General features: G+C 33.9%; 33 protein-coding genes (2 of these 33 only partly in view). 21 read left to right on the forward strand and 12 right to left on the reverse strand.

What is annotated here, in order from left to right; genetic code table 11:
• The 10 genes from FQU21_RS11115 to FQU21_RS11160 all read left to right on the forward strand — a co-directional run.
• Positions 1-1,841, forward strand: the 3' portion of a protein-coding gene (locus tag FQU21_RS11115) for a sodium:solute symporter family protein (protein ID WP_147678078.1). Its footprint begins 37 nt before the window's first position; the window shows 1,841 of its 1,878 coding nt (coding positions 38-1,878); its start codon lies beyond the left edge, outside the window; the stop codon is at positions 1,839-1,841.
• 9 nt (positions 1,842-1,850) lie between these two features.
• On the forward strand, positions 1,851-2,819 hold the full coding sequence (locus FQU21_RS11120; RefSeq protein ID WP_147678079.1) for a glycoside hydrolase family 130 protein: 969 nt from the start codon (positions 1,851-1,853) through the stop codon (positions 2,817-2,819).
• 3 nt (positions 2,820-2,822) lie between these two features.
• Positions 2,823-3,902, forward strand: coding sequence for a carbohydrate-binding family 9-like protein (locus FQU21_RS11125; RefSeq protein ID WP_147678080.1), 1,080 nt, complete (start codon positions 2,823-2,825; stop codon positions 3,900-3,902).
• Positions 3,903-3,908: 6 nt separating this feature from the next.
• Complete coding sequence (locus FQU21_RS11130; RefSeq protein WP_147678081.1) at positions 3,909-4,994, forward strand: glycoside hydrolase family protein; 1,086 nt, start codon at positions 3,909-3,911, stop codon at positions 4,992-4,994.
• Positions 4,995-5,005: 11 nt separating this feature from the next.
• Positions 5,006-7,282: a GH92 family glycosyl hydrolase gene (locus tag FQU21_RS11135; RefSeq protein WP_147678082.1), complete on the forward strand. Its 2,277-nt coding sequence runs from the start codon at positions 5,006-5,008 to the stop codon at positions 7,280-7,282.
• 4 nt (positions 7,283-7,286) lie between these two features.
• Positions 7,287-8,264: an isoaspartyl peptidase/L-asparaginase family protein gene (locus tag FQU21_RS11140; protein WP_147678083.1), complete on the forward strand. Its 978-nt coding sequence runs from the start codon at positions 7,287-7,289 to the stop codon at positions 8,262-8,264.
• A gap of 255 nt (positions 8,265-8,519) precedes the next feature.
• Positions 8,520-10,736, forward strand: coding sequence for a GH92 family glycosyl hydrolase (locus tag FQU21_RS11145; RefSeq protein ID WP_246124826.1), 2,217 nt, complete (start codon positions 8,520-8,522; stop codon positions 10,734-10,736).
• Between the two features lie 361 nt (positions 10,737-11,097).
• Complete coding sequence (locus tag FQU21_RS11150; RefSeq protein ID WP_147678085.1) at positions 11,098-14,187, forward strand: SusC/RagA family TonB-linked outer membrane protein; 3,090 nt, start codon at positions 11,098-11,100, stop codon at positions 14,185-14,187.
• A 10-nt stretch (positions 14,188-14,197) separates the two neighbouring features.
• Positions 14,198-15,727 (forward strand): SusD/RagB family nutrient-binding outer membrane lipoprotein, encoded by a 1,530-nt coding sequence (locus FQU21_RS11155; RefSeq protein ID WP_187269369.1) that lies wholly within the window; start codon positions 14,198-14,200, stop codon positions 15,725-15,727.
• A 16-nt stretch (positions 15,728-15,743) separates the two neighbouring features.
• On the forward strand, positions 15,744-17,585 hold the full coding sequence (locus tag FQU21_RS11160) for a LamG domain-containing protein (protein WP_187269370.1): 1,842 nt from the start codon (positions 15,744-15,746) through the stop codon (positions 17,583-17,585).
• A gap of 714 nt (positions 17,586-18,299) precedes the next feature.
• On the opposite strand, the gene FQU21_RS11165 is transcribed toward FQU21_RS11160, so the two are convergent.
• From FQU21_RS11165 to FQU21_RS11210, 11 genes are all read right to left on the reverse strand, one after another.
• Positions 18,300-19,589 carry a glucosidase family protein gene (locus FQU21_RS11165; protein ID WP_147678088.1) on the reverse strand — a complete coding sequence of 430 codons (1,290 nt, stop codon included), beginning with the start codon at positions 19,587-19,589 and terminating at the stop codon, positions 18,300-18,302.
• 226 nt (positions 19,590-19,815) lie between these two features.
• The gene (locus FQU21_RS17455; protein WP_187269371.1) at positions 19,816-19,953 is read right to left on the reverse strand and encodes a hypothetical protein; all 138 of its coding nucleotides are present in this window, start codon (positions 19,951-19,953) and stop codon (positions 19,816-19,818) included.
• A gap of 130 nt (positions 19,954-20,083) precedes the next feature.
• Positions 20,084-21,415, reverse strand: coding sequence for a glucosidase family protein (locus FQU21_RS11170; protein WP_147678089.1), 1,332 nt, complete (start codon positions 21,413-21,415; stop codon positions 20,084-20,086).
• Between the two features lie 22 nt (positions 21,416-21,437).
• Positions 21,438-22,211, reverse strand: a complete 774-nt coding sequence (locus FQU21_RS11175; RefSeq protein WP_147678090.1) for an SDR family NAD(P)-dependent oxidoreductase — start codon at positions 22,209-22,211, stop codon at positions 21,438-21,440.
• 1 nt (position 22,212) lies between these two features.
• Complete coding sequence (locus FQU21_RS11180; protein WP_147678091.1) at positions 22,213-23,592, reverse strand: sugar porter family MFS transporter; 1,380 nt, start codon at positions 23,590-23,592, stop codon at positions 22,213-22,215.
• A gap of 138 nt (positions 23,593-23,730) precedes the next feature.
• Positions 23,731-24,771: a mannonate dehydratase gene (locus FQU21_RS11185; protein ID WP_147678092.1), complete on the reverse strand. Its 1,041-nt coding sequence runs from the start codon at positions 24,769-24,771 to the stop codon at positions 23,731-23,733.
• A gap of 31 nt (positions 24,772-24,802) precedes the next feature.
• On the reverse strand, positions 24,803-26,977 hold the full coding sequence (locus FQU21_RS11190; RefSeq protein ID WP_147678093.1) for a glucosidase family protein: 2,175 nt from the start codon (positions 26,975-26,977) through the stop codon (positions 24,803-24,805).
• Positions 26,978-26,993: 16 nt separating this feature from the next.
• Positions 26,994-31,337: a glycoside hydrolase family 38 N-terminal domain-containing protein gene (locus FQU21_RS11195; protein ID WP_147678094.1), complete on the reverse strand. Its 4,344-nt coding sequence runs from the start codon at positions 31,335-31,337 to the stop codon at positions 26,994-26,996.
• 374 nt (positions 31,338-31,711) lie between these two features.
• Positions 31,712-32,599, reverse strand: coding sequence for an AraC family transcriptional regulator (locus FQU21_RS11200; RefSeq protein WP_147678095.1), 888 nt, complete (start codon positions 32,597-32,599; stop codon positions 31,712-31,714).
• Positions 32,600-32,785: 186 nt separating this feature from the next.
• Positions 32,786-36,325, reverse strand: a complete 3,540-nt coding sequence (locus tag FQU21_RS11205; protein WP_187269372.1) for a glycoside hydrolase family 38 N-terminal domain-containing protein — start codon at positions 36,323-36,325, stop codon at positions 32,786-32,788.
• Positions 36,326-36,409: 84 nt separating this feature from the next.
• Positions 36,410-36,682, reverse strand: coding sequence for a hypothetical protein (locus FQU21_RS11210; RefSeq protein ID WP_147678097.1), 273 nt, complete (start codon positions 36,680-36,682; stop codon positions 36,410-36,412).
• 540 nt (positions 36,683-37,222) lie between these two features.
• On the opposite strand from FQU21_RS11210, the gene FQU21_RS11215 reads away from it, so the two are divergent.
• The 5 genes from FQU21_RS11215 to FQU21_RS11235 all read left to right on the forward strand — a co-directional run bounded on the left by FQU21_RS11215 (position 37,223) and on the right by FQU21_RS11235 (position 48,448).
• Positions 37,223-39,517, forward strand: a complete 2,295-nt coding sequence (locus FQU21_RS11215; protein WP_147678098.1) for a GH92 family glycosyl hydrolase — start codon at positions 37,223-37,225, stop codon at positions 39,515-39,517.
• 297 nt (positions 39,518-39,814) lie between these two features.
• On the forward strand, positions 39,815-42,553 hold the full coding sequence (locus FQU21_RS11220; RefSeq protein WP_147678099.1) for a GH92 family glycosyl hydrolase: 2,739 nt from the start codon (positions 39,815-39,817) through the stop codon (positions 42,551-42,553).
• A gap of 50 nt (positions 42,554-42,603) precedes the next feature.
• Complete coding sequence (locus FQU21_RS11225) at positions 42,604-44,370, forward strand: class I mannose-6-phosphate isomerase (protein WP_147678100.1); 1,767 nt, start codon at positions 42,604-42,606, stop codon at positions 44,368-44,370.
• Entirely contained in the window at positions 44,364-47,624 is a 3,261-nt protein-coding gene (locus FQU21_RS11230; protein WP_147678101.1) for a GH92 family glycosyl hydrolase, read from the forward strand. Before FQU21_RS11225 ends, FQU21_RS11230 begins: the two co-directional genes overlap by 7 nt.
• 86 nt (positions 47,625-47,710) lie before the next feature.
• A complete protein-coding gene (locus tag FQU21_RS11235; protein WP_147678102.1) occupies positions 47,711-48,448 on the forward strand; it encodes a GntR family transcriptional regulator in 738 nt (245 codons plus the stop codon).
• Positions 48,449-48,671: 223 nt separating this feature from the next.
• On the opposite strand, the gene FQU21_RS11240 is transcribed toward FQU21_RS11235, so the two are convergent.
• Entirely contained in the window at positions 48,672-49,088 is a 417-nt protein-coding gene (locus FQU21_RS11240; protein ID WP_147678103.1) for an Lrp/AsnC family transcriptional regulator, read from the reverse strand.
• A 189-nt stretch (positions 49,089-49,277) separates the two neighbouring features.
• Between FQU21_RS11240 and FQU21_RS11245 the strand changes: the two genes are divergently transcribed.
• The 6 genes from FQU21_RS11245 to FQU21_RS11270 form a co-directional block, all read left to right on the forward strand.
• On the forward strand, positions 49,278-50,510 hold the full coding sequence (locus tag FQU21_RS11245) for a pyridoxal phosphate-dependent aminotransferase (protein ID WP_147678104.1): 1,233 nt from the start codon (positions 49,278-49,280) through the stop codon (positions 50,508-50,510).
• Positions 50,507-50,935, forward strand: coding sequence for a RidA family protein (locus FQU21_RS11250; protein WP_147678105.1), 429 nt, complete (start codon positions 50,507-50,509; stop codon positions 50,933-50,935). The genes FQU21_RS11245 and FQU21_RS11250 overlap by 4 nt, the downstream gene beginning before the upstream one ends.
• A 309-nt stretch (positions 50,936-51,244) precedes the next feature.
• Complete coding sequence (locus tag FQU21_RS11255; protein ID WP_147678106.1) at positions 51,245-54,547, forward strand: SusC/RagA family TonB-linked outer membrane protein; 3,303 nt, start codon at positions 51,245-51,247, stop codon at positions 54,545-54,547.
• Positions 54,548-54,558: 11 nt separating this feature from the next.
• Positions 54,559-55,971, forward strand: a complete 1,413-nt coding sequence (locus FQU21_RS11260) for a RagB/SusD family nutrient uptake outer membrane protein (RefSeq protein WP_147678107.1) — start codon at positions 54,559-54,561, stop codon at positions 55,969-55,971.
• A gap of 23 nt (positions 55,972-55,994) precedes the next feature.
• Entirely contained in the window at positions 55,995-57,185 is a 1,191-nt protein-coding gene (locus FQU21_RS11265) for a hypothetical protein (RefSeq protein WP_147678108.1), read from the forward strand.
• Positions 57,186-57,203: 18 nt separating this feature from the next.
• Positions 57,204-57,671 carry the 5' portion of a hypothetical protein gene (locus FQU21_RS11270; protein WP_147678109.1) on the forward strand. 801 nt of this gene lie beyond the right edge of the window, so the window shows 468 of its 1,269 coding nt (coding positions 1-468); it begins with the start codon at positions 57,204-57,206; the stop codon falls past the right edge of the window.

A 57,671-nucleotide genomic window follows, 5' to 3' on the forward strand; every position in this document is an offset into this window, starting at 1 on the left:
TATTACTAACACTAGGCGTTGGAGTTTGGATATCTAAAAGAGCGTCCAAAGGATTAGATTCTTATTTTTTAGGAGGAAAAAGTATCAAATGGTATTACTTAGGGCTAAGTAATGGTTCCGGAATGTTTGATGTATCTGGTACCGCATGGATGGTTGGCATCCTTTTCTTATACGGTGTTAAGAGTTTCATGTTTATGTGGATGTGGCCAATTTTTAATCAAATTTTTGTAATGATATTTTTAGCAGCTTGGATAAGACGCTCTAATATTATGACAGGTTCTGAGTGGATTTTAACACGTTTTGGAGATGGAAAATCTGGAAGAGCCTCACACTTAATAGTCGCTATTTTTGCTATTATAGCATCTGTTGGTTTTATAGCCTATTTTTTCGAAGGGGTTGGAAAGTTTATGACTATTATTTTACCCTGGGATTTAACATTGGTGATGGGGGATGCCGTGTTGTTAAGTTCAGACCAAAACTATGCCTTAATTATTATATTCTTAACCACTATATACACCATTAAAGGCGGTATGTTTTCTGTTGTTGCTACCGAGGTTTTACAATATTTTATTATGGTATTAGCCGGCGTGCTCGTTGCGGTATATGCTTTTATAACAGTAACAGATTTGCAAATTACAAGTGTGCTTTCTGCAGATTGGAGTAATGTGTTTTTTGGTGCAGAACTAGAGGGGTCATGGTCAGGGAGGTTTGAAGCTTTTAATACTTTAATAGATACTCATGGCTATAAAATGTTTGGTGCATTTATTGGTATGTCTCTTTTTAAAGGTTTTTTTGCTAGTATTGCTGGGCCAACACCAAGCTATGATATGCAACGTATTTTATCTACTCGGTCTGTGAAAGAAGCAGCTTATATGAGCGGATTTACAAATCTTGTGCTTTTTATACCAAGGTATTTACTTATTGGTGGTATTGTTGTTTTAGGATTGGTGTTTTTAGCTCCCGAAATGGCAAACTCTAGTTCACTAAGTCTAGGAGATTTAGAAGTTATTTTACCTAAAGTAATCAATAATCATGTACCTGTGGGGATTAAAGGCTTGTTGTTGGCAGGCTTGTTGGCAGCTTTTATGTCAACATTTTCAGCGTATGTAAATTCGGGGCCAGCATATATTGTTAACGATATTTATAAAAAGTATTTTAAACCTTCAGAAACTCCTAAGCATTATATAAAAGCAAGTCATTTAGCATCATTTGCTATTGTTTTTTTAGGGGTATTTATGGGGTTTTTTGCAGAATCCATTAACTCATTAACCCTATGGATTACTAGTGCGCTTTTTGGTGGTTATGTAGCGGCAAATTTTTTAAAATGGATTTGGTGGCGTTTTAATGGTTGGGGGTATTTTTGGGGTATGACGTCAGGTTTGATTATAGCAACTCTTCAATTTTTATTAGATCAAAATAAAGCTAATTTCGAAGAGGGTAGTTGGTTGTTTGATGCTGCGCACTTACCAGCTATTTATGTGTTTCCAGTAATATTTGTAGTATCTTTATTGGGATCATTTTTAGGCACTTGGTTTACTCCTGCAACTAATATGGAAACTTTAAAAAGTTTTTATTCAACTGTACGGCCTTGGGGATGGTGGAATCCTGTTTATAAAACACTTAAAAATGAAAACGAGAGTTTTGAAAAAAATAACGATTTTATTAGCGATATGCTAAATTGTATTGTTGGAGTTGTTTGGCAATCTAGTATGATATTGCTACCTATATATCTCATGATAAGAGATTATCCAAAAATGTGGATAGCGCTTGCAGTGTTTATATTAACAACCGTTATTTTAAAATTCACTTGGCTAGATAAAGTAAAAAAATATAAAAATTAAATAAATTAGATGAATTCAATTCCATGGCAAGATAAACCAGAAGGGAGTCCAAATGTTGTTTGGCGCTATTCTGAAAATCCAATAATTAAAAGAGATGCTATTCCAACATCTAATAGTGTGTTTAATAGTGCAGTAGTCACCTTTAAAGAAGGCTTTGCTGGAGTATTTAGATGTGATAATAAAGCTGTGCAAATGAATATTTTTGCAGGCTTTAGTAATGATGGTATTCATTGGGATATCAATGAAAACCCTATAGATTTTAAAGCAGGTGATGAAGCGCAGGTTTTAGGGGATTATAAATACGATCCAAGAGTTGTATTTCTAGAAGACCGTTATTGGATTACATGGTGCGAAGGGCATAACGGGCCAACCATTGGTATTGGTTATACCTTTGACTTTGTAGAATTTTTTCAGTGTGAAAGTGCCTTTTTACCTTTTAATAGAAATGGTGTGTTATTTCCTGAAAAAATAAATGGAAAATATGCTATGATGAGTCGCCCTAGCGATAATGGACATACCCCTTTTGGAGATATTTATATGAGCTATAGTCCCGATATGAAATATTGGGGAGAACACAGACACATGATGTCTCCCACCGCATTCAAAGATAGTGCATGGCAATGCACAAAAGTAGGTGCAGGGTCGGTGCCATTTTTAACCAATGAAGGTTGGCTTATGTTTTATCATGGTGTTATTAATACCTGTAATGGGTTTAGATACGCCATGGGTTCTGCAATATTGGATAAAAATAATCCACACATTGTGAAGTTTAGAACGCAACCTTACTTATTAACGCCGTCGGAACCTTATGAGCAAATAGGAGATGTTCCTAATGTAATTTTTCCATGTGCCTCTTTACAGGATGTTGAAGCCGATAAAGTAACCATTTTTTATGGAGCAGCAGATACTGTTGTCGCATTAGCCTTTGGTTACATAAGCGAGATATTAAAATTCACAAAAAATAATAGTATACTTTAAGAGATGAGATTAATAATAAACATAAATGGTTTCTTAAAAAAGAGCTTATGTTTTATAAGTCTTTTTTCTCTATACCTGCCGCTATCTATTTGTGCTCAAGATGTAACAAACCGTATTATTCCTAAAACCTATTCCGCAAATTATACACAGGAGCCTATTGAAATAGATGGTTTAGAATTAGAGAAATCATGGAAAAACGCCCAGTTTTCAGATTTGTTTATAGACATTCAAGGTGTTAAAAAACCAAAATATAATACCCGAGTAAAAATGCTTTGGGATAAAAATTATATTTATTTTTTAGCAACTATGGAAGAACCTCATGTATGGGGAACGTTAAAACAAAAAGATACTATTGTTTATTATAACAATGATTTTGAAATTTTCATAGACCCAGATGGTGACGCCCATAATTACTATGAATTTGAATTTAATACGCTCAATACACTTTGGGATTTATTCATTACTAAACCATATAGAGATGGTGCTTTAGTTTTAAATGGCTGGGATGCAAACGGTATAAAATCTGCTGTGCATATTGATGGAACTTTAAATAACCCGAACGATATAGATAAAAGTTGGAGTGTAGAAATAGCAATTCCTTTAAAAGTATTTCAAACATCGTATTATCAAATTATAGAGTTGAAAAATAAATTTTGGAGAGTTAATTTTTCTAGAGTCCATTGGGATTTTCAATTAGAAAACAATCGGTATTCTCGTAAAAAAAATGCGGCTGGTAAATTTGAGTCAGAATATAATTGGGTATGGTCACCGCAAGGCGTTATTGCCATGCATCAACCAGAAACTTGGGGCTATGTGTATTTTGGAAATGGAGATTCTAGCGATACTAAAGAATTTGTTATTCCTAAAGACGAGCATATCAAGTGGCTTTTATTCGATTTACATAGAGGTTTACTAGATAAAACAATAACACCTAAAAATATTGGTGCTACAAAATTAGTTTTAAAACAAAAAATAACCCCAATATATCAATCTCATGAAACGGGATATAATATTTGGGTTAAAAGTCCATTTACAGGAAATCAAATTATTATAAATGAAAGCGGTCAAATCATCATAAAATAAATCAAAATGAAACATAACTTATATCTTATAGTCATTACTTTGCTTATAGTGGTTTCATGTGCAAAGCAAAAAAACGAAGCGATTTCTAAAAAAGCTGAAGTTGTAGAGCAACCTTTTAAATACTGGGCTTGGTATGGTGCGGGTTCTGGAGTAGCAGACAGTATTCATAAAAAACAATTTAAAAAATATGCAGATAATGGTATAGATGCCGTATTAATTGATACCAGAGCTGATGCTGAATATTTATCTAAAATTGCACCTTTAGCTATTGAGGAAGGCTTAGAAGTGCATGCGTGGATGTTTACCATGAACAGACCAGGCGACACTACCGCGCTAAAACACCCAGACTGGTATATGGTAAGCCGAAGTGGTAAATCATGTTTTGATAATCGTCCTTATGTAGATTATTATCAATGGTTATCACCTAGTCATCCAGATGCACGCCAACATGTTTGGAATTTAGTCGAAGGTTTAGCAAAAGTAGAAGGTATTACAAGTGTACATCTAGATTATATTAGATATCCAGATGTATATTTGCCAGTAGGTTTATTACCTAAATACAATTTAATTCAAAATGAAGAATTACCAGATTATGATTTCGATTATTCTGATGCAGCTGTAGATAAATTTCAAAAGTTATACGGTCGAAATATAAAAGAAGTTGAGGTTCCTGCTATTGATATGGAGTGGAAACAGTTTCGATTAAATGAAATTAAAACAATCGTAGATGGAGCGTATGAAATAGCGCATAAAAATGGCAAAAAGTTAACAGCAGCCGTATTTCCATATCCTGAAATGGCAGACCATATGGTTCGTCAACGTTGGGATAAGTGGAATATTGACGCTGTACTTCCTATGATTTATAATAATTTTTATAATGAAGGTGTAGATTGGGTTAAATTTGCATCAGAGCAAGGCATAGAGGATTTGCAAGGTAGAAACACGCAATTACACACAGGGTTATACGTCCCAGAAATGACAGATAAAACCGTAGCTAAAACTATTAACGCGGCAAAGGAAAGTGGCGCAAATGGTGTTGCTTTTTTCGGTATTCAAGAATCTCATTTCAAAGTAATAAAAGCATCAAAATAGAAAAAGAATCAATGAAAAAAAGCTTCATTTATATAATTATTGTACTAGCATTTGTATCATGTGATCAATCTAAAAACTCCCAGAAAGGAGCTGAAAAAATGTTAGTAAATTATGTAAATACTTTTATAGGAACAGATGGCCCAGGAAATACATATCCTGGAGCAACAGTACCTTTTGGAATGGTGCAATTAAGTCCAGATATTGGTATTCCAGGTTGGGATAGAATTGCAGGGTATTATTATCAAGATTCTATAATAACGGGTTTTTCTCATACGCATTTATCTGGAACAGGTGCAGGAGATTTATATGATATTTTAGTTATGCCAACTAATTCTAGATTTAATAAACGTATTGAAGCGAATAATTTTAAACCCTTTTCATCCTTTAGTCACGATCAAGAAAAGTCTTTTCCTGGCTACTATACCGTAGATTTATTAGATTATGGAATAAAGGCAGAATTAACAGCAACAAAACGAGTGGGTATACATCGCTATACCTTTCCCGAGGATAGGAATAGTGAAATACATATTGATTTGGGATATGCTTTAAATTGGGATAAACCCACAGAGACCTATCTAGAAAAAGTAAACGACACTACTATTCAAGGATATCGTATGTCTACAGGTTGGGCAAGAAATCAAAAAGTATATTTTCAAATGCAATTCTCAAAACCATTTGATTCTTTTAACTATTTTAAAAATGATAGTTTAGCAGTGTACCCTGTAAAAGGAAATACAAAATTGGTGATAAAGTATAGCACCAATGAAAATGAGCAAATAATAATAAAAACAGGATTGTCTTCAACAAGTTGCAAAGCTGCGGCTTATGCTATAAAAATGGAAACTATAGGTTTCGATTTTGATTATCAGCAGGAGAAATCAACACTAATTTGGGAAAATCAACTTAAAAAAGTTAAAATAAAATCAGAAGACGAAGATAAAAAAAGGGTGTTTTACACCATGATGTATCAGGCTATGTTAGCACCTACACTATTTAGCGATTATGGAGGAACTTACAAAGCAGCTAATGATGAAAATGGTACTTATAAGGAAGGAACAAATCCAATAGCTAGAGCACGAGGTTTTCATCGTTATGATACTTTTTCCTTGTGGGATACTTATAGAGCAGCCCATCCACTTTATACCATTTTACAGCCTAAGTTGGTTCCAGATATGATAAAATCACTCTTGGCACATTATAGCGAAACTGGCGAACTTCCAGTTTGGTCTATGCAGGGGAGTGAAACCAATATGATGATTGGGTATCATGCCGTCCCTGTAATTGTTGACGCGTATTTTAAGAGGTTTAAATTTAATGCTAATGTTGCTTATCGGGCCTGTAAAGAAAGTGCTATGGTAACCGATAGGCAAATCGAAATATACATGGATAAAGGGTATATACCTGTAGATAAACACCATGAAAATTGGTCGGTATCAAAAACGATGGAATATGCTTATGATGATTGGTGTATAGCTATGTTTGCGAAAGATTTAGGAAAACTTGATGACTATAACTATTTTATTAAGCGGTCTCAAAATTGGAAAAACCTTTATAACGAAAAAAATTCATGGTTTCAGCCTAAAAATGAAAAAGGCGAATTTATAAAGCCATTTATTCCTAAAGAATACAGTTCGTATTTTTGCGAAAGCAATGCATGGCAATACTATTGGTATGTGCCCCACGATGTTGGTAAGCTTATTAAAAAAACAGGAGGCGCAGAACGTTTTGAACAAAAACTGGATTCTATGTTTTCCTACTACCCAGATCCAACAGATAAATTGCCTGTATTTAGTACAGGAATGATTGGGCAATATGCACATGGTAACGAACCAAGTCATCATGTAGCTTATTTATATAATTATTTAAAAACACCTTCTAAAACGCAAAAAATAGTTCGTAATATTTTAGAAAATCAATATAAAAATGAACCAAATGGACATTGCGGAAATGAGGATTGCGGACAAATGTCGTCTTGGTATATTTTTAATGCCTTAGGGTTTTATCCTGTAAATCCTGCGCAAGGGGTCTATCACTTAGGAGCGCCTTTGTTTAAAGAGGCGGTAATACAATTGCCAGAAAATAAAACCTTTAAGGTTATTGCAAAACAATATGCTCCTAGTAATATTTACGTAGAAAGCATTGCACTAAACGGAGAAGTTCTAGATAGACTTTATATCACTCATAAAGAAATTATTAAAGGCGGTGTGTTAGAATTCAAAATGACTAGCACACCAAATAATACGCTATTTAATAATGCTCGTTTACCTCTTCAAAATAAGATATATTAAAAATATGAAAGTTTTAAAATTTATATTCATTTTTACTGTAGTTTTTAGTTTTAATACTTGCGAAAATTCTAGTTCTAAAAAAGAAAAAGAAAAAGAAATAATTAAACCAGTAGTTATTTCTACATGGAACCATGGTTTAGAAGCAAACCAAATAGCATGGAACCTCTTAAAAAAAGGAGCAAAGGCACTTGATGCCGTTGAGGCTGGTGTAAGAACTGCAGAAGCAAACCCAGATGTGCAAACCGTGGGTTTAGGCGGTTTTCCAGATAGAGAAGGGAAGGTAACCTTAGATGCTTGTATAATGGACCATAACAATAATTGTGGTTCGGTAGCATTTTTACAACATATAAAACACCCCATTTCTGTAGCACGAAAGGTAATGGAAGAAACTCCTCATGTGATGCTAGTTGGTGAAGGCGCATTACAATTTGCTTTAGAACAAGGTTTTAAAAAAGAAAATTTATTAACAGGTAAGTCTAAAAAAGCGTATCAAGATTGGTTAGTAAATTCAAATTATAAGCCAGTGATTAATATAGAAAATCACGATACCATAAGTATGCTGGCGTTAGATGAAAACGGTAACCTTTCTGGTGCGTGCACAACAAGTGGTGCCGCATGGAAAATGCATGGGCGTGTTGGCGATTCGCCAATAATTGGAGCAGGCTTATTTTTAGATAATGAAGTTGGTGCAGCAGCAGCTACAGGGATGGGAGAAGCCATGATAAGAACAGCGGGTAGCGCTATGGTAGTTGAGTTAATGCGCTACGGAAAATCGCCAGAGCAAGCTTGTAAAGAAGTAGTAGAGCGTATTTATAAAACTTATAAAAACTCGCCAGATTTAGAGTGGTTACAAGTTGGTTTTATTGCCTTAAATAAAAATGGCGAATATGGTTCTTACTGTTTAAGACCTGGTTTTAATTATGCTGTACAAACAAGGTTTTTAGATAATCAATTAATTGATGGTAATTACTTTTTACCTTAAACATAAAACATGTTCAATTTAAGAATGCGTATTTAGAAAGGTTAATTGATAATTAAAAGAATTAAAATAGTTAATTACATATTCTTTTTTTTATTACCTATAATTGTTTAAGCTCTTTTTAGAGCTTTGTTATTAAGTGTATGCAGCGTTTTTTACATGATTAGATATTTTTTTAAATTCAAAAAGCAAATTAACATAGAAATAATGAAAAATATTTTAAACAGAGAGTTGTTCCTTTTTACAAGTGTTATTTTAATGTTGTTTTCATGTGAAAAGCAGGAAGAAACGGTTGAGGTTTTTAAAGATTTCACACAATACGTAAATCCATTTATAGGCACTTCAAATTTTGGAACCACTAACCCTGGGCCTATCGCAGTTCGTGGTATGGCAAATGTATCTCCATTTAATGTTGCAGGACCTAAAAACTTACCTTTAGAGAAAGATAGTCGTTGGTTATCTACACCATACATTAATGAAAACCCTTTTTTAACAGGTTTTAGTCATGTCAATTTAAGTGGTGTTGGTTGCCCAGAACTTGGCGTAATTTTAGCAATGCCTACAACTGGAGATTTAGAAACAAATCACTTAAATTATGGCTCAACCTATTCCGAAGAAAAAGCAACGGTTGGTTATTACACCAATAAAGTTGATAAATATAATGTAAAAGTTGAAGCCACGGCAACGACTAGAGTTGGGGTTAGTAAATATCATTTTCCTGCTGGAGATGCCAACATTCTTTTAAATCTTGGTTTGGGGTTAACCAATGAAGAGGGAGCAATGGTTAAAGTAGTATCTCCCACAGAAATTGAAGGCATGCGTAGTGTAGGTGCGTTTTGTTATTATAAAGCAGAAGAAGCATATCCTGTTTATTTTGTAGCACGTTTTTCTAAACCAGCCGATAAATTTGGTGTTTGGAAAAAACCAAGAACGTATAAAGGTGTTGAAGCAGATTGGATGACCTATAATAGCGAAACCCGAATTAAAGAAAATTACACAAAAGAAGTAGTTGGCGATAGTATAGGTGCTTTTATGCGCTATAATTTTGATAGTCCATCAACAATAGAAATGAAAATAGGAATATCTTATGTAAGTATAGAAAATGCACGTGAAAATTTAGAAAAAGAAACTGCTGATAAAAGTTTTGATAACATTCTTTTTGATGCTAAAAAAGAATGGAACACCTATTTATCGCGAATAGAAGTTGAAGGTGGCACAAAGGATGAGAAAACTATTTTTTACACCGCTTTATATCACACATTAATACACCCTAACACCTTAAATGATTATAACGGCGATTATCCTAAAATGAAAACTAGGGAAACATTAAAAACAGACGGTACTCGTTATACCACGTTTTCGCTTTGGGATACTTATAGAAATTTACACCAATTAATGAGTTTGGTATATCCAGAGCAACAATCTAACATGGTAAAGAGTATGTTACAAATTTATGATGAATCTGGATGGCTACCAAAATGGGAATTAAATGCTACAGAAACAACAACTATGGTAGGCGATCCGGCTGGTATTGTTATAGCAGATACTTATTTAAAAGGTATTCAAGATTTTGATGTTAACAAGGCTTATGAAGCCATGAAAAAGAGTGCAACAAAAATAGAAAACAACCCATTGCGCCCAGGTATAAAAGATTATATTGAAAAGGGGTATTTAACAACAACAACCGTTCATAGTGGTTCTGTTTCCACAACTCAAGAGTATAATGTTTCAGATTTTGCAATTGCACAACTTGCCAAAGCACTAAATAAACAAGAGGATTATAATACCTTTTCTGAAAGAGCGATCTCTTATAGAAAACTATTTGATAAAGAATTTAATCTCTTACGCCCTAGAAATCATGATGGAAGTTGGTTAACACCATATATTCCTGAAGCAGGAGCGAATTTTGAAAAAAACTTGGGGTTTATTGAAGGTAATGCTTGGCAATACACTTTTATGGCTGCTCATGATACTAAAGGACTTATTGAATTAATGGGAGGCCAAACTCCTTTTGTAAAAAGATTAGAAGAGGTTTTTGATAAAAACCAGTTTGACATGGCAAACGAACCAGATATTAATTATCCATTTTTATTTAATCATATAAAAGGACAAGAATATAAAACCGGACTAAAAGTAAGCGAATTATTAAAGAAATATTTTAAAAACACACCCGATGGGCTCCCTGGAAATGATGATACTGGTACCATGAGTGCCTGGGCTGTTTTTTCCATGATGGGGATTTATCCTGTAGCTCCTGCCGAAACAAAATACGCTGTTACCACACCTGTTTTTGATAAAATTACAATTCGGTTAAATAATAAATATTACAAAAAAGACGCAATAGTTATTAAGCGAGAAAAAAATAAAAATGGTAACATTAACAGGATTAAACTAGGTAATCGGGATGTTAAAGGATTTTTTGTTAATCATGCCGATGTTATTAAAACAGGTGTTTTAACTATTATTCAAGAATAATCTTTTATTATCTAAAAAGTATACGATAATCTTAAAATTGCTCTTCAATATTTGTTGTAAAAATACAACCTCTTAGAATCTGTTTTTTTTGTAAGGTTTAGTGCCGTATCAAAATAATGAGGAGAAAATAATCTGTGTTATAATCAAAACAAAATCTTAAGCATGTTTTAGATGTTGTTTTTTTATTAATTTAATGTGGTTCTCTAGAGCATTATGGAATATTATCTATAGCTAATAATATAGGCTCGTACTCCTTATTAAAACTGTTGTTTGTCGAAAAACTAATTCTTTAATAATATATTTTTCGTTTTTTTATAATTAATAATAAATTAACAAAAATTTAAACTAAACTGAATTAATTATGACAAAAAATGTACTTAAACTTCTGTTTGCTATCAGTATGCTGTTTTGTTACAGTATGCAGGCTCAAACGGTTGTAGGCGGAACAGTAGTTGATGCAAGTGGTATGCCGTTACCCGGAGTAAATATCACAGAGCAGGGAACCACTAATGGGGTTTCAACAGATTTTGATGGTAAATATTCCATTAAAGCGGGGTCTTCTTCTGTATTAATTATTTCTTATCTGGGTTTTGTAACTCAAGAAATTGTTGTTGGCAACCAAAAAGTAATTAATGTAACGTTAATTGAAAGTCTTGAGGCTCTCGACGAAATTGTAGTAACAGCTTTGGGTATTAAAAAGGAGAAGAAAGCCTTAGCTTATGCTGTGCAAGAAGTGGACTCTAAAACCATTTCTAGTGGTGCTAATCCAAATGTAGCAGCATCTTTACAAGGTAAAGCTGCTGGGGTAAATATTACCAATTCTGGTGGTATTGGAGGAAAACCTAGAATTGATATTCGTGGAGCCAGTTCTCTAAGTGGAAACGATCAATTACTTTGGGTTATAGATGGAGTGCCATTTTCTACTCAAGAATTCACATCCGATGCTGAAGATTTATTTGGAGGAAACTCTAATGGTGGAGGGTTTTTGGATATTAACCCTGATGATATTGAAAGTATATCTGTACTAAAAGGTGGTCCTGCCGCCGCATTGTATGGTGCACGTGGTGGAAATGGGGTTGTACTAGTTACAACAAAAAGTGGAAAGCGTTCTCAAGGTTTAGGAATATCGTACACGGGGTCTACTACATTTTCTGAAGCAGGTTTTTTTCTAGATAGACAAAATGAATATGGTCAAGGTACCAATGGAGTTTACGACCCCAGTTCTCGAGTAGCATGGGGCCCTCAGTTTGATGGGGTAGAAAGAGTTGCTTGGACAGGGGAGTTACTGCCTTACCAAGCGCAATCTAATTTATTGGAAGATTTTACAAGAACAGGAGTAAGTACAAGACATGCATTAAGCTTTACAAAAGGCGGTGAAGATGGCAATTTTAAGGTTCTTGTTAGTAAAGATGATACACAAGGTATTTATGACGGGCAAGCTTTAGAACGTTTAAATTTTGATTTTAAAGCGGCTTATGATATTAACCCATGGTTAAATATAGATGCCAAAGTATCCTACATAAATACCAAGGGTTTTCAAAGGCCAACCATTGGACGATATAGTTTTGTGTCGTTTTTTAATACAACTCCTGCTAATATCCGAACTCAAGACTTATCGCCAGGTTTTGTTTTTCAAGATAACAAGAACAAAGAAATTTTATACGGTCCTAGTGCTAATTTAACAGAAAATGCAAACGCTAATAACAGAAACCCATATTTCCTACAAGCGCAAAATTTTAATAATGATCAGCGTAATAGATCTTTTGGATATTTAGGGGCTAATATTAAGTTTTCTGATGAGCTTAGGCTTAAACTGAAGTATGGACTAGATACTTATAGATATGAGCAAATAAGTGGTTTGCGTTATGAAGATCAAATATTTTTTAATAACTCACCATCTATAAATACCTCAGAGTCTTTCTTTAAAGAAGAAAATGCAGAGTTTTTATTAAGTTATAACAAAGAAGTAAATGAAGATTTTACCTTTGGTATTAGTGCTGGTGGCAACCAAATGCGAAGAGGTATAGAATCGTTAAATGCTTTGTCGGGTAAATTGGATTCCGAAAGTACACTTTTCTTAAATGCAGGTACTAATATACAGGCTAATGAGCAATTTACAGATGAAGAAATTCACTCGCTTTATGGCTTTGCCGATGCGTCTTACAAAAACTATTTGTTTCTTAATGCTACCATTAGAAATGATTGGTCTTCTACGTTACCAGTAACAAATAATTCCTTTTTATATTCATCTGTTGGATTAAGTGCATTAATTTCAGAAATGGTTGATATGCCAGATTGGATAGACTATTTAAAGGTAAGAGGTACTTGGGCCGAAGTAGGTAAAGCTTCTACACCTCAAACTACAAACCCTACATTTAATGTCTTTTTAAGTAATTTTAACTTATCGCAATCAAACACACCAAACGAAGGGGTAGATCCTAATCTAGATCCAGAAATTTCCACTACTACAGAATTTGGATTAGAGTTTAGATTGTTTGAAAACCGTTTAAGCTTTGATGTTGCGTTGTATGATGAGCGTACTAGAAATCAAATTGCATCAGTACCTGTAAACTCAACAAGTCTATTGTCTAGTTTGCTTACCAATGTAGGAGAGATTTCTAATAAAGGTATAGAGTTGTATGCAAAAGTAGTACCTGTTAAAACAGAAGATTTTAATTTAGGAGTAACTTTAAATTTTGCGACCAATAAAGGAGTTATTGAAGACCTGCCAAATGAGACAGAGTTTTTTCCATATTTTACAAGTAATACCATTATAGAAGAAGTTCGTGGTTACGTAGGTGAAAAGTATGGTGATATTTATGGATTCAAATACCAAAGAGATGATGCTGGAAATGTAATAGTAGGTCAAGATGGCTTGCCTGTAACAACTTCTCAAAAGGAGAAAATTGGAAATATTCAAGCCGATTTCACAGGATCTATAGGTTTTAATGCGACCTACAAAGAACTGTCTTTAAATGCATTATTTGTAATGCAACAAGGTGGAGATATATACTCGTTAACAGAGGCTTCTGCAACAAGTACTGGTAATACTCCAAAAACAGTATCTCTTGGTAGAGATCCTTTTTTCACACCTAATGGTATTTTAGCAGATGGTAGTACAAACACCACAATAGTATCAGCTCAATCTTACTGGGGTACAGTGTCTAATATATCTGAAGAGTTTCTTTACGATGCTTCTTTTATGAAATTGGGAGAAATCTCTCTTGGATATTCCCTGCCAAAATCAATATTAAATTCTTTAGGTAAAGGTTATTTAAGTAATATTAGAGTTTCTTTAATTGGAAGAAATTTATTCTATCTTTATAGAAATACTCCAGGTACAGTACCTGATGCAGCTGTTTTTAATTCTTCGGTAGGAGGTCAAGCTTTTGATTTTTCACCTGTGCCCATAGAGAGAACATATGGGGTTTCACTAAATGTTAAATTTTAAAAAAAGAATTATGAAAAAACTATTAATAGTACTAACAGCCGGCTTTTTTATTACCACTAGTTGTACAGAAAATTTTGAAGAAATTAACACAAACCCTAATGCGGTTACGGCTCCTCAACCAGGGCAGTTATTTAATAGAATTGTAACTACGCCTGTTTTTGATTATCAACGTAATGTGAATTTATTTGCAGATTTTTATTCACAATATTGGGCAAATACCGTAAATAGTTTTGAGTCTGGACGTTACGAATATGTTGATGGATGGGCTGCTACCGGGTGGAATGCATTTTATGTAGACGGATTGGCTAATACCAAAACCCTTAAAAGGTTATATGGCGAAGATCCGTTTTACAGCAACCTTACACAAGTTTTAGAAATATTTGAATGTTCAGAATGGTCACGTATGATGGCTTATTATGGTGATTTACCTTATTTTGGAGTTGATTTTGCGTCAAAAGTACCATACAATTCTGAAAAAGAAATTTATTATGATTTATTTGAAAGATTAACTAAAGCTGTAAATGCATTAGATTCTAGTGCTACAGACCAGTTTGTAATGCCTAGTGAACAAGATTTAATTTATGCATGGGATTTAGAAAAGTGGAAACGCTTTGGTAACTCAATGCGATTGAGGTTAGCCATAAGAATATCTAATGTAGACCCAAACAAAGCACAAACAGAAGCTGTGGCTGCAATTAATGCAGGCGTCATGCAAAGTAATAATGATGTGGCTCATGTACCTGCTTGGGTAAATGGTTTTTATGATTATTTACGAAACATGGCACTATTATGGGATAATATTAGAGCTTCAAAAACATTTATCGATCTGATGTATTCTCAAACCTCCATCGAAGACCCTAGAGCGAAGATTTGGTTTAATTACAAAGCAAGCTCTCCCTTATTTGGTAGTGCGCGTTTAGAAGGTGTTGCCAATGGGTATAATATTTTACCCGCAGATGCTAACGATTTTGCAACAATGAATGAGAACACCACATACATAGGATTTTCTGGGGATGGTGCCGATATTGATCACTACCAACCTATAATGCTTTATCCTGAGGTTTTATTTTTGCAAGCAGAAGCGGCATTACGCGGTTGGACAAGTGAAGACCCTACAGCACTTATGCAAGAAGGTGTTAGGGCTTCTATGGAATTTGTTGGTGTAGATTCAGCAGATGCAACGACATACATTGATGAGCTTGCTCCTCTATCAGGATCTAAAGAAGAACAGTTAAAACAGCTAATGACACAAAAATATATTTCAAATTTTCCAAACGGACGAGAAGCTTGGGTAGATTTTAGGCGTACAGATTACCCAGATCTTACTTTACCAATTGATGGTGTAAGTAGTGCTTCAACGGTAAGTTCTGGTACATATGTTAAAAGAATTAGATACCCTGATAATGCCTTTAATTCAGAACAGGATATGTTACCTGCAGATCAAAATACAATAGAGACAAACCGTATGGATAAGAGGTTGTGGTGGGATACTGCTGATACTAAAACTAAGTCTAATGGGTTGATGAATAGTAATTTCTAAAAAAAATATAATGAAAATGTTTAAGAATATAAAAAAGGTAGCGCTAGTACTTCCCTTGATACTAGTATTGTTTACTGTATCCTGTGATAACGACGATGACGCCACAGGGCAGAATTTTGATATAGCACAATTGGAAGCAAAGATTTCTGAAGCTGAAAATTTAATAGCGGTATCAGTTGAAGGTACTAGTGCTGGAGATTTTCAGCCAGGATCTAAACAAAGTTTACAAGATGTTGTAAACTGGATTTATAAACGTATTGAAAGCTCTAAATCTCAAGCAGATATTGATGATGCAGTAGCTAAAATTAATGCAGCCATAGATAAATTTACCATGAGTACCGTTTCGGTTGCTTTTCCTTGGGTAAAACAATCACCAGGAGCAGGAATACAAATATCAGATAATATTAAACCAGTATTATTGGGAGCTTCAACAATAGAATTGCAAGTATATGTAGTAGATTTAAATCAAGCTGGATATTCTAATAATCTTTTTTCAATAGAATCTAACCCAGCAAATGGAATTACTGTTCGTTATTTTGGAAATGGGGTTATTGAAATTGTAACTGGTACAGGTACAGGTTGGCCAGTAACATCAGCTCCAGAAGGAACACTAAAAGGAGGCGAATGGGTTAATGTTGCCTATACAAATTCTGGTACCACACAGTCACTTTATATTAATGGAAATTTAGTGGCTACTCATGATGCTGTAATCGGAGCACCAGAAGCTTCTTTTACATTGGGTAATGGGCCAACGTGGACAGATAGGGTTTGTAATGCCGTTTTTAAAGAGTTTAAAGTTTGGGATTCTGTTTTAGATGCAAGTACCATACAAGCAAATATGGATGCTACATTTGATGGTACTGAGTCTGGTTTAGTATCTTACTTCCCTTTTGGTTCTAATCTCGGGAATAGTTTTGAAGATATAACAGGTAATTTTAGTGCTACAATTAATGGCGATGTTGAGTGGGTGCCAGAACCACCAGTTATAATTTTAGATTATACAGATATTGACGCCTCTATACAAGAAATGGCCAATTTTAAAGAAACCATAGTAGAAGGAGATCTGGATGGTGATTATCCAATAGGTACTCTAAATTATATCGATACATTATTAGCCAATGCTAATGACGTTAGAGCAAATGAAGGAAGACAAACCGCTTTAGACGATACTGCTAGTGCATTAAAAGAATCCATTAAGCTTATAAATGCAAATTTAGTAGGTCCTGCTCAAGGGATTTATGTTGATAGAGATAATCCTGATGCTGTTGGTTTTAGAATTACGCCAAACTACACACCTCAAGGCGATTATACTGTTGAATTTGATTTAAAACTAAAAACCTTACAAATGGGAGGTTCAGGAGAGATTTTTGGTAATGGAAGTTTAGGCTTAAGAGTTTTTGGTTATACAGAGCCAACTGAAGAAGAGGTATTTGCTTCCGGAGGTTTATGGAATTTTACTCTTATTGGAGGTTATGTTGGTCCAGAAGCACCAGCGTTATCTGTTAAATCACAAATCTGGCAGCATGTAGCCGTAGTTCATGACAATACAGCAATGACAACCACTATATATGTAGATGGTGAAATGGTTGGCCAATCAACAGAAATTGGTGTGCCAGATGTTTCTGGATGGGGAGAAATTTGGTTAGGAAATTCTTGGGGCGCTAAAATGAATGGTTCTATTAAAGACTTTAGAATTTGGGACGAAGCGCGTTCTGTAGGGCAATTGGATGCCGATATAGATGGTACCGAAGGTAATCTTCAAATTTATTTTCCTCTAAACATAGTAAAAGGTGTTGAGTTTAGTGATGAAACTGGTAACTATAAAGGAGAAATGCAAGGTATTGTTTGGAATAATTAGTATATTTTTAAGAAATATCTTAGATTGATTTTAAGTGGTAGGTATATTAATTATATCTACCACTTTTTTATGTGAAAAAACTAATAAACAACACGTTTATTCAAACTATTTATAAGGTAAAATAAAGGAACTATATTTATGTTTTACAGGAGTAAAAATGCTATTAATAGTGCATAGGAAGAAGAAAATCGGGCTTTAATATAGCTCAATATATTGAACCTTTAGTTTTAGGTTTTTATATAATTAAAATTCGATTTTTTACGTATTGATTGAAGGATTGGTGTTTAAGAATGATAACGATCGAAAACTGAAACTCTATCTTCTTGGTCTTTTATGGTTTTCTCTGAAGAACCATTTAGTTGATTCTTATTAATTACAAAAACTCCTTTTAGCTCTCTAAATAAGCGGACATTTTAGCCTTTAAAAACGATTCTATGACTCGTTTGAACATCATTTTTATTTACTTTCTAAGTATTCTTTGTTCTTAATTTTGCCTACTAAGATTTTCAATAGTTTAATAATAGGCAAAAAAGTAAAAATATTTTTTTGCCTATTATTTTTAAAATCATTGATTTAAGTTTGAGTGAAGCCACAAAATATTATGCAGTCTATTAAAGGGAAATATATAAATTATACCGTCCAACCAGCGTTGTTTCTTTTTTATAGGTATTAAGTACTAAATTAATTTTAACATAACAATTATTAGTATAGTTCTTAATTATTAGCATAGTTTTCAAACATCTCTATGGCTTTGTATAGCACACCAGCCGAACCGCGAAAGGTTCCAGATCCTTCTGGCTCGTTATTAACCGTGTACCATTCGTAAAAGCCATTATTGTCTTTTACTCTTTTTACCATAGGTTGTATGTGTTGGTATGCTTCTTTAATAAAACCGTTCTTTATTAATTGTTGAATCATACGACCACCAAACCAAGTCCAGTCGCCGCCATTTTGATAACCATAAGGGTACATGCCTTTATTTTCAAAAGAACCTTCAGGGTAGGGTGGGTACAATGTTAAACCAATAGAGCCTGCTCCCGATGCTTTTACGTTAGCAATCATTTTTTCTAAAGATACTTTTATTTGCTCTTTAGAAAGTAAACCTGCTTCAATAGCAATTGCGGTGCCTCCGTGGTAATAAATTTCATTTTCATTGAAATCACTTGGGTATGGCGAACCATCAAGATACACGTGAGGAATAAATTTTTGATTTTTTTCATCCCATAAATGTTTCATAACATTTTTTGCCATGTCATCTCTAATAGGTTGCCATTTTGCTTTTAATGATGGCACCATTTCCATTAAATTTTCTAGCGCAATTAACATCATGCCGTTATCATAAATATCTAAAGTATATTTGGTGTCTTCTGTTATATACACTCCCCAAGGATGCGTGTGTTGTACATCGCCCCAATCGGCAGTAGTTGCACCCCAAATAAGATTGTATTTGTCACTCCATCTTTTATTTATTAAAAATTTCATGGACCATTCTAAACGTTCTGCAACCGTTTTATCTCCTATCTTTTCATTAAGAAAAGCAGTATCATTTGTTTTTTTTACATATTTATAAACAGCTTGCACTAATGATGATTCATGGTCTGTTTCAACATCGTTTTTTTGTCCAGCGTAGTTTGGTTCTAATTCACTAAAAATATACGTGTAACCGTCTGCTGTTTGTACGGCTTTTTCTTTAGGGATAAAACCATCTACTATATTACCATCATTTCTTTGCAACCGCATAAAAACACGAAGATTTTCTTTTAGCGCTTCTTTAGGAAATACCTCGGCAGAAAGTTCTATAAATGTATTATAATCGCGTATCCATACCTCTCCATAACCATCACCAGCATTAAAACCAGTTTTCACAACTTCGAGTGCTTTGGCTTTTGTGAATTTAAAATCGTCGTTCAATTGTATTTGCTGTTTTAATTCCGATTGTTCTTTTTTTGAGTTTACACAGCTACAAAGCATTAGAACGATGCTACATATTTTTAAGAATTTCATATTTAATTATTTTATTTTAAAGTTTATTTTATAATGCAACATAAATGGTCGAAATTGTAATCTACAGAAGCTCGAATGCAGGCAAAACTTTTTGGTAAAACGTATCATCAAATAAAACACCATCCACTTTAGCGGTGTGGGTTAGTGTATGTATTGCTTTTTTTATATCATAGTCTATGTTTTGATAATCAATGTGTTGTTTGAAGTTGTTTTCAGTTTTAAAGTCTTAATATTTCATGACCTCGCTATCCAGCATAGATTGTATAATTTTGGACTCCCTTTGAGGAGATTCTCCCGTACTACTAAAGACTACATTATAGCCTAGTTTTTCTGCTTTCTTTTCAATACGTCTTGCTATTTGCACAAAGAAAGTATCTGAAATGTTGAGTGAAATTATACTAATGATATTTCTTTTTTCTAAACTAAGACTTATTTCTCAAGTAAGTAATTTAGTTTAACTGGTTAAAAGAATTTATGAATAATTTTATTAGCCATTATTTTTGAGTGATTTCTGAAGCTTCCTTCTGCATTAAATTAATGGCTTTTCCTAATGCACCCGCTGCACTAAGAAATGTATTTGAACCATGAGGTTGATGGTCAAGAACAGAATACCATTCATAAAAACCTTTATTTTTAATGACTCTATCTAGAAAAGAACTTATTTCTTGATAGGCTAAATCTAGGTGACCTGTTTTAATCATAGCTTCAATGGTACGACCACCCCACCAAGTCCAATCGGCTGTATTTACATATATATATGGTTTTGTATCTCTGTTAGCAAAACTTTTATAGGGGTAAGGCGGGTAGTTTATAACAGCAATAGTCATGGCTCCAGATAAATCTTTTATAGCCAGCATTTTTTTATAACAAGCTTCTATTTCATCATCATTTAAAAAACCGGCTAAAATACCATATACCGTACCGCCTAAATAATATATTTCCTCTTCATCAAATCCTGAAAATGGAGAATCTTCTAGGTATTTATGAGGTATAAATTTTTGTCGTTTTTCATCCCATAAATGTTTTCTAACATTTGTTTTTATGGATTCCTTTTCGGCTGTCCAAAATTTATATTTTTCTTGGTCTTGCTTAATCCATTTTAAATATTCGTTTATGGCCATTACATAAATGGCATTATCATAAACGTCTACACACCAATGCGTATCCTCGGTAACAAATACGCCCCAAATAGTTTCTGGCTGTACATCTGTCCAGTCTATTGTGGTTGCTCCTTTAATAAGACCAAATTTTTTAGAATACATATTCTCTTTTAGGAAATTAAGTGCCATTGCGCAGCGTTCAAGAACTGTTTTTCCGTTTTTATTTAAATTAAGTATTTCTGTATCTCCGGTAACGTTAATATATCTTGCAATAGCCAGAATTAACGATGCTTCTTGATCTGTTTCTACGGTGTTTTTATGACCTTTATAATTTGGAGCGGTTTTGGAATATCTATATTCGTAACCACCTTCATTTTTTAATTCGGTATAGCCATCAATAATATTACCATCTTCGCCTTGAAAATCAAAAAACAATAGCAACCGTTCTTTAATTACGTCTGGCGAGTTTACTTCTAAAGCAACTTCTATGAATGTCGCAAAATCTCTTATCCAAGTTTCGGCATAGTTACTGCCAGCTTGAAACCTTCCATCTTCTGGCTTTAATGTTTTTTTAGCTTTCGCCAAAACACTATCTAAGCGGTTATCTGCTTGAATGGCTTCTGCCAATTCTAGTTTAGGGTTTCTTTCTATTTTGGTTTCATTTTTATGGTCTAAGCAAGACATTAAACAAAATAGTAATGTGATTGCTACTATTGATTTATACATAATATTAAAAAATTAGTGTTTTTTACTCAAAATACCTTGGTACTGTGCAAAGTCCTCCATCTACTGTTATATCTTCTCCTGTTATAAAACCAGCTTCGTCTGAGGCTAGAAAAACGGCAGTCATGGCTACTTCTTCAGATTTGCCTAAGCGGAGCATAGGCGCTTGATTGATGCTTCCTTTTAAAAACTGTTCCCCTTCTTCCTCAACTCTTTTTTGATTCATTGGGGTTAAAATAGCTCCCGGAGAAATACTGTTAAACCTTATGTTATTACTTCCAAATTGTCCAGCTAGTTGGTTGGTCATTGATAATAGCCCTCCTTTTGCAGCGGCATAAGCAGTCCAGTCATCCCAACTTCTATGTGCTTGTGTAGACGATATGTTTATAACACTTCCTTGTTTTACTGAAAGCATATGTGGTAAACAGGCTTTAATACAACGAAATGCACCTTTAAGGTTAATATTCATAAGTTTGTCCCAATCTTCCTCAGGCATATTGGTAATTGTTCCAGGAATGGCTACCGCAGCATTATTTACAAGAATGTCAATTTTTCCAAATTTTTCAATACAGGTATTAACCATGGTATTTACAGAATTGGTATCTCCAATATCACATAATAAAGTTGAAATATTGTTATTATTTTCTAATAAAAGATTTGCTTCTTGTGTACATTTTTCTTCATTAATATCAGTCATTACAACCATAGCGCCTTCTTTGGCCAATGCTTTGCTTATAGCAAGTCCAATACCATCTGCAGCGCCTGTAACTATGGCAACTTTATCTTTTAAACGATTCATGTTAATTTTTTTTTGATATCCAATAATTTTCTATTTCTTCTAAGCTTTTACCTTTTGTTTCAGGGAGCACTTTTATAACCAAATAAATAGCAGGAATCATAAACCCTGCAAAAAACCAAAATGTACCAAATGGTTTTAGGTTTTCTAATAACCATGGCGTCATTTGTCCAACAAAAGTGGTACCTATCCAAACGGTCATTGTTGCTATGGACATTGCAGCACCTCTTATTTTTAAAGGGTATATTTCAGAGAGCAATACCCAAAGTACTGGCCCAAATGAAAAAGCAAAACAGGCTATAAACAAAAGTATAAATGTCATAAGTAAGTACGGGTTTTCTATTTCTAAGTAAAACAGTATTCCTACGGCGATTAAGGATAACATAATACCAATAATACCATATTTTAATAGTGGTTTTCTGCCCAAATCATCAATTTTCCATAAGGCAATAAATGTGAATAGCACGTTTACTACGCCAATGATAACTTGTCCTCCCAAGGCATCTCCTAGTTTTAGACCACCTTCTTCTAATATTCTGGGGCCATAGTAAATAATGGCATTAATACCACTTACCTGACTTAAGAAAGCTAGTGATACTCCTATAAGCATGGCAAGTTTAAAGGGCCCTGATAAAACAGATTTTATTTCAGTAGAATCTTTTAAAAGAATGGTTTGTACTTCTTCTATATTTTTATCGGCTTCTTCATTAGTCATAAAACGTTGCATAATACTTTTGGCTTTCACCAATTGGCCTTTACTAGCTAGCCACCTTGGACTTTTTGGTATTGCCAATAGTAAAAGAAGAAATATTATTGCAGGTATAGTTTCACTACCTAACATAGATCGCCATACTTCGGTAACATATAGTTGGCGAACTATTCCAGTTGCGTTTGTCATACTTTCTGATGTTGAAAGTGATAATAAATAAGCATTTACAAAATAAGCACACAAAATACCAAGGGTTATTGCTAGTTGATATAAAGCAACCAATCTTCCTCTGTTTTTTGCTGGAGCAATTTCTGATATATATAATGGAGATAGCATAGAAGCAACACCAACCCCAATACCACCAATAAGTCTATAAATAACAAGGGTGTTAAAAGAATTAGAAAAAGCACAACCAATGGCCGACAATGCAAAAAATAGACTAGAGACCAATAGCATGTTTTTTCTCCCGTATTTATCACTAATAATACCTGCTATTAAGACACCTAGAATAGTTCCTACTAAAGCAGAACTTACATACCAACCTTCCATAATTGTACTAAGTTCAAATTGCGTTTTCACGAAACCTATAGTTCCAGATATAATTGCTGTATCATAGCCAAATAGGAAACCGACAAGTGCTACTACAAAAGCCAAAAAATTCACATTGTTTTTCATTTAATAAGGTATTTAGTTTACTTTAACATAACTTTACAATACTATAGATTTTAGATATAGTTCATGGTTTCAAATTAATTTTACTGAAATTAAATGTTTTAAAGTGTAATTAAACATTTTTTAGACGAATAACATATGTTAATCATTTAAAGTAGCAATAATTCCTTTTATATAACCAATTGTAAATGATCGTCCTCTTTCTTCCCAAGATACATCACCAATCATTTTGGGTACATGCCCTGGCATAATCATGCCTTTGTAATCTACTTCTTTTAACTTTTTAAGTACCGAAACCGGATTGTAATACCCTGGCATATCAACAAACACTTCGTTTAATTTATCATTATTTACTAATGAATTTGATACGGTTTGAAAATGAACATATACTAATTTGTCTAGTTTTGCAAAATACTCGGTAACAGCATTAATATCTTCACCCATAGCTGAAAAATTACCCAAGCAATATTGTAGCCCGTGGTTATCACTTTCTACTAAAGACATGGCTTTTTTATAGGCTTCAAAACTTCTGAATAACTGAGGCACACCAGCTAAACTTGGTACAGGTGGGTCGTTAGGGTGTAGTGCTAAAGTTACACCAGCCTCTTCGGCAACAGGTAAAACGCCTTCTAAAAAATATTGATAATAGTCCCACATTTCTTCTTCTGAAAATACACGACCATGAGAAAGCGGTGCTCTAGCGAAGTCATTAAGGTCTATACTCATAGATTGTGCACCACCACGAATAGGAAAGGTTGTTGATGAACGCCAAACACCTGTAGGCGTCCAGCCATAGCCTAAAACAGGTATTCCCGCCGCTCCCATATTAGCAATAGATTCCTGAACATGTTTCATCTGTTCTTCTCTGCCAGGTTGTCCCATCATTATTTTGTCGTAAAAGGAAAATGGCATGTTTTCTAAGGCAAGAAACCTAATTCCTGCATTTTCAACCGTATTGCGAAGCATTAATAAATCTTTATACTCCCATTGGTGATCACCAGGTAAAGGAAGGTGGTCAAAATTGGTATCAATAAGATTATTTTTGTACATATTTAAAATAATATCATCAACTCCAAGTTGTTTAATAAGGGTTAGCTTTTCTTCGGTTGGGTGCATAAAAGAACCGAATCCTGGACGCATTGGTAAATTCGCCCATTTTTCAGATTTAAGTAGTCTTTTCATATTTTGTTTATAAAACGATTATTTTTTTATTTTAATTGATTATTACAGATTCTCCATAAAACTTTGTTTCAAGAAGTGAATTGTTTTCATAAACAGAAAATGTTTTTTGGGTTAATTTTATACCAAAAGTTCTGCCGTTCCAAACAATATTTTTTAATGTGGCCTCACCGATATCTTCATGGTTAAATGGTTTTATAGTTAGTTTGTTGGGTTCTATGTTCACACCAAAAGTTCCAAAAACAATAGCTTCCATTCCTGCACCTGCTGCTATTTGTACTGGCATTGAAGAGCGATCCTGTTCTGGAGCATCAATGCGGGGGTTTTGTGGCAGGTATGGAAAATGATCAATATATCTGATATTACGCTTTAGTACATCCCAACCTTTACCAGCAAATCCTTTTTGATACAAGTTACGAGAAATACGACCAGGCATACCAGCATATTGGCCACCGCCACCCCAATCTGAGTCAATTAAGTCCCAGTGTACACTGTCGCGACGGGCAATAGAATAAACGCCATATTTTCCTAAAAATTCACCTTCTTGCAAGTGGCTTACCAGTTTATATGCTTGGTTATCTGGCAGGTAATCTGTACCTAATAAATCAAACAGGTGGTAGGTCCAAATGGTTCCTTTTGTGCCATCAGGATAGTAATTATCAAACCATCCTAATTCTTCATTCCACAGGTAAGTATCTACTAAGCCTTTTAATTTATCGGCATTTTTAGTATAACGTTGTTGTAATTTGTTATTCTTTTGGGTTTTTGCCCAATCTGCCATGGTGTACAGTAAATCTATAGTTAAAGTGTTGGTAATTGGTACTGCGTGGTTGTAACCATCTGTGCGGATTTCAATAATTTTTTCGGTATTGTAACCCACATCTATTAAGCCAAGTTTATTGGTGTAATTTGTTTGCAATTCGTTTACCCAAGCTTGCATCCATTCCCATACGGTTTTACCTGCTGCTTTTTCGTTAAGGATGGCATAATCACCTGTATGTCTTATATAAGCTTCAATCATAATTTGAAGGGCAAAAGGTTCTTGGATATAAAGTATATCCCAGTGTGCACCGTTCCAGCCTACATAAGTTCTTTTTAATTGTACTTGCTCAAAGTCTGTTAAAATGGCACCTTTTAAACTTTCGGGGTCAAGCATAGCAAGTAAATCCGATGCGTAAGAGTTATCCCAACTAATAGTGTACGGCCATGTACCAACAGCCCAAAACACATCGGTAATGTAGTTCGGGTTTTCGTAACGGCTCATCATAACCGATAAAATACAACGGTAATAATACTCTTGAAGTTGTTTATTTGTACTAGTAAGTTTAGGGAGTTTATTATATGCCCAAGCAAGCATATCACGAGTTTTTTTGTCGGCACTTTGCATTCGTTCTTTTATATCCGATTGGTAAACTTCGGGAGCGCCATTTTGTGGCTCGTAAAATTTTACCGCAAAATAATAGGTTTCGGTTTTGCCTGGTGCAATACTAATTTCAAAACCTTTATCGCTAGTTTCTTTTATAGACGAAGATACTCGTGCTCTAGCCATATCGCTACCATAGGTAAACGCATCAATAGTATTGGGTACAGTATTTCCCTGTTTAAAATGACACACCATTTGATCGGCCACCTGATTTGGTGTAATGGTCATATTCAAATCCTTCGAATTACGATTGGTTAAGATTAGTTTAATGAACACTTCATCATCCTCAAAAGAAACATTAGTCCAGCTTTCAGCAGAGAAACTTACCCACTTTTTATTATATTCTTTATGAAACGTTGCTGTACGGTGGTAGCTATTAGGTTGCCATTTTTCATCTTGTGTCACCATTATCGACGGTGAATTTGGTCGAAAATTAGACCCTAGTGGATCTACACTTTTTCCATCATCTATCCACGATTTCCATTTGGTTGGTACATCGTCTTCAATAAGCCGCTCTGTCCCTTTATCAAAAAAGTTTAAGTTAAACTCATAACGTGGTGCGCCAATAGGTAAAAACCAAACATTGGTAAACTGTGTTACACTATATTGACGAGGTGATACAAATCCTCGGTAATTTACCAAAAGGACTTGTTCATCGTCAAAGGTCATATCCTCGCGATCCATGGCATAATACTCTGGATTGGCAGGGGTAAAGGCCGACTGTGCTAAAATGTTCTGTATTGTGGCAAAGAGCAGAACGATTAAATAAAATTTGATGTGCTTCATTTTATATATTTTATTATTATTCAATTGGTAATAAATCCGAACGCAGGATGGAGTCTCCGTTTTCATCCAAAATTAACCATTCGTTTATTCTTACCATACCTTTTTGGTCTTCTCTACCTTCAACTACAGGTAGTTTATCTTTATCGAAGAAAATCATTATCCCATCGGCAGAAACTGGCGCATTAAATTTTACGTGGTAGGTATTACGTATTTCAGAGTCGGACGTTTGCGTAAATTCAAGTTCTGTAAGGGTTTCTCCATGGCGCATAAACACGCGAAATTGGTCGTGAAGTGGGAAAATATCCCCACGATCGGCAATAACAGTCAATCCGCCTACCATTGTCGTTTTACCTAGGTTAGTACCCAACCATATATCAGCAGGGGCTTCTTTGCTTTTTCCTCCAAATTTTTTCGATACCCATCCGCTGTAATAACTACCATCGGTGGATTTTAGTGAATTGAAATGTCCATTAAAGTCCGATTGGCTAATGTTTTGATTCACATTTACAAAACGTCTGTAACGGTAAACCAATTCTTTTGTATTTGCTTTAAATACTTCCACGTTAATAATACTTCGTTCTGTTATTTCAAAAGGGCCAGTATATTTTTTGGCTTCGCTAATATTACTTCTACTTTCGGTAGTATAGTATATTTCAGAATTAGGTTCATTACAGGTTATGGTAACAATGGTTTTAGGTCTAAATGTTTCAAATTTGTCCGTTGCAATGTATTTATGAGAAATTTCAACCGGTGTTTTTTCCATGTAAGCATAGGTTGCATTGGAGTATTCACCAACATTACCACCATGATCTACGGCAGCTACTTTGTAGTAGTACGATTTATTTACCTGTACAGTAGTATCAACATACATTTGTCTATTTAATTCTGCTGTACTGTAGGTTTTATGAAATGTTATAGAATCTTTTGAAGGTATAAGCTCATTAATTAAGTTTTCTTTATCAGGTGCGAAGTTTGCTTTCTCGCCTCTATGAATTAGATACTTATCTACATCGTTTTCAAAATTTGTGTAAAACCATAAATTCACATAATCTTCAGGAGCCAAGGATGAAACATGGGCTGTATATACACCTTCTACTTTATTAGGTTTAGTATCATTCTCGTCATTATTTGGAGTGGTACATTTTATTGTTTTAGAGGCGATACCTTTGTTATTGAATTTATCAACAGGCTGTATTTTATAGTAATATGTTGTGTTTGGTGTAACACGATTATGGCCCCAACCACCATAATTAAGTTCTGTTTTATCTAAATATTGCGTTGTTTCAGAGGTTCCAATAAAATTTAAGGCTTTAGTTTCGCACAAAGGGTCTAAACTTCTATATACATTGTAATGACTAATTATATTGTTGTTATTGACTTGATTCCATGTTATACGAACTTCTTCATTGGATATTGCTTGCACCTGAATTGAAGGAGCAACTGGCTTTAAGTTAGATTTACTTGTAAGGCGTATGGTTTTTATACCGTGTCCATTAATTTCAAATTCAATTTCGTTATCGGTAACGGCAATTTCTGTTTTGTTTTTTTCAACAAGATTTAAAATATAAGCTTTATCAATACTTTGATCTAGGTTTAATTTCACTTTTACTTTAGATGTTTTTCCTTCTAATTCAAAAAACCGTATAATAAATCCGTCTCCATTGGCTTCTGCTTTTTTTAGTGTAGTACACACAACATTTTGTTTGTTAGTGCTTAAAAAAGAACGTTTGTTGGAGAGTTTGCCCTTCTTGTTTTTTTCAATAAATTGAGATGTAATGGGATGAGAACTATTCCAACCGAAATTATATGCTTTTCCTTTTTGCCAATTACCTGCGTGGCTATTAATTGAAAACGTATAATTTTTAGTTCCTGGTTGGTCTACCTGTACATTGGTTTGAAAGAAATTATTCATTAAATAGAGGAACATATTACTATTCTCTGGTTTTACGACATCTTCTTTTGGTCTTCTACCATCGTTGTTCCAGTATACAGGTCTTGGATGCCCATAATTTACCAAGTTAGTTTCTACGGTTGATAAGGTAACACCAAAGTCATCATTTGAGGCATCGGCAAAATGTTGAATGGCGTAGAACGATGATTCTGCAGACTCAAATTGTAATTCCTTATTGCCAGGTTGGGTTACCGCACCAGATAATTCATGATGATGCTGGTAATTTGGTACCTTTACAGGTATTGCGCAAAATGCGGCTTCTTTTAGATATCTATTCCATCCCGAAATTAAGGCTTCACCATTAGAGAGCTTATCAACTTCCAAATCAAAATCAAGTTTTTTCATGTTATGATGTACATAAACTACCAGTTTAACCTTTCCTGTTAAATAGGCATCTTGACTTATATGAACTTCGTCCATAACAGCACCTTTATAAAGTGTTATATTGGTAAAGTTTGTTTTTTTCCACGTTTTGCTAAAATGATCATAGTGAATGTATTCGCCCAATGCATAAGGTGAGCTTTTATCTATTATGTTTTTGCCCAATTCTTTGTCGATAACGTCTGATATTATGTTTTTCTGTCTATCAATAGTCAATTCATAAAAGCCATTTGTAATAGACGTTGCATCACTTAAAGACGAAGTGGAGTAGGTAGGCTTTTTTGTTTCTTTAATCGTGTAGGTTTGATAGCCCATTGCTGGAATATTTTTTGCAAAAAAAGCGAATCTGCCATCTGTTAATTTTTGCACTTTTATAGATTTTTTAGTGCTAGGGTCAATAAGCTTAAAATAAGGATAGGGCACCTCGTTTTCATTGAGGTACACGACTTCATTACGTTTCCAATTCAAACTGTTATAAACAACTATGGCATTAGATTTAGTTTGTATTTGCGAGCCTATTTTGTCCAAAGACACCTTTAATGCTTGGTCGTTATATGTTATGGCCTCGTCTACCAAGGTTTCGTGCATGGCATTTTCAGTTTCATAATATTTATGGTTTCCACCATCAAAACACCCATTAGTATGTTCGTGGTACATAACAATACGATTGTATGCCTGAAAGATATCTTTTTCAGGATAACCACCATCTGTATTCATAGCTATTGTAGCCAGTTTTTCAGTAGTAGGGATGGCGTAGTTGGCGCGTCTGGCTTTCGCTAAAAGATCGGCATCTATAATTTCTTGGTCGTTCCAACTATCTGGAGCATCTTTTGAAGTTTCCTCTATCATGCCAGGTTGCATCTGCGATTCAATATCCTCAAAATAGGTACTTACTAATGAGCATCTAAATTTTGGGTATTCGTATTTGCTATTCCATTCCTTTATGTTTTGGGCATTTTCTAAGGTTGGTATTGAAAAATCATGACTATCATAGGCTAAAATACAGTCGAACTTCCAGTCTAAATCTACATGGCGGTTTATAAGATGAGATATCCCTTCAATATCCCATGTAGAGACTTTATTGGGTGAATAGTATGAATCTGTACGAGCTAAAGGAACGTTTTCGGTATCTCCATCTGGACTCATCCATTTGAATGCCGGTTTATCGAACATATCCATTAAACAGTTAGGTGAGTTGCTTCCATGCATAAAATAGGAGATATCGGCCTCTTTAAGGTATAGTGGCCACGAGCGGGTAATTCCTGTGACATCATTAATTAAGGCGAGTTTAGATGGTTCAACATCTAGTTTATCTACTACATATCTATTCGGCGTATAAAAGCTTCTCGCTAACATTTCATAACCCACCATTTGTGAGGATATGGTATTGTGGTTGGCAGAAAAACCTATTCTTCCTTCGTTTACCCTTTGCTCAAACTCTTTTATTTTTTCGGGGGTTTGTTTTGATATCCAGCGGATTAAGGGTTCGCTAGTTTCAATATTCCAACGGAATTTATCGTTTTCATCCCAATCGTCGGTTTCTGCACAGTATTCAAGTGCGCTATCTATACCCGCCTCTCTTACTGCTTTTCGTATGTTTTGGTAATAGGTTATAAATCCTAAATCTTGATGCGATACGGCGGCATAATATACTTTCCATTTTTTTTGGGGATGCCATGTTATGGTTTTTTTGGATAAGACCTGCTTTTTAGCATTAAGTAATTCTAATGTTACCTGAGAAGTTTTTTTTACATCTACTAGCATGATATCATAAACATCTTCTCCTTTAGCTAAATGACCAAGGTCTTGATAATACGCATCAAAACCTTCGGCTTTTATTCTTACACCAAAATCCATTTTTTTACTATCATTAGTAACAGTAAGTTTTACAATTTGCTTTAAAGGGGCATTTTTTTGTGTTTTAGGAAAAAACGGTGTAGATTTTATATCCGTTATTTTGATTTTGTCATTTTGCGCACTTAATGTAAAATAAAACGTCAAGAATACTGTAATGGCTAAATTTTTCATAATCTAATTTTCATTATTATAAATTATTTTTATTGTACTTAATTCACTTTTTTGAAATGCCAAAATGGACTACTAGCATAAACCTTAACTTAACCTAATATTCTTTTTAATTTCAAAAGAGGACAAAGTGCATAAGACATGTTGTCAAATCATTTAGAATACTAATGTTTTGTTTGTGTTTACAGTAATTTTCAGATAAGTGGTTTTAGTTTAGTTTATATAACTATTTATTGAGTCATAGTTATATGAAATACAAATTTAAGCACAATTTACAGGTGCAAGTGAAGTTAAACTTGCTAGTTTTGAGTCAATATTAACATTGGGTTGATTTTTTATAGTAACTTTTTTAAAATAAAAACTCATTAATAGTAAAATTAAGTTTTAATATTAATGCTTCTTTTTAAGAATTGAGAAGGTGTTACTCCGTTATTAAACTCTTTAAATTTTTTGTTAAAGTGTTGTATTGTTGGAAAACCAGAATGTAGTGCTATGGTATTAATCGATTCATTTTTATTGTTTAACAAAAGTCTTTTTGCATGATTTATGCGGTATTCGTTTAAAAAAACAAAAAAAGACTTTCCTGTTTTTTGTTTAAATAGACGACAAAAAGACGGCTTAGTTAAACATGCGATATCGGCCATTTCTTGCAGTGTAATTTTGTTATGAAAATTGTTTTCAATATGGCTAAAAATGGTATTAACTAAATTATAATCTTTACTTGTTAGTTGGGGTAGGTAACCAGGACTAGCTAAAAAACTGTAATTATCTGCTTCGGTAAGTTCAAATAATAAATTAAATACAGCAATCCATTTACGAAGTCCTTTTTTGTTGTTTATATCTAACAGTAACGGTTTTATTAGATCACTTGTTTTTTGACTGAATGAAATGCCCCTTTCAGCGAGCTTAAAAAGCCTAACCAATGGTTGTAGTTCTTGAGCGTCTTTAAAAATATTATGCATGAAATCTGGAGGAAACTGGAGCGTAATTCGTTTGCTTCTATGGGGTTTTTCTAAATTGTCTTGAAATTCATGTTTAGTATTTACCCACATATGCGGTAGGTTAGAACCGACTAAAACTAAATCTCCAGATTTATAACTAGACGTATAATCTCCAATATATCTAACGCCTTCGCTTTCTAATATTAAGGTTAACTCAAGTTCTGGATGAAAATGCCAAGGCATATCAAATGAAGGAAGATCAATGTAGGTGCATCGAAATGGCGTTTCCTTATCAAATATTATTTTGTAAAATGATGCTTTCATTTTTAATTAAAAAGTGATTTTTAAGACTTAGGGGGTATCAAGTTTAGCTAAAATAAAAAATAACATCATGACATGATGTATGTTTTGATTAAAAAGTGCATTAAAATATGGACTTATTGATAAGTAAAATGGCTATCTAGTTTTTAGATAGCCATTTGGTGTAATAGTGCAAGAATAGGTTGTTTGTTATTCCGTTTTTAAACTGTATGTTTCTATCGAATATTTTCCAATCTTTAATTCTGGAGCAACAGGTACCGGATTCTCTTCTATAATATTAGTGTGATTATGAGATTTAATATCAAAGTAAGATGATATGTTTACCGTTTCATTGGTGTCTTTTACATTATACATTCTTGCAATAAAATCTTCAGAATCTTCCGCTTTTTTTACGGTTGTAACAATAACATTTTCAGAATTAATAGAGAAGAAACTTACTTGTTCTGGTAAATATGGTTTTGCAGCTGTTACTGGATTTAAAACCACCTGTATAGGTTCGTTTTCCTGTTTGGCAACTTTTTGTCCTGTAATGCTTCCTGCCTTCGTGGATGTAAATACATTATGAAAGTTGTGGTTGCCTCCTTGAGAATACTCATTACCTTCCCAATGGCAAGATGTTCTACTTGCTAATAAGAGGTTTTGTAATAGCGGTGTGCCGTTAGTTTTTTCTGTAGGGTCTATCCAATCGGCAGCCGCTACAGAAGAACTTAAAGTAACCGATATATCATCATCAGTAGCCGAAATCCAATCTATTATAGCTCTAGGGTGTACATCTTTACAAAGTGGCGTATAACGTTCTCCTGCTGTTTCAATTTCATCTTTACCAACGCGTACGCTACCAAAAGGGACTTCGTGAGCTATTTCTGGGTTATCCATATTTAAAGGGAAGGCTGTTCTAAATTCTCTGTATAATTCTCCAGACCAATTACGTAAACTGGTATTAAAATAAACACGTTTTAAGTCGTGGTATAAAGTAACATCTTGTCTTACTATGGCATGTTTTATTTGTTGTTCAAGTCTATATTTTGTATAAACAGTACCGTTTTCTAAAATTTTCCATTCGGGATTGTGGGTACTTACTTGGTCATAATCCTTCATGGTTGGTTGTTGTACGTCTCCAAATTCGCCTGCTCCATTTCCAATAGATTCCATGGTAAATACATCGCCAGCTTTAAATACACTACTATCAAATAATTCCTTTTTTAATTCTTTATCATACACACTAGTAATTCCTCCTTTTGCAAAATTAATAGTGTAAAAAGGGTTCTCGTAAGTACTTGTGGTGTTAGAGTTGTTTTTATTTTTAGAAGATGGTTTTTTATCTTGTAAATAATAGGTAGCATAACCAATAGAAGGAATAGCCTTTGCAATAAAAGTAACATCAATAGTTTTAATACTACCATCGTTATAATAGCTAGCGTTTGCAGTTTGAGATGGTACTATTTTATTGTCTGCACTTACAATACTTATGTTTTTTGTGTTTCCTTTAGTAAAATTTAAAGTTGTAGTTACGGGGTCTGTTCTTTTCCAAGATAAACTATTAAAAAGTACTATAGGTTTTCCTAATTTATTATTCTTTTTGATTTTAGATGAAATAAGTTCTATGCCATCATTTAAAAGGTTTTGTCCCATTGTTCTAGACTTTACTAAGCTTTCTTTAAACAGGTTGTCTGTAACATCACCATCATGACCACCCCAACCGTGATCGGGATAAATTTTGGCTTGCCAAGCTTCATCAAATGCATCAAAAGGGTAAGGGGATAATTCGGGTTCTATTTTATTAGCAATGGATAAAAACTTTTCGGCAGCAGGTAGTAACTTAGAGCCTTCTCTACTTGCAGTAAGAGCTTCATGATGTCCCGGACCGTGAATATACACCCATACATTTGGGCGTTCTCCCATAATGGTATCTATTTTAGTAGCGTTTTTTTCTGCTAAAGGAAAAAATTCATCAACAGTCATTAATTCCATTTTTGGTAAGTTAACTTTAATCGCTTTACCTTCAGCATCTTTTACCTTATCAAACGTATTCCAATTTTCAATATAATCAGAATAATCTATTGCAGGTAACATATCTTGGCTAGATAGCAAAGGTGTTTGTGTTTTTCCTTCTGCGAAACTATTTTCCCAGTATAGTATTTGTTCAGCACCATATTTCATTTTGTTATTCATGTCTCTGGAAAGGTACATCAAGTCGTTACCATAATGACCTGGAGAATATGTAAAAACAGAGCTGCCGTCTGGACTAGCCCAATGAAACATGCCTTTTGCATGCCTACTAATTACCATGTAATCTACGCCAGCTTTTTTTAATATTTGAGGGAGTTGCATTGTTTTACCTGGTACATCAACGTTCCAGTATACTTTAGAGTCGTAACCTCCAAAGGTTTTTTTAACCCATTTTTTACCTAAGTATAATTGTCTTACCTGGTCCTCGGCATCATACATATCCTCATAGGGGCAATTGTAAGTTGCTCCAACAGATATTAATTTTCTTTGCAATAATGTGGTGATTTGTTCTTCAGATTCTGGGTGTCTTTCTATATATTCACGTAGCATTAATCCATCCTCAATATCAAAGCCGTAATCTTCCCTTATAAAAGCATCTTCAAGTACGGGAGCAAGAAGTAAGGTGTCTCTTAAAATTTTACACACTTCAGGTCTATCTACCCAAGCAATATCTTGATGACTAGAGTTCATTATGGATACAAGTCCAGTTTCGTGTTTTTTATCAAAAAAATCATCATAAGTATTAAAAAATTCTGGTTTGTATAATTTGGTTAATGAAGCCGTCCAATGTGGGTTGTAGTTGGTAACGTTATGGAATAAAAAAGGACCTTCAATATCAGATTTCATTGTTATACCGTCACCTTTTTCAAAGGTTAAAACAATCTCTTGATTGTTTTGAACAATAGAGAACGATTTTTTTGGTGCAGCCATGTTGAATGATGTTTTGGCTAATTCGCCTTGGCTGCTAAACGTTTTGACTTTACTTTTATTCTCATCTGAAATAATATAAACCGATCTGCCTGCAAAATGCGCAGGCGCATCAACATAAAGCTTACCGTCTTTTTGTTTAATACTAAAAGCAGCCTCGTCTGTAACCGATTTATTTATGCGTTCCACCACGTCGGTTCCTTTAAAAATCATAAACCAACAGTTTGAATTTTTTTTATGCCCAAGGACTTTAATTTTTGCACTTTCTCCTTTTTTTAAGGAAGATGTTGGTACGGTTAAACGAAAAGCTCCAATGCCATCGGTATTTAAATCTCGTTTTACTAAAATGTACTCGGCATTACCGTTGCCTGGGTTTTTTGTTATAGAAAGTGAGCCATCTTTATTAGAGTTAAAAGTTAATAATGGCTTATCATTGACAAAAACATCAAACGATTCTCTAAGATTGAAATCAATATCACTAAGCATAAAGAAGTTTACTTGGTCTTTAGCATAGTCTTTAGGGACCTCACCAGTTAAGAATTCAAATCCTTTTTTTCCTGTTGTAGCTCTTGCTATCATAGAAACATTTAAATCTTCTCTTACGGATGGGTACAAGAAATATTCTGAACCCCAAAGCATTTCTTTATAACCCTCAATATCATCTTTACAAATTTGATGTAAACGATAATTGGTGTTAAGGCTTTCTATGTGTCCAGTACTACCAGAACCTCCATGAAAGGGTATTGATTTTGTAATATTTATTGTATCATCATGGGCATAACAGGTGCTCATAGTAACTAATATTATCCCAATATTGTAAAATAAATTGTGGATTAATTTTCTGTTTTTGGTTTTCATTTTCTTAATGTATTAGTTTTATTTAGTTTCTAGTTTAAAAGTTTCAATAGCATATTTACCAAGTCCTATTTTTATAGGCATAGGTTTATAGTTTTCTTCTATTAAATTAGTAGGTTTGCAATTTATATTTAATTTTAGGTTTAGGATATTATGGTTGCCTTCGAGAATTATGGTTTTGCATCTGTTTAGTTTAGTAGATACATTTAAGGCTTGTATACTACCAACATAAAGGAGTAGAAAACAAAAACCAATTTTAGAATAAATAGAAGGTTTTTTAGTTATTGATATCATAAGTGGTTGGTTTAAAATTGAGTTTTATGCAAAAACTAAATCGGTTTAGTTACAAATATATTAAATAATTTTAGTTTTATTAGTGTTAAATATTTTTGGTTTTAGCCTGTTTTTAAAAGTGTTAACAACAATATTAGTAGGTTTTGTCTTTTAGCATTAGTATACATGTTGTTAAGCAGACTCGTTTAGTTGTTTGTCGAAATCTTAATTTTATTAAATAATTGAAAATTATATTTATAAGAAGAATAAAAATTATAAAAAAATAGGTGTAAAGTAGAATTTCGTAAGTCTTAAAAGGAATATTGTTAGAGAGCAATGTCGTTAAATGATGATAACCATAAAGCTCCGGTTTTTTAAAAAAGATTGCTAATTAAAATCATTTTAGCCATTTAACTCTGAAATTAATTTTCAAAAACACAACATTTAGGATAGACATAATTTATCCGTTTTTAGTTGCAGTTATACCTTAAAATTCTAATTGATTAGAATTAAAATGAATAAAAAATTTTAACATAAATTATATATTAATAGTCTAGAAACATGCAAATAAAATTCATATTAAGAAAAACAGTTTTTATATTTTTATTTTCCTGTAATCCCCAAGTTGAAGTTACAGATTATACACAATACGTAAATCCTTTTATTGGTACCCAAAACGAAGGCCATACGTTTCCTGGCGCAACAACCCCACATGGAATGGTGCAACCAAGTCCAGAATCTTACAACACCTATTATAAAGGTTATGAAATGGATCATGTTGCGGGCTATCAATATAACGACCCTTGGTTGTTAGGTTTTACCCAAACACATCTAAATGGGGTTGGCTGCCCATCAATGTCAGATATTTTATTGCTTCCAATTAATACGGATACCATCAATAGTGAATCTCGGTTTAATTTTAAATCAACTTATAGAAAAGAAACAGAAATAGCAAAACCAGGATATTATAAAGTCTTATTAGACGATTTTAAAGTAAAGGCAGAACTTACTGCTACCGAGCATGTCGCTTATCATAAATATACTTTTGATAACCCTGAAGAAGCACGACTACTCATAGATTTGCAATATGGCGTATCTTGGGATATCAACACCATATCCTCGAATATATTGGAAGCCTCCCAACAATTTGAGAGTGAGTATGTATTATCAGGCTATAGAAAAGCAAAAGAATGGGCCGCTAGAGATTTATATTATGTAATTAAATTTAGTAAACCAGTAGTAACCAAGCGCCAATTACCAACTCCTAAAGATAATACAGAGAAAGCACCTCGATATGTATTGGATTTTAATATGGAAGGCCATCAGGAACTTGAAATTTTGATAGGGGTATCAACCGTAGGTATTGAAGAAGCAAAAATGAATTTAGAAGCAGAAGTTGCTTCATGGAATACGTTTGATAGTGTTAGAAAAAACACCAACCAAAAATGGAATGCTATTTTAAACACTATTTCTATACAAGGAGGTAAAAAGAAAAAAGAAGCCTTTTACACGTCTCTGTATCATTTATATATTCAACCTAATAATATTGCCGATGTAGATGGGCAGTATCGAAGTGCCAACTCTGGAATTCAAAAGGCGTCTAGTGGTAAATATTACTCTACATTATCCTTATGGGATACATTTAGAGCGGCAAACCCTATGTACACAATTTTAAGTCCAGAATTGGTTAGTGATATTAACACATCAATGTTAGATAGTTATACACACATGGTGACAGATTCTCTTAATCCTAAAGAAGCCAATAAATATTTACCAAGATGGCAGTTATGGGGAAAAGAAACCCATACCATGGTAGGTAATCACGCTGTACCAGTAATTGTTGATGCGTATTTAAAAGGAATAAAACCCAAACAGTATACCGATGATGATATTTTTGATGCCGTATGGACCACTGTAACAAAACCACATTACCGTAATCATGTACAATTAATAGATTCCTTTGGTTACATTCCTTATGATGTTAAACTATCTTCAATTGACGATGGAAGGGAAACCGTATCCAGACTTTTAGAAGGTATATATGATGATTATGCGGCGGCAAGGTTTGCTGAAAAATTAGGCAAAAGTGACGAAGCCGATTTTCTTTATAAGCGAGCAAGGTATTACAAGAATATTTATGATAAAGAAAGTGGGTTTATGCGCGGTAAAAATGCTGAAGGTGTATTTAAAGAACATGTAGATGTTACCGAAGTTGTTGGAGAGTGGTTAGAAGGTTCAGATTTTACAGAAGGGAATGCGTTTCATTATCAATTTCATGTACTTCATGATATTCCCGGTTTAGTTGAAACCATGGGAGGTAAGGACGCATTTGCTCAAAAACTGGATGATATGTTCTTTTCAGAATCTAAACCAGAAGTTAAAACCTTAGTATGGAACATACATGGTACTTATGGGCAATATTGGCACGGAAATGAACCCTGTCATCATATACCCTACCTATATAAATATACCAACACACCAGAAAAAACCGATAAAATAATTAAAACCCTTGTAGATGATTATTACGATACAAAACCCGACGGACTCATGGGTAACGATGATTGCGGGCAAATGTCGGCATGGTATATGTTTTCGGTATTAGGATTTTATCCCGTAAATCCTACCGGAGGAGAATATATTTTAGGAGCGCCCCAGATTAAAGAAGCTACAATAAAATTGCCGAATAGCAACACCTTTACAATTAAAGCCAATAATTTAAGTGATGAAAATTTAGTGGTAAAATCGGTAACTTTAAATGGTGATAAATTAAATAGAAATTACATTACCCATAAAGACATTATTAACGGAGGCGAGTTAATTTTTGAAATGGTTGAACCCACAAAAAAATCAAATTAAACAGTAAATCTACCTAACTTGATTATTTAAAATAACAAAGCATTAGTTTTCATTGAAAAAAACAGGATACTAGTCTAGTTTCCATGTGTAAACAATAATTTTTTTTAGATAAAAGACACCTAGTCGTATTTTTTAAATTTATTAAAAAAGGGTTAAAAAACACTAAATCGGTATTGTATTTCAAAATAATTTATATATTTGTCTATATGTATATACATAATGATTTGCATTGTTATTAAATACGAGGTCATATGTGCTACAGATAAAAATATTTAACATTTAATTTCTATTAAAAAAATGAAAAATTTCAAGTTTAGTGTCTTGTTTTTTGTATTAATGCTATGGAGTAGTCAATCTCTTTATGCGAGGTCTTTAAGTATTGCTTCAAAAGCAAAAGTTACCGCTTCCTCGTCTTTAAACAAAAAGAACAATAGCTCAAAAATTAATGATGGAATTATCGCAGTGAAACACCAAGGAAACTGGTTGGCGAAATCCAAAAATGCCTGGGTTGAACTTAACTGGGATACATCTCAATTAATAAATAAAGTAGTAATTTTTAATCATCCAGAACCAAACTCTAGAATTTTAAAAGGTAAATTGGTTTTTAGTGATGGTAGCTCAATAGAAGTTGTTTTACCTCAAGACGGCAGTGCCAAGGCAATAGAGTTTGAAGAAAAAAACACCAAAACCGTACGCTTTATAGTAGAACAATCGAATGGTAATAAAATGGGGCTTTCAGAAATTGAAGTATATGCATCCCCTAATCAGTACACCACTCCTGTAGAATGGGTAGATCCTTATATAGAAACTAATAGAGGACGTTTCTTCTTATTTGCAACAGGTTCGCGCCCTTATGGCGTGGTTAGTGCGGCACCAATGACTATCAATTGGAACAATAGTGGAGGTGGTTACGCCCATAGTTCAGATAGTATTTTAGGGTTTCCGCAAATTCATGCATGGACACTCTCTGGTTTAAATCTAATGCCAACCTTGACTAGCGTAAACCCAACAAAAGGGGAAGATGCCTGGAAGTCTTCTTTTAAGCATGATGATGAAATTGTGCAACCTGGATACCACCGTGTGTTCCTTCCAGATAGTAAAGTATGGGTAGAACAAACCTCTACCGATCGTGTTAGTTTTTACCGTTTTAAATGGACGGAAGATGTTGAGTCGCAATTATTGCTTTCTCTTGGAGGCTTATTAGGTAATAGCACAATGACCAATGCAGATGTTACTAAAATTAATAATAAAGAATTTGAAGGGTCTATAAGTTCTGTTGACAGAGCCTATAATGTGGGGCCAAAAGACGTTAAAATATATTTTGTTGTTCAAGTTGATGAAAAATGGCAATCTCTTGATGGTTGGAATGAAGACAAAAACTTTACAGATATTTCATCTTTAAAAGGCGATAATGGAGGTGTATCCATGAAATACAAATCTAAAGCAGGAGATGAGGTGCAGTTAAAAATAGCCATTTCATATACCAGCATTGAGAATGCACGAAATAATTTAAAAACAGAATGTACCACTTGGAATTTTGATACGGTTGCGCAAGATAGTAGAAACCAATGGAACGATTGGATGAGCAATATAAAGGTTGAAGGTGGTACCGTGGCACAGCGTATTAAATTCTATACAGATCTTTGGCATGTATTGCTTGGGCGTCACCGAATAAATGATGTAAACGGTGATTACCCAGATCGTACTACCGGTAAAAAAGAGAATACCGGAAACTTAACTGATGGTTTTATTACCGATGCTAATTTTTTAGTAAAAAACCCAGGTTTAGATGCCAATGGGAAGGTAAAACATAACATGTATAACTCCGATGCTTTTTGGTTAACCCAATGGAATTTAAATGTGCTTTGGGGATTGGCATGGCCAGAAATACAAGACGATATGGCATCATCGATGGTTGCTTATTCTAATAATGGCGGTCTATTACCACGAGGTCCTTCGGGAGGAGGATATTCATTTATCATGACGGGGTGCCCTTCTACAAACCTTATAGTTAGTGCATACATGAAAGATATACTTACTAAAACCAACCCTGAAAATGCTTTTGAGCAAATTAAGCAAAACCATATGCCAGGTGGTATGATGGGGGGTGGAGAGTTCTTTAAACACGACCTAGAATTTTATGCAGAAAACGGTTGGTGGCCTAATAATGCAGGGATTAATATTGAAGCGGCATTTCAAGATTGGGGAGCAGCTCAAATGGCTTATAAGTTAGGTAAAACTGATGATTATGACTACTTTATTAAAAGATCGGACTCTTGGAAAAAATGTTTTAATGAAGAACATAAATTATTGTTCCCAGTAGATCATAAAGGAAACTTCACGCATAATGATCCATTAAGAGGATGGGGATACGTTGAAGCCAATGCGTGGCAAGCAACTTGGGGAGTCTCTCACGATATTCCTGGATTAGCTCAATTAATGGGCGGAGATGATGTGTTAACCGACAAATTGGGCTTTGCCTTTGATAAAGGAAAAGATAGCGATTTTGTTTACAGTTACAGTAAAGGTTATGTGAGTTATGCCAACCAACCAGGCTGTTCTAATGCACATGTATTTAGTTATGCCAATGCGCCGTGGCTTACTCAATACTGGGTAAGACAAGTAAATGAAAAAGCTTATGGAGGTATCACACCCGATTTAGGTTGGGGTGGTCATGATGAAGACCAAGGACAAATGGGAGGTGTTAGCTCGTTAATGTCTATAGGTTTATTTAATATTATTGGTACAGAGTCTCAAAAACCTTTTTATGAAATTACAGCTCCTGTCTTTGATAAAGTAACCATAAAACTTGATAATCAGTATTATAAAGGAAAAGAGTTTGTTATTAAAACATACAATAATTCTGCTGAAAATTGCTATATACAAAAAGCAAAATTAAACGGAAAAGAGCTAAATAACTTTTGGTTTTACCATGATGATTTTGCTGCTGGAGGAGAACTAGAAATATGGTTAGGAGATAAACCTAATAAAAAATGGGGCTTGCAAACACCTCCACCAGTGAATACAATTAAATAACAATACAATATAGCTTTAATAGTAAACAAAGCTTACTTAAAATATTAAAAATGAATAGAGAAACTAGTCAAAAATTGCTGCCTGTTGTTAGCAATAAACCAAATAAAAGCACCTATAATCTTAACCCTATACATAAGCTGGTAGAAGGACAAATAGCTGTTGGTTATAACAGTTTAGCGAGTAGGTTAAAATCCGAAAAAACAATTATTATAGATGGCTATGTAGGTGTAGATTGGATTGAAATAGTAAACAATTTAACAGCGATTTTAAAAAGCAATGGATTTACAGTAAGTACCTATAATATACAGGAATGTTTAAAACCTGAAAATGAGTTAAATAATATAGTTGCACCATATTTAAATGGTGACGACCCTGTTTTTGGTAAAAAAACAGATTTAAAACTTCTGGATTATTTTGAGAAAGAAAAGTTGGCTAATGTAAAACTAGAAAACAATGCAGATATACAAATAGTTTATGGAACCGGTGCAGCATTATCTAGTATTAAAGGTTGTTTAGTGTACGTAGATTTGCCCAAAAACGAATTACAGTACAGAATGCGGGCAAACGCCATAACAAATCTTGGGTTTTCAAAGTTGAAACCGCACAAACAAATGTACAAGCACTTTTATTTTGTAGATTGGGTGGTTCTAAATGAAGAAAAAAAGAAATTACTTCCAAAATTTGATATAATTATAGACCAACAACGTCCAGAGGAACCGACTTGGACAGAAGGTGAGGCTTTAAGGAAAAGTTTAACCAATATATCTCAAAACTTTTTTAGAGTAAGACCTTGGTTTGAACCAGGTGTTTGGGGAGGTAATTGGATAAAAGAACATATTGAGGGGTTAAACCCTAATGTACCTAATTACGCATGGTCTTTTGAAATGATTGTGCCTGAAAACGGATTAATATTTGGAGATCAAAATGGGTGGTTAGAAGTATCTTTTGATATGTTAATGTTTCTAGAACATAAAAATGTATTAGGTAATGCCGCCAATCGTTTTAAATATGATTTCCCAATTCGTTATGATTTTTTAGATACTTATGATGGTGGTAATCTTTCTGTACAATGTCATCCAAAACCAGAGTATATAAAAACTGAATTTGGAGAAAATTTTACCCAAGATGAAACCTACTATATTTTAGATGCAGAAAACGATGCCGAAGTATATCTTGGTTTTCAAGAAGATATTAATCCAGAAGAATTTAAAACTGCTCTAGATAATAGTTACCAAACTAAAGCAGAGTTAGATGTTGAAAAATATGTGCAAAAAATGCCAGCAAAAAAGCACGATTTGTTTTTAATACCTCATGGTACTGTACATTGCTCTGGAATTAATAATATGGTGCTAGAAATAAGCGCAACCCCTTATATATATACTTTTAAAATGTATGATTGGCAACGTTTAGATTTAGAAGGAAATCCAAGACCTTTAAATATAGAAAGAGCTTTTAAAAACTTAAACTTTAACCGTAAAGGAACGGTGGTGCAAGATACATTAATATCTAAACCTACGGTTGAAGCGCAAGGAGAAGGTTGGGAAAAAATACACTTGCCAACTCACCCTGATCATTTTTATGATGTATACAGGTATGAGTTTGATGATGAGGTGGAAATTGAAACTAAAAATCAATGCCATATCCTAATGCTTGTAGAGGGTACAGCAGTAGAATTAAGTGTGGCTAGCCAGCAACAAACATTTTATTATGCAGAAACTTTTGCTGTACCTGCAGCAACCCAAAAGTATAGATTAAAAAATAAAGGAAATAGTAAGGCAAAAGTAGTCGTTACTTTTGTAAAAGAAGACGCATGTTAAAATTTAAACATTTAAATAGCCTTGAAATTTACATTTCAATAGCTACACTGGTATGGTTTACCTCTTTACAGGGGCAAGAATCAACAGTTTGGGAAATAGGTAAAGCTGATAATAATAGCTCAGAATTTGCTTTGGCAAATTCTGAGTATACTAAGTTTTTAGAACATGATTTTGGTTGGGAAGATCGCTTTTATTTAATAGGTTCTTCTAATGAAAAAAAAGATTTCCCTTTTGTGTTGCCAGGTGCAATGGATTATTGGGGCGGTACTTCGGTATTAGCGGGCATACGTCCGCATGAAATAAATATTCTATTCGGGATTAATGAAAAACCTAAAAACAGCTCGTGGAGATTGGTTGTTGATATTTTGGATTGTAATCCTGAGAAACCTCCATTATTTAAAGTAAGTGTTAATGGTAAATCATGGAAGTTTAAGTTAGAGAACGGGCAGAACGCCGAAGCCTTAAAAGGAGAAAATAGCGGTACAAAAGAACAAATATTGAGTATTCCTATTTCTGAAGAGTTTATAAAAAATGGAGGAAATAGAATACAATTAACAACTTTAGAAGGCAGTTGGTTAGTTTTTGATCAGGTTCGATTAGAAGGCCCAGAAAATATAGAGTTGATAAAACCAGAAAAGGTTTTTTTAAGGGATGTTTCAACGGCAGATTACGAACTAAAGGTAAATGGAAAAGAAATTCAGCCATTGTTGTTGGATGTTCAGCACCTTTCAAAAAGTCCATTGCTTCAAGTAAGGGTAGATAATAAAATTATATTCGAAGAAACTGTAGAGCACGGTAGAAATATTTATGAAGCACCCATGCCAGCAGTAAATACAATAAAAACCAGTAGTTATACTGTCTTATTAGATGGTAAAATTATTGAAGAAGGAAACATGAAAAGAGGGCCGCAAAAATTAAATGCTCTTTCGGACTATGTGGATACAAAAATAGGAACGGGGCATTCTAGATGGATGATTGCTCCTGGACCATGGATGCCCTTCGGAATGGTTAAAATAAGTCCAGATAATCAAAAAAGTGGCTGGCAAGCAGGATACCAACCTTCATTTGAAAGTGTGGGTACTTTTAGTCATATACACGAATGGACCATGGCTGGTTTAGGAACTTTTCCAACAAATGGGCCCTTAATTACAGAGATAGGGAATCCAGGAGAACCAGATTCTGGTTACCGTTCTCGCGTAGATAAAAAGTCGGAGCAGGCTCCTTTAGGCTATTATTCTGTTTTGCTTAGTGATTATAATATTAAGGCAGAACTAACGGCTACTACACGTGCTAGTTTTCAGCGTTATACCTACCCTAAAGATAAATCAAACTCTAGGATTCTAGTAGATCTTCAAATACCTTCAGAATATACATATCAAATTGAAGAAGCGTATTTTAAAAAAATAAACGATTATAAAATAGTTGGCTATAGTAAGCAAATATCGCCTTCGGTTTGGGGAGAAGGTCATTATAGAAAGCACTATATAGAAGGGGGAGACGAGCCCAAAGAATGGGATGATATAGCACAAGAGTACACCGTGCATTTTGTAATGGAATTTGATAGACCAATTAAGGGTTTTGGCATTTGGGTAGATGGAAATAAAGAAGAAAACAAGGGGGTAACTATTACAAATACCGAAGAGTTAAAAGTTGAAAATCCTGAGGGCATTGGAGCTTATATTGAATTTAATACCGAGGAAAACCAAGTGGTACAATCAAGAACCGCTATATCTTATGTCAGTATTGAAAATGCCGCTCTTAATTTAGAACAGGAAATAGCAAAGCCCTTTGGATGGAGTTTTGAAAAAGTACGTGCAAATCAAGAAAATATTTGGAACGATTTGTTTGAGAGAGTCTTGATTACAGAAAATGACCGGTTAGAAAAAACAAGGTTTTATTCAAACATGTATCGTGCTTTAGTAAGTAGAAATATATTTAGTGATATTGATGGTAGCTGGGTAGATGCTGAAGAGCAGGTTCAAAAAATTAAAGACACAAACGGTGTCGCTTTAGGCTGTGATGCATTTTGGAATACCTTTTGGAATTTAAATCAATTTTGGAATCTAGTCACACCAGATTGGTCATCCAAATGGGTGAATTCTCAATTAGGAATGTATGATGCTAATGGCTGGTTAGCTAAAGGTCCAGCAGGAATGGAATATATACCGGTTATGGTTGCAGAACATGAAATTCCTCTTATAGTAAGTGCTTACCACATGGGAGTTGGTGATATAGATGGGGAAAAAGCTTTTGAAGCTGTTTATAAAATGCAGACAACCTTGGGGCAAAAAGTTGGTAATGGTTATGCGGGGAATAGAGATTTAGAGCCTTATTTAAAATACCATTATGTACCATATAATAAAGGGCGTTTTTCAAATACACTAGAGTATTCTTTTGATGATTTTTCGGTAGCACAACTAGCAAAATCATTAGGAAAAGATAAAGAATATGACGAATTTATTCAAAGGGGGTATTGGTGGAAAAATGCAATAAATCCAGACGGAGGTTTTGCTCATTTAAGACATTCTGATGGTTCTTGGTTTCCCGATTTTGACCCCATTAAAACGGCAGGTAATTTTCAATTTGTTGAAGGAAATGCGTGGCAGTTAACCTTTTTTGTTCCGCAAGATGTTCCTGCACTAGCGGCCATTGTTGGTGAGGGCGAATTTGCAAAACGTTTGGATGATGGGTTTAATATAAGCAGTCCTTGGCGGTACAATGCACCTAATGAGTTGTATTGGGATTTTCCAGTCACACAAGGAAATCAACAATCTATGCATTTTTCATTCCTGTTTAATTGGGTTAAAAAACCTTGGTTAACGCAAAAATGGAGCAGAGATATTATGGATAGGTATTACGGTTTCGGAGTGTCTAACGCTTATTTAGGCGATGAGGATCAAGGACAAATGAGTGCATGGTTTCTAATGGCATCTTTAGGGCTTTTTCAAACCGATGGAGGAGTTCGAGTAGATCCTATTTATGAAATAGGAAGCCCAATTTTTGAAAAGGTAGAGATCGATTTGGGAAGACGCTATGGAAGAGGAAAATCTTTTATAATTGAAGCAAAAAACGCATCGTATAACAACAAATATGTACAAAGTGCAACCCTCAATGGTAAAAAGTTAAATAACTTTTGGTTTTCTAGTAAAGCACTCTTAGGTGGAGGGAAGTTAGAGTTAGAAATGGGCCCAGAACCTAATAAAAAATGGGGCGTAGCAAACATGCCTAAGCCTGCAATTAAGCATAAAAAATAGGTAGAGTACAACCATATTGCTTAATTAATTATACCAGTGGTGTAGTGTTTTTGTTATATATTTGATATTATTAAAACAGGATAATTATGGAATTCAAACTAGACCAGTCTAGTCCTATACCTTTATATGCACAAATTGAAGCATATTTAAGAAGCTTAATGCAAGAGGAGGAGTATGCTAAGGGTGATAAACTTTTGCCTAAAGAGGTTGCTTTATCGAAAAAATTGGGAGTATCACGGAATACCATACGCCAAGCGATTAACCAATTGGTAAATGAAGGGTTGGTAGAGCGTAAAAAAGGAGTGGGGACAAAGGTGGTTACTAAAAAAATATCTACTCGACTTGATAATTGGATAAGTTTTACCAACGAAATGCGTAGTAAGGGAATAGAAGTTGTAGATTACTATATGGCTATTGAATTGACTAGAGCAACTGCTGAGGTTTACCAAGCCTTAGGAGTTGCAGAAGGTAAAGATATATGGAAACTAGAGAAGATTAGAGGATCAAAAAAAGGTAAGTTTCTGTATTCTGTTTCGTATTTTCATCCTAGAGTAGGGATTACAGGCCGTGAGAATTTTAAAAAGCCACTTTATGAATTATTGGAGACCGAACACGATATTATTGTTTCAACATCTAAAGAAAGGTTAAAAGCGATAACAGCAAGTCGTAAAATTTCTGAAGCATTAGGAATATGCGACAATCATGCCGTATTAGAACGGGAGCGTTTGGTCTTGGATGTTGGAGATAGACCCGTTGAGTTTAATAAAGTATATTACCATACCGATTATTTTACCTATGATATCGATATTAAACGTGATCTTTAAAAATGGGTTATAAGTGTTTTATTTTAAAGGCTGATTATATATAGTTTAAAAATATCTAATGTCGGTTTTAATGCCCTTTTGTCTGACGCTTAGGGGCGATAGAATCTAAAAAAATAACCCAATATTTTTTCGTGTTACGCTTTTAGGTATGCAGTAAACAGCGTGCTTTTCGCTTTTTATGGCATACTATAAGTTTATGATAATACCGCCCTTTTTAAAGTTGCTATTTTGATATTTCTGATAAAATTAAAAATGTATTGGTGTCACCAAATTGCATTAATTTATCTAATAATTTCTGTAAGCATAATTGATTTTTTACAACCACTTTTAAGTGAATATTTTGATTTCCGGTAATACGATGAGCATCAGTTATTTCGGGGAATTCAATAACTTTATCAATTACATATTTTAGTTTTCCAGGAAAAACTTTTAATAAAATAAAAGCTTCTAAATCATAGCCTATTAACTTATTGTTTATTTGTATATTATATTTTTTAATAACGCCTTCTTCTTCTAATTTTTGAACACGTTCTCTTACCGAAGATGGAGATAGATTTATTTTTCTTCCAAGATCTGCAAATGATAAGCGAGAATTCTCCTTTAAAATATTTAATAATTTTTCATCTGTATTATCTACCATTGAATCGTTATTTTTTTGTTGTTTTTATGTTATTTAAACGGTAAATATATTAAAAATAACAATTAATCGATTTTATAACGTTTGTAAATGGTTGTAATTTTGAGTTTTTATCAATAGAATTGAATTAATTGTAGATATTCAATATGTAAAAAGGTAAAATCATACGAATTACAAGCTAAATACAAATATATGATTGAGAATTTAATAACAAAAACATTGGATGAGAAGTTTAAAGCACTTGAAGCGGAAAATGCTCCAGGGCAGGAGGTAAGGCAAGACTTAAGTCAGCTCGAGCATATAATGAAGGGGGGCAAACTTACAGGAGTACCTGTTGATTTTTCTCACGGAGATGTCGATGCGTTTCCACCAACTCCAAATTCTGATAGTTATTGGCAAGAGGGGTTTAAGAAAGGAGGTGCGCAAGCTTATACAGAGTATCGGGGGGCTTTAAACATTAGAAAAACTTTAGCTAAGCGTTTAGGAGATTTTACAAAGAAGCCTGTTTTGGCAGATAGTGAATTAATTTTAACACCAGGTACTCAAGGCGCATTGTTTTTGGCTTTAGGGGCAACCGTAGCCACAGGAACTAAAGTGGCGGTTGTAGAACCAGATTACTTTGCTAATAGAAAACTAGTTAAATTTTTTGGAGGTCAAGTTGTGCCTATTACGTTACGTTATTTAGAGTCTAATTCTAATAATGGTCTCGATCTTAATGCGCTTGAAACGGCGTTTAAACAAGGTACCACAGTTTTAGTTTTCTCAACACCTAATAATCCTACAGGACTGGTGTATTCACAAAAAATGATAACAGATATTGCTGTTTTAGCAAATACTTATAATGTAACCGTAATTGTAGATCAATTATATTCTAGAATGCTTTATAGTGGTGAAGTTTATACGCATTTGCGTTCCTGCCAAGTACAGCCAGAAAACCTTATTACAATAATGGGGCCTTCAAAAACCGAATCTTTAAGTGGATATCGCTTGGGGGCAGCTTTTGGAACACCTAGTATAATAGATAGAATGGAACGTTTACAAGCTATTGTGTCCTTAAGGGCGGCAGGTTATAATCAAGCCGTTTTTGAGACTTGGTTTAACGAACCCGACGGATGGTTGGAAAATAGAATTAATCAGCATGAAGCTATACGCGACGAGTTGCTTGAAATTTTTAGAAATGCAAACCTTCAAACAGCAACTCCTCAAGCGGGAAGTTACTTATTTCCTAAATTACCAGCATTAAGTGTCGATTTAAACACGTTTGTTAGATTATTAAGATATCAAGCATATATAACGGTGACACCGGCATCAGAATTTGCACCTCATTTAAAAGATAGTATTAGGCTTAATTTTTCGCAAGATCATGATGCCGCAATAGCGGCCGCAAAACGAATTGTAAAAATGGTTGAAATATATGCCTTATGAAAACAGTAAACAAAAATCCAATACCACAAGGCAAGTACATTCCAGCTGTAAGACACGCTGATGTTATTTATACATCGGGCATGACACCTAGAAAAGATGGCAAATTAATTTATTCTGGACAAATAAAAGCTACACTACCTGTTGAAACCTATAAAGAAGCTGTTGAAATCGCTACATTAAATGCTATTACGGCAGCTATTAATTGTTTAGAGGCTGACGAAAAAATTTCTAAGGTATTGCAAATGAGTGTTTTTTTAAACTCGGAAACAGAGTTTACAGCACATTCTAAAGTAGCCGATTTTGCATCAGAAGTTGTTATAAATAATTTAGGAATTCAATGTGTTGGAAGTCGAGCAGCCATAGGGGTATCATCTTTACCATCTAATGCACCTGTAGAAATAACATTAGTTTGTTGTGTTAATTAAAAAATGGGTATTTCTCTATAACTACAGCTTTTTGGTAGACTTAAATTTAATTTTAAAAGAAAATTAATAAATCGTTAATAAAACCATTGAATCCTTTTTGTTAAAGTTTAAAAAAGTCGTTTCAATGAAAAAAAGTTCATTTATCCTAAAAATCAACTTTTGAATTATTGTTATTAAAATTACCTTTATGGTGTTAAATTTTTTCAATAATAACAATTGTTTTGAATTAAAAATACTATATATTAATAAGTGTTGAATTATTGATAATTTTTAGTTTTTATTCAAATCATCAAAAAAAAACTATCATCTATGAAAACAAAACTTCATCATGTTTTAAAGAAAACATTATTAGTTACAAGTTTGTTTTTAACATTTTCTCAAAGTTATGGTCTTAAGTATGGCAAGAATGCCATAAATAAAGATATTCATTTTTTTGGAACGAAATGGAAAAAAACAAATTTAAAACTCCCTCAAAAAAGTGTAGCGGGTACCGTTACAGATCAAAGTAATGCTCCTTTAATAGGAGTAACGGTTATTATAAAAGGAACAAGCATAGGTACAACTACCGATTTTGATGGTAAATTTAGGTTAAACACAAAGGAAGGAGATGTATTGTTGTTTTCGTATTTAGGTTATGGAAATGTAGAATTAACCGTAGATGGTAGAACAAGTTATGATGTGAAGATGAGCCCTTCGGCTGAAGAACTAGATGGAGTAGAAATATTTTCTACAGGATATCAAAAGATTAGTGAAGAACGTGCAACCGGATCTTTTGCAAAAATTAATACTAAGGTTTTAGAGCGAAAAATAGATCAGAGTATTATTGGTAAAATTGCAGGGGAAGCTCCTGGTGTGCAGTTTGATCCGTTTATTCAAGAAAAAAATAATATCGGACTTGTAATTCGTGGTAGAAGTTCTATTAATGCTACTACAGAGCCCTTAGTTGTTGTTGATGGATTTGCTATACCAGGAGGTTTTGGTACTATAAATCCTAACGACGTGGAAACTATTACTATTTTAAAAGATGCGGCGGCAACATCTATTTGGGGAATTCGGGCTGCTAATGGTGTTATTGTAATTACCACTAAAAAAGGTGAAAATAACAGTAAATTGGCGGTAAATCTTTCTGTAAATTCCTCAGTAACTTTAAAACAGGATATTTTTGAAGCACCCTATGCCGATCCTAGCACACAAGTAGATTATCAAATAGGTTTGTTTAATTTCGAGCAGTATTCGCAACAAAGAAATCTATTTGATGGCAGCTTAAATGAATTTTCACTATATCAAACCAACGCCGTTAGAGAAACTTTGCTAAGGCTTCAAAGGGGAGATATTGATATTGCCACGGCCGACGGTAGAATAGAGGCTCTTAGAAATAATGATGGTAGAGAAGAATATTCTAGACTCTTTTTAAGACAAAAGTTGTGGAATCAATACAATTTAAGTGTGTCTAGTGGTAGCGAAAAATATAATTTTAATTCCTCACTGGTATACAATCAAAATAAAGGAGAAATTGTAAAAGATAAGTCAGATCAATTTATTTTAAACGTCGTAGGTAATTATAAGTTTACCGATAAATTACAAGCTCGATTTTCCAGTAATATATCGCAAACCAAAAGTGAATTTGGTATTAGTACAGGGCCTGTAGATTACTTAATAAACTATCCTGTGTTTGAGCGTATTGTGGATGACAATGGTAATTACCTACCTATGCGTGGTGGTGTAAATATTGAAAGTTCTCAACTAGCGCAAAGACAAGGTTATCCTTATCCTTGGACTTTTAATCTTAAGCAAGAGTCAGACAATATGGATAATACTTCAACAACAACAGATATTCGTATTCAAACAGGATTAAATTACGAAATTTTAAAAGGTTTAAAAATCGATTTAAGTTACCAATATTTATGGTCGTCGTATTTTGGTCGTAACTTACTAAACGAAAATAGATTCACAACCAGAAACTTAGTAAACTACTTTGCTCAAGTAGATGAAACTGGCCAAGTCATAGAAACTCCAGTTCCCGTAGGTTCTTTGTTAGATACCTCCACAAGAAGTACTACAGATAATACTTTTAGAGGGCAATTAAATTATTCAACTAGTTTTAAGGATGGACTTCATAATATTGATGCCATAGCTGGGTACGAGGTGCGTAAACAAATATCAGAGTTTAATAGAGATCGTAAATTTGGATACAATGACCAATCCCTAATTTTTACACAACCTAATTTTAACACCCTTTATTCTAGTCCCATTTTTGGCGGACAACGATTAATTAGTTCAAATTCGAGATTAACATATACCGAAAATAGGTTTTTATCGTACTACGTTAACGGTGCTTATAATTTTGATAAGCGTTATACCATTTCGGGGAGTATGAGGTTAGATGATACCAATCTATTTGGTGCATCCGAAGAATTTAGAAACATACCTTTATTTTCAGTAGGTTTAAAATGGAATATCACTAAAGAAAATTTCTTTAATTCTACATTTTTTAATAATCTTAATTTAAGAGCAACCTTTGGTTCTGGTGGAAATGTAGATAGAAATACATCGCCATTTTTAGTAGCCAGACAAGGTCGAGATCAGGGAAGTTTTTTAAACAACTACCTAACTATTTCAAACCCTCCTAACCCAACATTACGTCTAGAGAAAACAAAGACCCTTAATTTAGGATTAGATTTTTCTATGGCAAACAGTAGAATTTATGGAAGTGTAGAATTTTATAATAGAAACAGTGAAGATTTATTGGCAAGACGCAATATAAGTCCAACCTATGGTTTATCTTCTTCATTCTTAAATGTTGCCGAACTATACAACAGAGGTATAGATATAGATTTAGGTTTAAGAATTATAGATACCAAAGATTTTAAATTTGATACAAGAATACTTTACAGTCAAAATAAAAATGAAATAACTAGTATAGACGAAAGTAATCCTGGTGAAATATTCCTTTTTACACAATATGACGCTAACTCTTTTGTAGTTGGAGACCCGGTTGATAATTTTTATAGCTTTAGATATGCAGGTTTAGATGAACAAGGGAATCCATCTTTCTTTAATGAAGATAATGATATTATAGAAGTGGGTGGAGATATTGGTGCTATAGAGGCTTTAAAAAGTGAAGGTTCTAGATCGCCTACACGTACTGGCTCATTAACCAACACATTTACTTATAAAAATTTATCATTACGAGTGCTTACAGTGTATTCTGGTGGAAACAGATTTCGGTTTGAAAGAAATTACGACCCTAGATTTTTTCAAAACAATGTGTATAGCGATTATGTAAGTAGATGGCAACAACCAGGAGACGAGCTTCTTACAGATGTACCAAGACTTACATCACCAAATGAAACGCAAACACCTCTTTATTTGTATCTAAACGAATCGGATAGAAATACCGATGATGCTTCATACATTCGTTTATCTCAAGTTAATTTATCCTACCAGTTTCCTGAAACTCTAACTAAGAAATTATCTATGAATAGTTTTACGGTAAGCTTGCAAGCAGATAATCTTAAAGTTTGGAATTTTAATAAATGGGATGTCGATCCTGTAAGTCGAACCATACCCATTCCTCCAACCTTTACACTTAACTTAACGACAACATTTTAATATCCAGACTTATGAAAACTACAAAATATATCATTATTATATTAGTAACGTTCGTATTAACCGGGTGTACTAGAGACAATTTCTTGGATTTTCAACCCAAAGGACAAGTTATACCTTCTAAAATTGAAGAATTTAGAGCGCTATTAGATCAAGTAGAACCAGATCCAAACGTAAACTTTACACAGGGGTTTGGTACACATCACGATTTTACCATTATAGCAAGCGATAATTATTTACTAACAGAAGAGGTACGAGCTAGTTTTGGTATTAGCCCAGAAGAAATTAATCTGTATTTATTTAAGGAACAAATTTCTACCTCTAACGGAGACGATAATAACTGGATTAGATATTACAATCAAATTTACGTTGCCAATGTGGTTCTAGAAGGATTAAAAACGGTTGAAAATGGCACGCCAGAAGCTATAGCTGAAGTAAGAGCAGATGCATCATTACAACGCGCTTTTGCTTATTTTAATTTGGTAAACATTTATAGTGTGCATTACAATCCTGAAACCGCAGATACAGATTTAGGAGTGCCTATTAGAGATGGAATAGAATTGGAAGGTGCAGATTTTACAAGAGCCTCAGTTGCCGAAATATATAACCTTATTCTTAACGATATTAATAATAATATAGAGGCTCTGCCAGATTTACAACCAGCAAATTTAAGTTTTAGACCCTCTAAAGCTGGAGCTTATGCGTTTTTAGCTCGTGTTTTAATTTACCAAGCTAAATATGAAGAAGCGCTAGAAGCTGTAAACCAAGGTTTAGCATTAAAAAATACTTTAAGAGATATTAATAATGACCCAGCAGACCCAAGAGATGCCAATGTGTTAGCGTATCCTTTGGCTGTTCAAGACGAGCAATTAATTTGGTTTAAAGACTCTGGAGGTTTTTCGGTAGTTACTACACCAGAATTTTATGGTTTGTATGATGATAACGACCAAAGAAAAAAATGGTTCGCCGATGCCAGAACTTATTTCTTTGCAGAAATAGACAATCCTGTATTTGTTGCCCATAGAGCCAACAATAATACCAATGTGTCTTTAACAACTGCCGACCTTTATTTAATGCGCGCCGAATGTAATGCTAGATTAGGAAACATTGATGCTGCAAATAACGATTTAAATACTTTAAGAGTTAATCGTTTTGAAACTGGAACTTATTCATCTATTAACATAACAAATCAAGAGGACTTAATTGCTTTTGTAAAAGATGAAATTAGAAGAGAAAAAGCCATGAGTACCTTGAGGATTTTCGATATTAAACGTTATAACCGTTTTGATAATGCTAACATAACCGTTACTCATAGTCTAGACGGTGAAACAGCATCTTTAACACCAAATAGTCTCAATTGGGCCTTACCTATTGCAACCAATTACATTCTTGCTAATCCAGAAATAGAACAAAACCCAAGACAGTAGTCTCGAATATAAAATATATAATTATGAAAACAATTTTTAAATTTATAATAGGTGTATTTCTTTTGTTTATTGGCTTTTCTTGTGATGAGTCTAACGATCATTTATCAGGAATATCAATAGATACTGAAGATTTTACAATTGAAGCACCTCTTGTAGTAAAAAAACGAGATACCCTTGGATTTTTAAAGGGCAGCTCTAATAAAGGTGAAGTTACGTACTCTTTAATTTCTCAAACGCCAGAAAATAGTGTTGTTTTGGGGGTGAGATATGGAGAAATAATTGTTGAAAATCCAGAGTTTTTTAACTCAGATATTACAGATGAAGTTAATTTAGTAATTGAAGTTAAAAAACAACAAGAAACAAAAATATCCAACGTAACCATTCGCAGAAATTTAAACGATCCAGACGGCGATGGTGTTGAAAGTAACATGGACAGCGACCCAAACAGCCCTTGCTTACCTGTACAAGATGAAAATTATACCGGGTACAATTCTTATAATAGTATTTGGCGTGAGGCCGATTGTGACCAAGATGGTATTTCTAATATAGATGAATTAACTAATGGTACTAATCCGTATTTTGATGAATCGTCCATAGGAGATATCGATGGTGATGGACTTAAAGATGATGTAGATCCAGATCCAAATGATCCTTGTTTGCCAGAAAAATTTATTGGTTATCAAGGGTTCGATCCCGAGAACGACATTTGGGCTGCTGGAGACTGTAATGGTAATGGGATTTCTAATGGTGATGAAGTTGCCGCTGGAAGATCGCCTTATCCTTTTCCAAATTTACCCTGTAACGATATATTTAACTTCGAGCTAGAAAATTATGCGAGAGAGTTAAGAACGGTAGATTCTAACAACGGAGAAGGTGTTACTATAGGTGTTATTGGAGGAAATTGTGGTACTATCTTATTCACTGGAGGCAGTATCTTTAACCAAGGCTGTTTTAATGATGATGTGCGTATACCGTTCTTTTTTGAACCTGTAGATCAAACATCGTCAAATGGTAGAGTATTTGTAGAACTTACTGAATACTCCTGTTTAGCAGAAGACCGTGTATCTAGTAGAAAATTTACAGTAGAAGGTTTGGGAACTTACGCTGGAGCTTCTAGAACCGTAGAGTTAACGTATATCATTACACAACTAGGAGACGATATTCCAGATGATGAAAGAGTTACTACGGGAACACTTATTATTAGACCATTATAATCCAAAATAACAAGAAATATGAAAAACAAAATAAATATAAAATGGCCGCTTGTATTAGTTATTTTTACAATGGTTTTCAATTATTCGTGTGTAGATAATCATGAATTTATAAGTAGTGCAGCAGATAATGATGGTGATGGCGTACTTAATAGTTTAGACGAATTTCCTGATGATCCGTGTTTACCCGTTAAAGATGGTACATATACTGATTTCAATGTTTTTAATGCCGTTTGGCAAAGTGCAGATTGTGATGGAGATGGGGTCTCAAACGCAGATGAGTTTGAAGATAAAACCCGCAACCCCTACGTAAACGAGGATACCGATACCGATGGCGATGGCGTGCCAGATTTTTTAGATGAAGCACCACAAAACCCTTGTATACCCGAACAAGACGAAGGCTATCTTGGATTTAATGCAGATAATGATATATGGGGAAACTCAGATTGTGACGACGATGGTGTCTCTAATATAGATGAGTATATGAAT

The organism is Algibacter pacificus, assembly GCF_008033385.1.
Lineage (GTDB): Bacteria > Bacteroidota > Bacteroidia > Flavobacteriales > Flavobacteriaceae > Algibacter > Algibacter pacificus.

What these genes read in the sequence shown, in the direction of transcription:
- FQU21_RS11120 (WP_147678079.1), top strand. Translation starts at nt 1,851, where the DNA reads ATGAATTCAATTCCATGGCAAGATAAACCAGAAGGGAGTCCAAATGTT.
- FQU21_RS11125 (WP_147678080.1), top strand. Translation starts at nt 2,823, where the DNA reads ATGAGATTAATAATAAACATAAATGGTTTCTTAAAAAAGAGCTTATGT.
- FQU21_RS11130 (WP_147678081.1), top strand. Translation starts at nt 3,909, where the DNA reads ATGAAACATAACTTATATCTTATAGTCATTACTTTGCTTATAGTGGTT.
- FQU21_RS11135 (WP_147678082.1), top strand. Translation starts at nt 5,006, where the DNA reads ATGAAAAAAAGCTTCATTTATATAATTATTGTACTAGCATTTGTATCA.
- FQU21_RS11140 (WP_147678083.1), top strand. Translation starts at nt 7,287, where the DNA reads ATGAAAGTTTTAAAATTTATATTCATTTTTACTGTAGTTTTTAGTTTT.
- FQU21_RS11145 (WP_246124826.1), top strand. Translation starts at nt 8,520, where the DNA reads ATGTTGTTTTCATGTGAAAAGCAGGAAGAAACGGTTGAGGTTTTTAAA.
- FQU21_RS11150 (WP_147678085.1), top strand. Translation starts at nt 11,098, where the DNA reads ATGACAAAAAATGTACTTAAACTTCTGTTTGCTATCAGTATGCTGTTT.
- FQU21_RS11155 (WP_187269369.1), top strand. Translation starts at nt 14,198, where the DNA reads ATGAAAAAACTATTAATAGTACTAACAGCCGGCTTTTTTATTACCACT.
- FQU21_RS11160 (WP_187269370.1), top strand. Translation starts at nt 15,744, where the DNA reads ATGTTTAAGAATATAAAAAAGGTAGCGCTAGTACTTCCCTTGATACTA.
- FQU21_RS11165 (WP_147678088.1), bottom strand. Translation starts at nt 19,589, where the DNA reads ATGAAATTCTTAAAAATATGTAGCATCGTTCTAATGCTTTGTAGCTGT.
- FQU21_RS11170 (WP_147678089.1), bottom strand. Translation starts at nt 21,415, where the DNA reads ATGTATAAATCAATAGTAGCAATCACATTACTATTTTGTTTAATGTCT.
- FQU21_RS11175 (WP_147678090.1), bottom strand. Translation starts at nt 22,211, where the DNA reads ATGAATCGTTTAAAAGATAAAGTTGCCATAGTTACAGGCGCTGCAGAT.
- FQU21_RS11180 (WP_147678091.1), bottom strand. Translation starts at nt 23,592, where the DNA reads ATGAAAAACAATGTGAATTTTTTGGCTTTTGTAGTAGCACTTGTCGGT.
- FQU21_RS11185 (WP_147678092.1), bottom strand. Translation starts at nt 24,771, where the DNA reads ATGAAAAGACTACTTAAATCTGAAAAATGGGCGAATTTACCAATGCGT.
- FQU21_RS11190 (WP_147678093.1), bottom strand. Translation starts at nt 26,977, where the DNA reads ATGAAGCACATCAAATTTTATTTAATCGTTCTGCTCTTTGCCACAATA.
- FQU21_RS11195 (WP_147678094.1), bottom strand. Translation starts at nt 31,337, where the DNA reads ATGAAAAATTTAGCCATTACAGTATTCTTGACGTTTTATTTTACATTA.
- FQU21_RS11200 (WP_147678095.1), bottom strand. Translation starts at nt 32,599, where the DNA reads ATGAAAGCATCATTTTACAAAATAATATTTGATAAGGAAACGCCATTT.
- FQU21_RS11205 (WP_187269372.1), bottom strand. Translation starts at nt 36,325, where the DNA reads ATGAGCACCTGTTATGCCCATGATGATACAATAAATATTACAAAATCA.
- FQU21_RS11210 (WP_147678097.1), bottom strand. Translation starts at nt 36,682, where the DNA reads ATGATATCAATAACTAAAAAACCTTCTATTTATTCTAAAATTGGTTTT.
- FQU21_RS11215 (WP_147678098.1), top strand. Translation starts at nt 37,223, where the DNA reads ATGCAAATAAAATTCATATTAAGAAAAACAGTTTTTATATTTTTATTT.
- FQU21_RS11220 (WP_147678099.1), top strand. Translation starts at nt 39,815, where the DNA reads ATGAAAAATTTCAAGTTTAGTGTCTTGTTTTTTGTATTAATGCTATGG.
- FQU21_RS11225 (WP_147678100.1), top strand. Translation starts at nt 42,604, where the DNA reads ATGAATAGAGAAACTAGTCAAAAATTGCTGCCTGTTGTTAGCAATAAA.
- FQU21_RS11230 (WP_147678101.1), top strand. Translation starts at nt 44,364, where the DNA reads ATGTTAAAATTTAAACATTTAAATAGCCTTGAAATTTACATTTCAATA.
- FQU21_RS11235 (WP_147678102.1), top strand. Translation starts at nt 47,711, where the DNA reads ATGGAATTCAAACTAGACCAGTCTAGTCCTATACCTTTATATGCACAA.
- FQU21_RS11240 (WP_147678103.1), bottom strand. Translation starts at nt 49,088, where the DNA reads ATGGTAGATAATACAGATGAAAAATTATTAAATATTTTAAAGGAGAAT.
- FQU21_RS11245 (WP_147678104.1), top strand. Translation starts at nt 49,278, where the DNA reads ATGATTGAGAATTTAATAACAAAAACATTGGATGAGAAGTTTAAAGCA.
- FQU21_RS11250 (WP_147678105.1), top strand. Translation starts at nt 50,507, where the DNA reads ATGAAAACAGTAAACAAAAATCCAATACCACAAGGCAAGTACATTCCA.
- FQU21_RS11255 (WP_147678106.1), top strand. Translation starts at nt 51,245, where the DNA reads ATGAAAACAAAACTTCATCATGTTTTAAAGAAAACATTATTAGTTACA.
- FQU21_RS11260 (WP_147678107.1), top strand. Translation starts at nt 54,559, where the DNA reads ATGAAAACTACAAAATATATCATTATTATATTAGTAACGTTCGTATTA.
- FQU21_RS11265 (WP_147678108.1), top strand. Translation starts at nt 55,995, where the DNA reads ATGAAAACAATTTTTAAATTTATAATAGGTGTATTTCTTTTGTTTATT.